The organism is Pseudomonas sp. 1, from assembly GCF_056626735.1.
On record NZ_JBWXMQ010000018.1, the window covers coordinates 1 to 57,671 of the forward strand.

Sequence of the window (57,671 nt, forward strand, 5' to 3'; positions counted from 1 at the left end):
CCCGCCCCTGCGCCACCCGAAACCGCGCATCCTCGGCAGCCAGAGCGCCGTGGTCACCGGGCCAAAAGGCGAAGAAATCCACTGCGACGAATACGGCCGCGTGAAAGTCCAGTTCCACTGGGACCGCGACGGCCAGGCCGACGACAAGACCAGCTGCTGGCTGCGCGTGTCTTCCGCCTGGGCCGGCGCCCAGTACGGCGGCATCGCCATCCCGCGCATCGGCATGGAAGTGCTGGTGACGTTCCTCGAGGGCGACCCCGACCAGCCGCTGATCAGCGGCTGCCTGTACCACAAGGAAAACACCGTCCCGTACGCCCTGCCGGCAAACAAGACCCGCACCACCTTCAAGACCCTGAGCTCGATGGGTGGCGGCGGCTTCAACGAACTGCGCATCGAAGACAAGAAAGGCCAGGAGCAGATCTTCCTCCACGCCCAGCGCGACTGGGACGAGAACATCGAACACGACCAGAAAATCCGCGTCGGCAACGAACGCCACGACGTCGTGGAAAAGAACAGCTACACGGAATTCAAGGCCGAAGAACACCACACGGTTTATGAAGACCGCAAAGTCGAAGCACGGGCCAACGACCACCTGACCGTGGGCGTGAACCAGCACATCAAGATCGGCACCGGGCAATTCATCGACGCCGGCCAGGAAATTCACCTGAGCAGCGGGATGAAGGTGGTGCTGGAGGCTGGGGCCGAACTGACGCTGGTCGGCGGTGGCAGCTTCATCAAAATCGATGGCGGCGGCGTGACCATGAGCGGGCCGGCGATCAACATCAACTCCGGTGGTGGACCGGGCAGCGGCACCAGTGCTGCGCCGTTGATGCCGGGCGTGTTGAAGCAGGCGGATGCGGACAAGGCTGGTGCCGTACTGACCCCGGCGCAAATCAACACCCTCAAACGTAATGCACCGTTCTGCGAAGAGTGCGAAAAATGCAAGGCAGGTGCCTGTGCCATCTAATCGACTGACACCCAAAGACTGGCTGGCACAACAGCCGCTGCAAAAAGACGAACGTCTGTATCTGATCGTCAGCGCCGCCAGTGATGCCGAAGCGCTCAAGGCCTTGTATCAGAGCGAACCGTCCGTCCAGGCCATTCCCGTCTGGGGTGGAACACCCTACTCCACCTGGCAACCGGTGATGCCCTACGTCGCCGAACTCAAGGCCAACTCAGCGTTCCTGCCCTGGATCACCGAAACCGACGCCCTCGACTGGGGCTGGCTGGCCGTCTCCCGCTCCGAACCCAACGAAGTTTTCGAACATCTGCGCAGTTTGACCCAGGTGAAAATGCCGGACGGGACCGAAGTGTTTTTCCGGTTCTGGGATGGGCGGCATATCTATCCGATTCTTGAAGGGTTGGGTGAGACGGCCGGGGAAGTGCTGCCGGTGTTTGAGCGGTATCTGATTAATGGGCGGAGCCTGGAAGTCGGGCCGCGGGTGGTGCCGAAGGCGAAGGATTGGCCGTGGTGGGAGGTGTCGAAGGGGTTGCTGGATCAGTTGGCGAAAGAGGATCAGACGACGTTGATCGGCAACTTGATGCAATGGCTCGAAGAAGCACGCCCGGACCTCTACACCGCATGGCCCGAGAACAATCTGAAATTGAAGATCACCCACTTCGTGCGTCGCCCGGATGCTCCGGACAACCTTAAAGAAGCACTGTTAAACCACCTGATTCTGGAGCAAGGCTGATGGATCGCGTTGCCACTATCGAAACCCAATTGGACTCCTTCAAAAACAGCCTCAAGCTGTACCGCGAGGAAACCAAGAGCTGGTACGCACAGCTTGCTGACAAAGCCAGCCGAGCGGCAGACATGCCCTCCCTGCTCGGTATGGAGCGCGTGATCAAGGCTGGAGACTCCAGCAAGTCCGTCAGCATGACTGATGATGATTTTTCATACGTCGCCAAGTGCCCACTTGTAGGGCCACTGCTGATAGAGAGCAAATTCGAATCGGTTTTCGACATCCCTATCGGCGATATCAAGGTCGACATCATAGCGGTGGATGGAGGCGCCAAGTCGACGATTACCCTGGATAATCAGGGTAAAGGCAGCTTTCAGGGTCAACCTGGCAAATCCTACAAGATCCACGTCCACGATCAGGTGACGCCTGCGCAGATCGACACCCTGTTCAAATCCTATGACGACTTAGCTGCCGATCTAGAAGGATTTCTGCGCAAAGAATGGGCAGGCTTCAAACCGCAGTGGTCAAATCAGAGTGCCTCAGCCAAAGCGATGGCAATTGGGGTCGGCATTCTCGAAGGAGGATGGGAAGCTATCAAAGGCGTGTGGGACGGCATCTCGAAGGCCTTGGACATCCTTCAAAACCCTAAAAAGTTCGCACAGGATTTAGGGGCCGGTGCAGAGGAATTGATCAAGCTGGCCAAAGAGGCGCCAGACGTGATGAAAAAGGCCATGTTGCTTGCTAGCGACGAGGCCGCACTGTTCTTGATGGTGCATTGCGCTTCAATCTGGGTTTCAGCATTGCCACCGACACAAGCCGCAGGCCAAACGGCGAAGATGACATCCGCTGCCGTTATCGGAATTCTCATCGACATCGTGATTTCGGTCGTCCTGACCGTCGCGGCAGAAGGTGCCGGGCTGTTTTATCTGGCCGCACGTTTAGCGAAGTACGGCCAGATCATCGTCAAGGCTGTTACAGGATTCGTGAAGTCGTTGTTTAGCATCATCAAAGGCTTCATGGGTTACGTCGGTAAATACGTCGCGGTCGCCGCACGTGGAGTAGCGACGCGGGTAGAAAAAGGAGTCGCGCAGCTACGCTTTGATGGCAAACGTAATGCGACCGTTGAACACGGCAAGCGCCCTGATGACGCCTCGAAACAATCGAAGAATCCTGACGACAAGAGTGCGGCGCCGGCGCAGGACACCTGCACCAACGGTTGCCCGGTCTCGATGGTCACGGGCGAAGAATTACTGACTCTCACCGATGGCCAACTCGATGGCCTGCTACCGTTTGAGTGGACGCGCCTTTATCGCACCAGTGCGGTCGAGATCGATAGCCGCCTTGGGTTTGGATGGAGTCACGCGCTTTCTCATCGACTGGATCTGGATGATGAAGGCGTCCTGTGGACGGATAACGAAAACCGAACCACTCGCTTTCCCATGCCGACGCAGCAACGTCCCGCCATCATCAACAGTCTGTCGAAAGCGGCCATCTACCTGGGATCGACACCAGGCGAACTCATCCTGACGCAGGCCGGGCAGAATCCGCGCTTTTTTCACTTCCGTGCCGGCCGCTTGATCACCATCAGTGACGCGTACAACAACCAGTTACAACTGAGTTACGACCTCGCTGACCGAATCCAGCGCATCGACAACAACGCCGGACGCTCCCTGTTAGTCCGCCACGAAGATCGTCATATCGTTGCCGTGGATTATCAGCAGCGCCGTGCTGAGTACACGGACCAGGGTCAACGGCAAGAGCCATGGATCACCGTTCAAACGCTGGTGACCTATCGGTACAACGCACAAGGCCAGCTTATCAGCGCCACCAATGCCGCTGGTGAAACTGAGCACTACCGTTACAACGACCAGCACGTCATTTTGGAACGACAACTGGCCGGTGGTGCGAGCTTTTTCTGGGAGTGGGAAAACGAAGGCAAATCGTCACGCAGCATCCGTCACTGGGCCAGTTTTTCGCAGATGGATTCGCAGTACGCTTGGGACGATGCCGGCAAGGTTACCGTTACAAACGCTGATGGTAGCGAGCAAGTTTATGTGCATGACGAAAATGCTCGACTCATCAGCGAGACCGCTGCTGACGGAGCTCAAACACAGAAAGCCTATGACGACAAAGGCCGGCTAATTGCAGAAAAGGATCCCCTCGGCGCGATCACTGAGTACCGTTACAACGACGCCGGTTTGCTTGCCGTTGTTATTCCTCCTGAAGATGCACCGACGTTCTACGAATATCGACATGGCTTTGTGAGTGAGATTCATCGCGGCAAAGCGAGCTGGAAATACCGGCGTAATAGCCAAGGCGATATCACCGGCCAGACAGATCCTGACGGCAACGAAACACACTACAGCTACGATGCCCAAGGTCGTGTGCTGGAGATCATTCATCCAGACGGTGGCCGGCATCAGCTCGCCTGGAATGGACTGGGCCAATTGCTCGAGGAAGCGTTGCCTGATGGTGGTCGACGTAAATACCGCTACGACGCACTGGGTCGTCAGATCACCCGCCAGGACGAACACGGCTCGATCACCCATTACCAATGGGATGCGGCTGGCCGCTTGACGCAGACCACACAGCCCGGCGGTGCGACCCGCACTTACACCTATAACGCCTACGGAAAAGTTACAGCCGAGCGCGATGAACTGGGCCGTATCACCCGTTACGAATACGCCGACAACTTGCAACTTGTCAGCCGCCGCATCAACCCGGATGGCAGTGAACTGCGCTATCGCTACGACAACTCACGCCTGTTGTTGACCGAGATCGAAAACGAACGTGGTGAGCATTACAAACTCGACTACTACTCGAACGGCCTTATCCAGCAGGAAACCGGCTTCGACGGTCGTCGCACTGCATACGAGTACGACCTCAACGGCAAGCTGCTGAAGAAAACGGAATTCGGCGATGACGGCAGCGAGTTGGTGACTGAATACCAACGTGATGCGGCTGGCAGGCTTCTGGTGAAGACGCTTCCCGACGGCGAAGAAATCCACTACAGCTACGACGCCCTCGGCCGCCTGGTCAACGTCGACGACGGACACTGGCCGCTCGCCTACGAATACGACCTGCAAGATCGCCTCGTCACCGAACATCAGGGCTGGGGCACCTTGCGTTATGAGTACGACAGCGTCGGCCAGCTCAAGCACTGCCGCCTGCCCGATGGCAGCAAACTCGACTACCGCCACCAACCCGGCGGCATGCTCAGCGGCATCGATCTCAATGGCTCGCGCCTGACGTCTCACCAGTTCAGCGGTGGTCGCGAACAGCAACGCCAGCAAGGCCTGTTGCTCAGCCAGTATCAATATGACGAACAAGGCCGCCTGCAAGCGCACAGCGTCAGCCAACGCGAGAAAAACCTTTTCCAGCGTCGCTACAACTACGACGCCAACGGCAACCTCGCTGGTATCGACGACAGCCGCAAGGGCAACCGCAGCTTCCACTACGACCCGCTGGACCGCTTGATCAGCGTGCGTGGCGCGACACCGGAAAGCTTCGTACACGACCCAGCTGGCAATCTGCTGGGCCAAAACAACGAGGGCACCGCCAACCTTGCGAACATCCAAGGCAACCGGCTGCTCATGCAGGGCGACCGTCACTACGACTACGACGCCTACGGAAATCTGATTCGCGAGCGCCGAGGTAACGGGCAGAAGCTCGTCACTGAATACCGCTATGACTGCCAGCATCGCTTGATCGGCGTCAGCCTACCCGGCGGCAGTATCGCGACCTACAAGTACGATGCCTTCGGTCGACGTATCGAGAAAACAGTCGATGGCCACACCACCGAATTTCTCTGGCAAGGCGAACGGCTCGTCGTAGAAAGCGGTGACAATCGTTATCGCACCTATGTCTATGAGCCGGACAGCTTTCGCCCCTTGGCGATGCTCGACGGTGAAGGCCCTCTGAAAGCAACGCCGCTCTACTACCAGCTCGATCACCTGGGCACACCGCAGGAACTCACCGACTACAGCGGCACGATCATGTGGTCGGCCAAATTTCGAGCCTATGGCAACCTGGCTGCGCTGGATGTCGCGGAGATCGACAACCCGCTGCGGTTTCAAGGTCAATATTTCGACGCAGAGAGTGGGCTTCATTACAACCGCCACCGCTACTACAGCCCAAGTACAGGACGGTTTCTAACCCCCGACCCGGTAAAGCTTGCAGGTGGACTGAACAACTACCAGTACGCCCCCAACCCTACCGGCTGGGTAGATCCGCTTGGTCTGATGTTTAGGGCGATTACCAGGATGGCATCTGGCGTCGCGAAAAAGGCACCGTTGAAACCCGCTGCGAACTGCCCGAAGCCAGGAAGTACATCTTCTCCGAGCACCACCCCTACCCTCGCAGACTCCAGCGTAAAGACTGGCGACGTCACCCCACCGGCAATCGTCGAGTCGAAGCCAGACTTCTATGTCGGACCATCTGGGCCGGACTCGACTTTGCCTGCTACTGGGTACCGGTATATGGGCTACAAGAATGCTGATGGAACGGTGAACACTCACGCGCAGAACACTATCAACACCCAGGAAGCAAGGCTGTCGTATTTTGGTTTTGAAAAATTCGAGACGGGGGACGCGGCAACGGAGGCCTTCCAAGTACGAGCACCGAAGCACGTTACTGCGGCTGACCCTGATCCGGCATGGAGTGATGGGCGTCTACGTTTGAAGTTTGACACGCTTCAACTCTACAAAGATGGTGTGCCCAACGCTACAGTGCCGTACGAACTTGGTGGCAAAGGTCCTAACCTGGAACCGTTCACCAAAGCGTATCCCGAGTACGGTACTGGCGGTGCCCAGCAACTCATCCCCAAACCGGGTAATCCCACTGTAATCAAAGTGGATGAAGTCACGATTTTGCCGGAGAAGTAACAGTGCTGACCGATCTAGAAGCGCGCGTAGCGCTCAAAGAACTGATTGAAAAATACCTCAAGGGAAGAGATCCGGATTACGACCGGCTGATCGAAATTGTTCAGGATCCTTCGCGGCAAGTTCCGATCAGGGGTGTGCTTGAGGATATTAGACGGTACAACAAGGTTCAGTACACACAGCAGGAGCTTGAGCTGATCGACGACCTTTTGTACATGTATGGGTGAGACGAAACGTATTGGTAGCGGGCGAACGGTTGAAATATGAACGCCTTCGATCAGTGTCCGTTCAAGCTTGGTTAGAGCAGCGCAAGCCGTTTGGCTCATTCAAGCCCCACATTCTGATATCTCGCATTACCCAAATAGCTACCACTGAAGACGGGCAGCTGTCGGCCAAAAGCGGACGTATGCTAATGGTTGAGTCTATCTTGTACTTTTGACACGTTGCTCCGGAAGGTATGGAATCCATGTCTGATTTTTTTGAAGAAACGCCTGCCGCCATCAAATGGGCGGAAGAGGCTGAGCGTCGACACCAGGAGGGAAAATTTGGCGAAATTGCGCGCGCGGTGATCTGGACGGACGCGCGCGGCTCAGATGGCCAACTGCTGGTCGCTGTCGATCCGGACAGATTAGTTACAAAGATAAACTGCAATCCGTTCACACTTCTTGAGAATCACGATCCCGGACGTCCAAAGGGACAATTGCTGGAAAGTGCATCATTTGAAAGTCCCGACGGTCGAAAGTTTGTCGGCGCAATCCTGGGCTATTACTCAGGAGGAGACGTTTTGAGTTTTCGTGGTTTGGGGATAGATGTTGGCTTTTCCGTTTCGCCTCCTAAACAGCTTCCAAGTCTTTTGGAGGATGTATGGATCGAGATCGCGACGGATGCAAGGGAGGTAGATGAACATTGGTTGGATCAGGTTACGAATGACTCGCCCGTTAGAGTCGAGCGTTCCGAGCTGTCGCACAATGCAGCTGATTCATTGCAAGAGCTCATCAGGGTTGGCCTTCCCTATGTTCTCCTTGTTTGGAACCCATTCGTAACTGCGATAGCGACTGAGGCGGGAAAAGCTTCCTATGCAGGAATACATGCCTGGTTTCGGAAACTGCTTAGTCGAATGTCCGATAGACGTAACCCCATACTCGACTTTCACTCACATCAAGACGGCTGCCAGGTCTCATTTTTATTCAGAGGTAGGGATGAGAAAAAGCTTCATGAAGCCATGGATGCATTGGCCGGTGCGGCGGCTCAAGCAGCGCGGTTAATTTCCGGGCTGAAATCTCAAGGAAAGATAAGTCGGCAAATGGTCTATGAATTCGATAAAGAAACCCTTCTGTGGGCACCGTCGTTTGTGTTACTGAATGATGATCGGATCATCACCGATAACTTAGCACTTATCGCGATTGAAAATCTTCCGAAGGGGTTGAGTCTCGGTCTCACTCGAAGCAATTCACTCTGAAGTAGAGTCAAAAATTGGGACGAATTTATTTTTTCTATAATTAATTCGTCCCCATTTTTTGGTGAGGCGGTTTGAACGGGAGTGATGGCGCTTGTCGGTGACTGCTATCGGCCATAAGCGGACGGTCGGAAGCGACTGCTATCGGCCAGAAGCGGACATTCTCATGCGACCGCATACGCCCAGAAACAGCATGTGACGACTGTAAACGTGGAAACTCTATGACTGCTGTTGACTGAAATGAAAAAGCCCACCTAGGCGGGCTCCCGCAGTGAGGCAAAATCTAAGATGAATTGTGGTGATCATCAGCACGGCACAAGTCTATTCGAGAGAAAGTAGCTTTCTAATTTCGGCAGTAATCGCGTCAATACTGAATGGCTTTGGCAGTACCGCGTCAAACAGATCCGATCTCCGCATGCCTATGTGCGCCTGAGCGCCACTCATCAAAATAATCGGCAAATCCTGACAGGAAGGAAGGACTCGGACGGCTGTCGCGAACTCCAAGCCATCCATTACCGGCATCATAAAGTCGGTGATGATCAAATCCGGACGTTCTCTATCAAGTACCTCGAGCCCCTTTTGGCCATTGCTGGCCGTCACCACCATGAAGCCCTCATCCTCCAGCGCGAAACTGAGAATGTCAGCGATCAGATACTCGTCATCGACGACCAGGATGGTGGTCATGTTAATTCAACCCGCACAAAGGCTTAAGATCTTGAACCGGGCGTTGACTCAGTGGGTACTGATGGTTCATGTCTTGAAGCCTTTTTCAGGAAAACGTCTTGATCACGGATGACGACCTCGAATCGCGAGGGGTCGTAAGAGCTGTCTCGTACTTTAAGAATGGAAAGCGTTCTGCTTAGTTCAGAGTGATTCTCAGCGAATCGCATCAACATCAGATTGTCGACGATGCTAGACAGGTCAGAGTTTGGTGCGCTGACCTCGGAGCCAAATAAATCGCGCATTTCCCAGGATGCGAATACCGTAACGCCTCTGGATCGAAGCTCGTTCATCAGAGAACTGAAAAAATCAGTTATCCGCGCCGGATTTGTCGTAACGCGAGTCATGCCGCTCAGGCTATCGATGAACACACGCTTGATGCCCTTTTCTTCAACGAGACTCAGCAGTCGTGCACCTAACCCATCCAATAGGCCTTCCGTAGTAGGCTGCCAGGCAATGCTCAGCGCTCCGCTGTCTTCCATTCCCTTGATATCGATACCCAGCGATTGGCCTTTGAGCCGCAGCCGTTGTGGACTTTCGTAAAAGCCAAAATGTAGGCCCGGAGCTTCCGCTGTCGACTCAGCCAGAAACTTGAGGCCAAGGGTCGTTTTCCCAATCCCTGAGGGGCCTATGACAAGAGTCACGCTGGAGCTGTGCAGACCGCCTCCCAAGATGTCGTCCAGTGATTTAATGCCACTGGCGATACGCGTCATATCCGCGCTGTCTGGAGAGGACGGATGGCTGTAAAGGCTTTCGAGTCGCGGATAAACCACAAGGCCATCTTCGGTGATTTCGCACTCGTGGAGGCCGGTCATTGCTGGACTGCCACGAGTTTTACGAAGCTGAATTCGACGCACTGAGCGAGTGCCATACAGCTCCTCACCCATCTCAATCACACCATCAACCATCGTGTGCTCAGGACTGCCATCGTCGAGCCGGGAACTGGTGAGAAATAGCACGGTGCAGCCAGCGAAAGCTGCATGCCCTTGTAGCTCCGAGATGAACTTCTTGGTGTCGATGGGAGAATCGGCTTTCGAGCGTGCATTGAGCAAACCGTCCACAACCATAACTGTGGCTTTCTGACGGCTGATTTCGCGCCGAAGCAGTTTCACTACCTCATCCAGCCCTTCGTTTTCCAGAGTGTCAAACGCGCTGACAAATTGAATTTCGGCGCCGACCTTGGAAGAGTCGAAAAAGCTCAGGGTGGAAAGAAACTGAAATAGACGATCATGGGACTCAGCCAGCAGCGTGGCGACGAGAACCCGGCCTCCATTGTTCGCATGATGAAACCCAAGCTGGTTGGCGAGGATCGTTTTCCCAGACCCAGGGCGCCCTTGGATTATGTATGAAGCGCCTGCGACCAGACCTCCCTTGAGCAGAGCGTCGAGCCCTTCGATTCCACTTTGGAGGCGTTTTAGCTTTTGCACAATGCGACCCTGATCTGAAAAACAGGCTGTTTTAGCCGAGTGGCTCGAATGCTACCGCCATTCTTGTTTCGTAGCCATTCAGGGCGAGTTGAAATCTGGGCCGGCAACGCCGCATCACGGTGGTATGAGTGGCTTAAGTGAGTCCGCTTCTGACCAACAGCAGTCGCTTGCCGATGTCCGCATCGAGCCGGTAGTAGCCGCTCGCGGATGAATGCTTTCGGCCAAAAGCATTGTTCCTCAAAACTGAGCTTCCAGCAGGGGTATAGCCACCTTGCCTAACGGATAGTGGCCCTAGGATCACTCACTCACAAATTCTGCAAAAAAAAGACGCTACTGCATCCATTCCGAACGCCGCCGCGTATATCAAGCACGGACAGACTTTTCTGGCCGATTTTCCTCACAAAGGATCATCACGATGAAACGTATTTCGATCAAAACGCCATTGATTGCGGGCCTTCTGACCTTAGCGGCCGGTACCGGCTTAATGCTCAATGGTGCGCAGGCTGCATCGATGAGTCACGACAGCGTAATGGTAGGGGGCCAAAGCATGTTGCCCAGCAAGGACATCATCGATAACGCAGTAAATTCCGCAGATCACACCACCTTGGTCGCCGCTGTCAAAGCTGCCGGTCTGGTCGACACCCTCAAGGGCAAGGGGCCTTTTACCGTATTCGCACCGGTCAACTCAGCGTTTACAGCTCTGCCCGCCGGAACCGTCGATACGTTGCTCAAACCGGAAAACAAGGCAACCCTCACCAAGATCCTTACTTACCACGTCGTGAGCGGCAAACTGGACATGGCCACCCTTACCGAAAAGATCAAGGCCGGAGGTGGCAAGACCGAACTGACCACCGTCTCGGGCGGAAAACTGTGGGCAATGATGAATGGTCCGCACAACATCACCATCAAAGATGAGAAGGGCGACGTCGCCGACATCAGTACTTATGACGTATACCAGTCGAACGGTGTGATACAGGTCATCGACAAGGTCCTGATGCCGAAAAGTTGACCGGCGTCGCCGGTCGTTTTCAGCGTGACCGGCGAGTCTTCCGAGGAGCCCACCCGTGAATGGAACAACCGCGCGCCGTGGGCTAACCTCTGGCTGCAATCGACTTTTAGGACCTCACGACCCAATCGTTTGGAGAAAGGCTATTCCCATCGCCGACACTGACCAACTCAAAAACCTTTTAGCCCAATGTTCCTTGGGTGACCGACGCGCTTTTGAAGCGCTGTATCGTAGCGTGAGTCCGCGTCTGCATGGCGTGGCGCTGCGGTTCATGGGACGCCCAGATCTGGCTGAGGAGGTGCTACAGGAAAGTTTTGTGCGTATCTGGAACAATGCTTCACGCTACCAATCGCAACTATCGGCGCCGATGACCTGGATGATCAATATCACGCGAAATCAGGCCATCGACCAATTGCGAAAGCGTCGCGAACGTCCGCTGGGTGATCTCGACGAGCAGATGCTGGTAGACGATAGCCCCTCGGCACATGAACAATTGAACAGCTCCCGTGAGACCACTTCATTGAATCGGTGCCTAGATGAGCTCGAAGGGATGCAACGTCAATCAATCACCATTGCTTATTTTGAAGGGCTTTCCTGTTCAGAGCTGGCCGAGCACCTGTCGGCACCGCTCGGGTCAGTAAAGTCTTGGATTCGCCGAGGCATGGAGCGGTTGCGCAGGTGTCTCGAGTCATGAACTACCAAACTCCAAGTCTTCGTCGCGCACTTGCCGCAGATTATGCCATTGGGTTGATGCCACCAGCCGCACGCCGGCGCTTTGAGCAGCTTTTACTGGAGGACTCGGAACTTCGCGCAGAACTTTCGCAATGGCGGGAAAGCCTTGCGAGCCTTACCCAGTCTCTGCCTGAATCACCTGTACCGGATCGTGTATGGCGCGGAGTTACGGCGCGTATAGATCCGCAAACAATGCAGTTGCCTGTGAAGCGACCATTCTGGAGCTGGCTCCGGGTGACGATTGCAACATGTTCACTGGTAGCAGCAGTAACACTGAGCGTTATCTATAACCGTGACGAAGTTCGCTACAGTGCAACGTTGCGTAGTGCCGACGCACAGTCGTGGATGAGCATTGAAGCGCACGAGAATTATCTAAAAATCCAACCGCTGGCTTTGGCGAAGATAGAAAAAAATCGTAGCTTGGAAATGTGGGTTATTCCTTCAGATGGAAAGCCTGTTTCGCTGGGGGTGATACCCCCAGGCGGAAACGGGGATATCAAGTTGGGCAGTGCGCAGAAAGCGCTTATTGGTGAGTCCATCACGTTGGCCATCAGTCTTGAACCCGAGGGTGGATCGCCAACAGGACAGCCGACTGGTCCGGTGCTGTATCAGGGCGTTCTTACAGCGCTATAACTCAGGGCCAGCAAATCGTTAATCTTTTTAGTGATTAAACGGCTCACTGCTCGGTCGCCCAGAATCCTTATTCAGTGCATCTGATCTCATGAACATAAACGGCAGCTCCTGGCCGGAAGCGGACTTCGGCTTGGTCCGCGTCGAGGCCAGGACTCAGAACGCCAGCGCGTTTGTTGCCACTAGAGTTGCATGACTGCGAGCGCCCTGCGCAGGGGCTCGTCGGATATCTGGATGGGGCCATGAAATGGCACGTCCATGTCCAAAACAAGGTAAACGGAAGCCGCAATGAGGAATGACGAGATGATGAACATTCCTATCACCATCGAATTACGGGGAGCGCGGTATCCGAAACTGGCGAAAATGAGCGTCAACCAGGCAGCAAGCATCCCAATAAGCGGGCCAGGAATCGCGCCCTCTGACTGCTCGACGATCCTCCAGCGTTGCTCGATGAGCGAATGATATTGCTGACGAATATCCTGAAGCATTGTTTCATGGTATCGGTCCGGAGGCTTTATAAGAGCCAAAGACTTGCCTATATCATCCAGATATTTAGCCGCCTCGCTGTTACGATGCTGCAGCGCCTCGTCTCCCCGATACGGGGTCTCGATAGCGCGCTCAAGGTAGGTGATAAGCCGATTTCGCGTATCTTGCGCCACATCACCATAGCCCCGCAGTGTCCGATCAAAAATGATCATGCTGGTTGCATACCCATGGAAGTTTGCGTCAATCGACTCGAAAGTGTTTTTGGCAGAGTTGATCATCAAGCCAAAGACCAGCGATGTCATAACCACAAAAATATTGGCTACTAAACGAATTACGGAGTTGGTATCGTCATCCCGGTGGTGGGATGCCAGCTTTGGATACCACTGCATCATAAGAAGCGAGGCAGCCACGAGGCACCCAAAAATGGCTAGTGCGATCCAGAGAGAATTCATACATCAGCGCCCTGATAAATTGGAGTCAAGTCTTGAAGGATAGACCGATCGAATCTCTGCGAATTCTGCTCGGCAGATCCTGCGTCTGCACGTCGGGAATGACTCCATTATTGATGTGAACGCATGCGCTGTTCATAGGTAGATATCGTTCGAACTCTGCCGATCGTTAGAAGCAACGGTTCACGACCGTCTGCTTTTGGCTGTGGATTCAACCGGTCGACGCAACACAACTAAATTCTGTGTAAGCAGAAGGAGTGTTGCAGATGAAGCAGAGACCTCGGATCTATTACACCGAAAGCCAGAAAAAACTGATGTGGGATCACTGGCAGAAAGGCGACTCTCTCCAGCACATCGCCCAACTATTTGATCGAAACCACTCATCGATACAGCGCATTTTGGCGGAAACAGGCGGTATCAGACCCGCTGTACGCCGCAGGTCAAGATTGGCGCTGACGTTGGCTGAGCGCGAAGAGATTTCGCGTGCAGTGGTGGCAGGTAACTCGATCCGTTCCATGGCCGCGCTGCTAGGGCGAGCAGCCTCTACGATCAGTCGTGAGATCAGACGCAACGGTGGCCAAGGATGCTACCGGGCTAATCAAGCTGATCAGGCTGCCTGGGATCGCGCCCATCGACCCAAGGTCTGCAAACTTGTTGAGAACCGAACGGTGGCGCAAATTGTTGCAGACAAGCTTCAATTGCAGTGGTCACCGGAACAAATTGCCGGTTGGTTGAAGCGTACGTACCCGGACGATACGAGCTATCAGGTGTCACACGAGACGATCTATCGCACGCTCTTCATACAGGCTCGCGGGGCTCTGAAGAAGGAGTTGCTTGAGCATTTACGGCGCACACGGGCCATGCGTCGCTCGCGCCATCACACGCAGAAGAAAGAAAATCACGGCCGAATTACTGACGCTGTATCGATCCGCGAACGCCCGGCCGCGGCTAAGGATCGGGCGGTGCCAGGTCACTGGGAAGGCGACCTGCTGTGCGGTAGCAGGAACAGCCAAATTGCCACTCTTGTTGAGCGACATACCCGCTACGTAATGCTGGTGAAATTGGACGGAAAGGATAGCGAGACGGTAATCAGCGCCCTAATTGAAAACGCCCGTAACTTACCCCAAGAACTCTACAAATCGCTGACCTGGGATCGCGGCAAAGAGATGGCTGACCATAAACGCTTTACGGTGGCTACCGACATCAAGGTCTACTTCTGCGATCCTCATCGTCCTTGGCAACGAGGATCAAATGAGAACACCAACGGGTTGTTAAGGCAGTACTTCCCGAAAGGAACCGACCTTGCGGAGCACTCGCAAGCCACACTCAATGAAGTGGCAAGGCAGCTAAATAGCCGCCCTCGGAAAACACTAGACTACGAAACACCGGCAGAACGATTTAGCCAATCTGTTGCGTCGACCGGTTGAATCCACAGCCGATAGCTGTCACTCACGGACGACCGCTTTCGACCAGAATCAGCCGTTCGAAGTGTCTAGATACTCCGGGGCGATTCAATGATGATCGAATCCCTCGCCTCAAAAAATCTATTTTCGCTGTAGTTCAATAATGTCCAAGCCAATAGCCAGCAATTTTTTCAGCACAAACATATGAGCCCATGTAGTGCGGTTACTGCCTCATTTCAACGTTTTGGCGCCCAACTTCACAGGGGCTTGCAAGATTCGCTCGAGCCACTCCCATGTTGCATATAAGTCCCCTCGCCCACGCAAGTGGGTATAGCGGCGCATCGAGTTCCAATCTCGGTGTCCCGACACGCTCGCTACTCTCGGAATATCCCAGTCCATCTCGAAAAGGCGACTGACACCTTCGTGGCGCAGGTCGTGAAAGTGCAGATCCTCAATACCGAGGATTTTGCAGGCCCTTGTCCAGGACGTGGACACTGACTCAGCGCTGTAAGGAAAAATCTCAGGCAACACTTTAGGCATGGTCTGAAGGATCTTCCATGCTTCTGGCGGCAAATGACACCAGACGTCGTTACCGATTTTTTGCCCAGGGTTCTTCATGTCGCGAACCAGAACCCGATGGCCTGCTTCATCCAAGTCATCCCACCGGATCCGGGTAATCTCTTCTTGCCTACGTGTGGAAAACAACGCGAAGCCCGTCAGCTTTAGCATGTTGATAGAAGTCGGACGACGGCTTTGAATACTTCCAAAGTGCGTCAGCAGTTTGTCGAGCTCTTCCAAGGTAGGCCGGCGATCGCGCTCGCGGCTTTTCATGTTGTAACCGAGCTTTTTCAACACTCGGCGGGCGTCCGCCATTGCGTGCGGATCCACCTCATACCCCCATGCGGGCCGAGCGATCGAGAGAACCGCGCCCAGGTGTGCAAGATCGTTACCGGCGGTTTGAGGCTGAACGCCCCCGCCCTCCTTGCCCATGCGCCACAACGCATATTCGACCAGGTGCTGGCTGCTTACATCTCTGTCGTTCAACTTCCCCAAGTAGGATTCGCTGATCGCCTTCAACGTGCCGAGCTTCGTTTTCCCCAGAGGGCGCGCCTTGGTCATCTCGGCCAGGTAGCGATCGATCATTTCCTTGACCTTCGCCCCTGGTCGGTTCGCTCGCTCGATCGCGCCTGGCTCATCCAGTTCGCTTTCTCTTTTACGCACCCAAGCCTGCGCGGCCTGTTTTCGGGCGAAGGTCTGGCTCTCTTGGTAAACTTGCGCCCCATCGCGAAACAGGCGTATCTGTGCCGTGTAACTGGTGGTGCCGTCGGTGCGTTTCCGTGCTCTGATCGTGGCCATAGTCAACTGGTACAATTTGGATAGTGATTGGTACATTGTACCAACCAATCTCAAAAAACGCCCAATTACCCCCTGAAATCAGCTTAAAACACGTAGAGCAAAATGGTACAGAAATCAGCTACATACCCAACAAACACAGGCTCTACGCTGTCTCGACGGTTCTCCATTGCACCCATGATGGATTGGACTGACCGCCACTGCCGGTACTTCCTACGCATCCTGTCGAAAAACGCCCTGCTCTACACCGAGATGGTCACCACCGGCGCGTTGCTCAATGGCGATCACGAGCGTTTCCTGCGTCACAACGAGGCCGAACATCCTCTGGCGTTGCAGTTGGGCGGTAGTGTTCCGCTGGACCTGGCCGCTTGCGCACGCATGGCGCAGGAGCACGGTTACGACGAGGTGAATCTGAACGTTGGCTGCCCGAGTGATCGGGTGCAGAACAATATGATCGGGGCGTGCCTGATGGGGCATCCGCAGTTGGTGGCGGATTGTGTGAAGGCGATGCGTGATGCGGTGTCAATTCCGGTGACGGTGAAGCATCGGATCGGGATCAACGGGCGGGACAGTTATGAGCAGCTGTGCGATTTCGTCGGGACGGTGCGGGATGCCGGGTGCACGAGTTTTACGGTGCATGCGCGGATTGCGATTCTGGAGGGGTTGTCGCCGAAGGAGAACCGGGACATTCCGCCGTTGCGTTATGACGTGGCGGCGCGGTTGAAGGCTGATTTTCCGGAGCTGGAGATCATTCTGAACGGCGGGATCAAGACGATGGAGGCCTGCCATGAGCATTTGCAGACCTTTGACGGGGTGATGCTGGGGCGCGAGGCGTATCACAATCCTTATCTGCTGGCCGAGGTGGATCAGCAGTTGTTCGGCAGTTCGGCGCCGGTGATTTCTCGGGCCGAGGCGCTGGCGCAGTTGCGGCCTTATATAGCCGAGCATTTGCTGGCCGGCGGCGCGATGCATCACATCACCCGGCATGTGCTGGGCCTGGGCACCGGGTTCCCGGGGGCGCGCAAGTTTCGTCAGTTGTTGTCGGTGGATATCCACAAGGCCAAGGACCCGCTGGCGTTGCTGGATCAGGCGGCGGAGTTGCTGGCCGGGCGTTGAGGCCCGGCCTGAGCGGCTGAGGGTCAGGCGGCTGCGGCCGCCGTCCAGTTGACCCAGCCAAATTGCCAGGTCGCGAGGATCAGCAAGCCGAAGGCGATGCGGTACCAGGCGAAAGTGGCGTAGCTGTGGTTGGCAATGAACTTCAGCAGGCCGCGCACGGCGATCATTGCGAAGATGAACGCTACGACGAACCCCAGGGCGAAGACCGGCAGGTCGCTGCTCTGGAACAGTTCGCGGTACTTGTAGCCGGAATACACCGCAGCGCCGACCATGGTCGGCATCGCCAGGAAGAATGAGAACTCCGTGGCGGCCTTGCGTGACAGGCCGAACAGCAGACCGCCGATGATAGTGGAACCGGAGCGCGACGTGCCCGGAATCATCGCCAGACATTGCACGCAACCGATCTTCAGCGCATCAGCCCATTTCATGTCGTCTACATGGTCGACACTCACTGCATGATCGCGCTGCTCGGCCCACAACATCACGATACCGCCCACGACCAGGGCAACGGCAACGGTGATCGGGTTGAACAGGTATTCATGAATCGTGTCGGCGAATAACACGCCGAGAATGACCGCCGGGAAAAAGGCGATCAGCAGATTGCGAGTAAAACGTTGCGCATTATTCTGGGTCGGCAGGCCTTTGACGATTTCGAAGATCTTCGGGCGAAATTCCCAGACCACGGCCAGAATGGCGCCCAGTTGAATAATGATGTTGAACGCCATGGCGCGTTCGCCGCCGAACTCCAGCAAATCGGCAACAATAATCTGGTGGCCCGTACTGGAAATGGGCAGGAACTCGGTCAGGCCTTCTACCGCCCCGAGTATCAGCACCTTGAACAAGGTCAGTAAATCCATTAATCCTCCGTCGGCACGCTCTTTTACGGCGCGCCGTTAAATGCATTCAGGCATTGAGTATCTGAAGTAAAACAATTGGCAGATGCATACCCATTGCCCGACTCGGGGACGGAGAATATGTCTTATCAAAAGCCACACTCAAGGCATGTTAATAAACGTCCGTATGTGAACTTGTCGACGTTATAGCCAAAAGACGGGCCGCCACATAAAATGTGACCCAGCTCACACTGCTCTGATACGTATGCAGTTGAGTGGTGGCCAAGGGACATAAAAACAGGTCGCGATAATTACAAAATAGTGGCACCATTCCATATTGCCACCATCTAAAGCCGCCAATTTCGTTAGTTAACAGCCCCGAAAAAATCAACTAAAAGCTTGAATCGCTTAATTATTGTTAGAAAACTCGGGAGCCACGTCTAAAATCCGCGCAAATGTTACCAATTGTCAGTCACAGACGAGAACCGGTGCTTTAACATCCCGATGTCAGCACCTTATTCGAGTCAATGCATGATGCTCACAGGTAACTTAGCGACTAGAAGCCCGCGCCGCACAAGCGACGAACCAGGTGTTCTCACTCTGGGTCGTACCCGTGGCGTGGCTGAACACTTTAGCGCGCTAATCGCCAAGCACGTGCAGTCTGATCTGGCCATTGAGGCCGACTCTTACGCTAGTTCATATCAGCAAAATGAATATCACGGCTTGTATCGGGCCATATTCATTGTCATCGACAGCCCTCAGGCGCTTGAAGACAACCTGGCATTGGTGGAAAGCCTGCGCAGCGATAACTTGAAGCCGATCATTTGTGCGGTGATCACCGGGCGCGGCGCGTTCAACAAGATCAAGTATTTCCTGGCCGGCGCCGACTTCTGTATCAAACTCAATACCTTGTCCGATGAAAGCGGTGACCTGCTGGGCGAATTCTTCAACAGTGAAGAATGGCAACGCGATACCAGCCTGGTGCTGGACCCTACCCGCATTTGCCTCTCGGACACCAGCAAGAAACTCGATATTTCCTTTGCCGAAATGAAGATCCTGCAAGCCTTTGCGCAGACCGGCAATCACATTCTCAGCCATGATGAAATCGCCAGCATCATGGGGCTCAACACCCATTTCTACGATCCTCGGGCGCTGGAAAAATCCATCAGCCGCTTGCGTGGGAAAATCAAGGACGTGTACGGTACGAACGCCATACAGAGCATTCGCGGGTATGGCTATCGTCTGATGCGGGGGTTGATCTCGACCGCCTGATTCAGGGAATCACTCTTTTTGCAGCTTACGAGGGAACGTCTGATGCAACGCACTAAAAATCCGATGTCTCACTGTTTTAACTGCGTCACATATCTAATAAAAAGCTGTCATTTGCATGAGCGCTGCAACACTTAAACATAACAATAAACCATTACTCTAAAAGCAGACCGAGTGGAACTTATCGAGGGCCATTATTGGGCCCAGACCCTGCCTATCGATTATTTCCGAGGAAAACATTGCTCGCCTGCCCATTATTTTTTTCGCCAAATTTGGTGTGTACTTTAGGAGAGAGACATGGAAACCAGCACAACCCTCCCAAGAAAATACTTTGTTGTCGTGACTAATAGCTCGGCGTCGCAACGTGAACTTGAGAACATCCTCTCCAGCGAGCGTTTCAATTCGTTTGGCACGTCTCAGGCACAAATGTTTATTGAAGGTGTTGCTTCGCCCTCTTCCACTCCGATGCTGATGGAGTTCACTTACCCACGCGGCACAAGGAAGCATGTCGCACGCAGCATCGAACATGATACCCAGCGCATATTGGCCACCCTCGAATCGGAATGGCTGGCCGCACAATCGGCGCATTCATTCCACAGTTCCACGGCCATGTCCGAAAACCCCACCGATACTTCCCGCACGATCGAATCCGACACGCCGTGCACCGAAGCCTGGCATCTGGACAATGATCAGGGTGCATTGACGAAAGAAGGCGTCGAAATCAGTCTCACCGGGCTTGAAACCGCACTGGTCCGCAAGATGCTGCACCATGAAGAGCGTGTTGTCAGTCGGGACGATCTGATCCTCAGCATCGGCCGCGAGCCGGAGCAATACCGGGGACTGGAAATGTGCCTGAGCCGTCTTCAAGACAAGTTCAAGAACGCCAGCAACGGTGAACGTTTGTTTCGCGCCGTGCGCAATCGCGGTTACTGCCTGATCCAGGAAGTTGTTGCCTAAACAATATTCCTCACGCCAAGACAAACAGATACAAGTGCGATTACAAAAATAAAAAAGCACTCTGTTTGGTTTCACCCCTCCCTGGTTATACCCGCCGCCTGACCCCACCTACGATAGCAAACACAAGATTGATTATTCACCCCCTGCCTTTCGACCTTTTCTAACGTTTGAATATTGAAATTTCAAATAAGTTGGCACTGTGCCATCTTGTTAGAACTCGTCAGACAGCATCCCCGGCAATAACTTAGTCTATTGACTGATGACAGTTCCGCATACCGGCGTTGTTACCTCAGGACACTGGCTCAAACAACAATAACAAGTCTGCTTAACAACTCGGCTTTCTACTGTCGAAACCTGAATGGACGTCTTTTGGGGATATCGTATGGATCTTTCTCTTCGTATCAATCGAAACACCGGCCTCAAGGGACTGACCTTTTGGGGCCAATGGGCGCTGGCACAGAGTTTCATTGTTTCACTGTTGTTCTTTCTGGCTGAACAGCACACCGGAACCGTCGAGTTCTATTACCGGATGTGCACGATCCTCGCGGTTCTGGCGTCGGTTCCGGCCTATACATTCAGCGGCGCGTATCGAAAACGAGACAACTATCTGACCGGGCTGGGACGGCTGTTCATGGGTTGGTTCATGACCATGGCCGGGCTGGCGTTCATCGCCTTCATCTGCAAGGCCGATGCACTGTTCTCCCGCCAAGTCATCCTTGAATGGGCGGTGTACGGTTTCCTTGGCCAGGCGCTGCTTTACGCACCGCTGCATGCGTTCTCGAAGTTCTACCAGCGTTCGCGCAAAAGCGAACACAAGACCCTGATCGTCGGCACCGGCGAACTGGCTCTGGGCCTGGCGAAGAAGTTGAGCCAGCACGAAAACCTGCCGCTGGTCGGCCTGGTCAGCAACGGCGATACCCCTGGCCTGGAAGCGGACGCCCCACGCGTCGTCGGCGCTCAGGACGAACTGCTCGAACTGATCCAGGCTCACGACATCCGCCGCTTGTACATCACATTGCCGCTGTCGGAAGCCGCCAAAATCGAAGCGATGTATGTCGACCTGCTGGATGCCAACGTTGACGTGGTCTGGGTGCCGGACCTGAACAGCCTGACGCTGCTCAACCATTCGGTGAAAGTCGTGGACGGTCTGCCGGCGATCTACCTCAACGAAAGCCCGCTGACCAGCCGCCCGACCGCCGCGCTGAGCAAGAGCCTGGTGGAAAAAGCCGTCGCCCTGTTGGCCATCATTCTGTTGAGCCCGGTGCTGCTGGCCGTGGCGCTGGCGGTGAAGCTCACTTCGCCCGGCCCGGTGTTCTTCAAGCAGGATCGCCACGGCTGGAACGGCAAGGTGATCAAGGTCTGGAAATTCCGCTCGATGCGCGTGCACGATGACCGTGAAGTCAAACAGGCCAGCCGCAACGATTCGCGCATCACTCCGGTCGGTCGCTTCATCCGTCGCACGTCACTGGACGAGCTGCCGCAACTGTTCAACGTGCTGCAAGGCCACATGGCACTGGTCGGCCCACGTCCGCATGCCGTGGCGCACAACAACTACTACTCGGGCAAAATCCTCGCCTACATGGCCCGTCACCGAATCAAACCGGGCATCACTGGTCTGGCGCAGATCAGCGGTTGCCGGGGTGAGACAGATACCCTCGACAAGATGGAAAAGCGCGTCGAGATCGATCTGAAGTACATCAACAACTGGTCGCTGTGGCTGGATGTGAAGATCCTGGTGAAGACGCCGTTCACCCTGTTGTCGAAGGATATTTACTGAGACGCAGGGCTTGAGAAGGCAACACCGCAAGGGGACGAGAGTCCCCTTTTTTGTGGGCGGGATTTGGGGGTTGGTCGTGGCTGTATCAAGATTCCCCTTCACCACAAACAAAAACGGGAGCCCACAGGCTCCCGCTTTAACTCCCCGCTCCCCCGAACCTACTCGGTAATCTTCCCGAAGTTGCGGTAGAACATGTCCCCTTCCCGACTGTCCGTCATCGAGTGCAGCTGGAAGCTGCGATTGAGCCGCGCACCACCGTCACGGGTCAGCGGTGCCCACACCAGGTTGGCGCGGCGCATGGTCGACATGCTCATCATTTCGTCGAACGGGATCGACAGGTACAGCCCCTTGTCGAAACTACCCTCGCCATACTCGGCGCTGCCAGCCGTGGTGATGGTCGCCCAGGCGCCAAAGCGCACGCCGTTGAAGAACTCGCGGGAGATATCCACCGTGCCGCCAAAGTCGCCGGCCAGATAACGCCCGACGCTGACGGCCGCCAGCGTGTCGAACGGCAGATCGGTGTAGCCGGTGATATGGCCGGTCCAGACCGAGTAATCACGCAGGCCGAAACCCTGGTCGAACTCACGCTGACGCACGTAGTTCAGGTCCGCACCGATCGACCAGCGCTTGCCGGTCGGACGAAACAGCACCTCGCCCCCGACCCCGGCGAACATCGACTCCAGATAACCGCCGTAGACCATGCCGTACAAATCCTTGTCCAGTTGCTCGGCGTGGCTGACCTGGAACAGCGGCATTGTGGTGTCCGACGTGGTCAGGTACTGACGCAAGTCGGTGCGCACACGGGGCAGGCCGCTGGGTGCGTCGTATTTGAACTTGTCGAAGTTGTTGATCAGGTTCTGACTCAGCAGACCGTTCCACCAGGTGTTGCGGTTGAAGCGGTACTCGGCGTCCAGATCCGCTGTGAACTGATAGAGCAAGCCATCGGGGCCGCCGACGTTCTGTTTGAAGCCCAGGCCGACGCCGTAATTGAAGTGCTGCGGCGCTTCGGTGTAGAGGGTTTTCTCGTTGCGCGGCATCGCCGGGTTGATCTCGGTGGTGCGGTGCAGCGATTCCAGCGGCTCTTCGTTGTTGATCACTTCGCGGAAGGTCTGCCGGGGCACGCTGGTTTCTTCCAGCGGCAGGTCGTAGCGCTTGTTGACCACGGTGAACCAGTCGATGTCGTCGTTGACGCTGTTGTCGAGAATCCGGCTCGCGCGGCCGACGGCCTTGGGCGAATGGAAATAACGCTGCTGCTCGCCGTAGACGATCAGTTCGGAATCGCGCTGGGTGATCCGCTCAACCTTGTAGCCGGCGTTCTGCTGCAAGCGGCGCGACACGTCGGCCCAGTTGACCTCCTCCATCGTCGTACTCGGGGCCTTCGCCGGCAGCGGTTCGGCCGGCGGATCGAAGGTTTTGGCCGGGGCCTTGCGACTGACGAAATTGGTGTGGAACGTGATGCCGAACATCGCCGTGTTACCCCGCTCCCAGGCCGCGCTCACATCGACGGAATCGGTCACCTTGAACACCGCGCCAAGGTTGATCGGCGAGTCCTGCTTGATGATGTTGTCCTTGGGCTCGTGCTTGTAGTCGTTGCCATCGTATTCGAGTTTCAGGCTGAGGCGATCCCAGGGCGTCTGGTAACTCACGCCGCCGAAAAACCCAGGTTTGCCGCGAAAGTACGACCCGGCGTTGACGTCACCGGTGCCTTCCAGGTCTGGTCTGGTTTTGAAGCGATCACTGGCCCAACCCAGCGGGTTGTCGAAATCACCGCGATTACCGATGTAACCCCAGGCGATGCCGGCGCTGAAATCGAAATTGTCATAGCGTTTGTTGGCGACGAAGAATTCACTGGCAAACAAACCGGTACCACCGATGTCTCGAAAGCCCAGCGCCACTTCCGGCGCCCAGTGGCTTTCCTGCCACAGCCGGACCTTGGCGTCGACCGCCTTGTCCTTATAGCTCTGGCTGCCGCTCAGCGCTTCGGAACCGTACGGACGGTTGGTGATGGCGGTGTAGCGAAACGAGCCTTCCAGCCAGTCGAGCGGCTGCAACGAAACGCTGTATCGGCTGTACGGTTCGGTGCGGTTGGCGTTGACACTCAACTCACCGGCGGGCGACATGCGCGCGGTCGGGGTCTGCAACAGACCGGCGCCGCCGAAGTCATTCTGGGTAATGCGTGGCTCGGCATGCACCAGGCCACACGGCAGTAACAACACAGCTGCAAAACGCAAATTCAACGAACCACCTCAGCCAACTGCGTGGCAATCAATTCGGCCAACTGCTGATTCAGTTCAGGGACAGGCGGATCCAGATCATCGTTTTTCACCGGCACCAGAATCTTGCTGCCGGCCACGGGCATCTGCCCGCTCTCGCGGTTCCAGTGGGCGATGCCGACCCGCCGCGATTCGCCGTTGGGCTGGATCAGCCACAGGTAATCGGCATCGGCGTCGGCCTCCAGCAACGTGCAGCCCTGCAGATATTCGCGGGCCTCCTGCAACGGCTGATAAGGCAGGCGGCACGGCTCGGCGACGGCGCCCAGCACTTCGACTTCATCGACCCGTTTCGGGTAGATCAGTTGATCGCCATCGTCGAGACGGATGTTGCGGGCGAAGCCGACTTCCACCGCCACCGGATCGAGATCGGCGATCTGCCGTCCGGTCACTGGCATCTGTCGGACCTGCTCGGTCAGGCGCTGGGCCAGCGCCGCACGACTCGGCTTGTCAAACAGCATCGCCATTCGATGCAACACATCCAGATCGAACAGCACGCCGACCTTGAGTCGCATCTGTTCTTCGAGCAGCGACTGACGCAACAGAACGCCCGCCAGCCAGTAGCCTTCGGCGTTCGGTACGGCCTCGCCGATCACATCGCGCAAACGCCCGCCTGCCGGCAATTCGATCGGGCCCGGGTTGGCGACATCACCGCTGACGATGACCGCTGCCTCGCTGATCCCGGTGAGCAACATCAAGCACGCCGAAAGCGCTCTGAGCCGCTTCACGGGACATGCCTGCGGTCAGGGGTCAGTTGCACGATCCTGACCCGCAACTGCGAGGTCAGTTGCTGTTCACTCTGCACAATGAAGCCGTCCACCGGATCGACCCAGTAACGATTGGTCGCGCGCAGGCCGATGGCCGGCGCGTCAATCTGCTCGTCGACACGCAGCACGGTGTATTGCTTGTCGAGAATCTCGAGGGTTTCCAGGGACTTTCGGGAGAAGCGGCTGTTGAGGATGATCCCGACTTCCTGGCCCTTGTAGAGGTCGATCCAGCGGCGGCTGGTGTAGCCGTCGGTGATCTGGTGCAGACCCTGTTTGAACGGCGAGTCATCGGACAGGCGCGTGCCGTCCAGATCGCCCTCCACGCCCAGGCCGATGCTGCGCATCGCCAGGCCGTCGCGCATCAGCAGCACCTGCTTGCCGGAGGCGACCCAGAACTGCAGATCCTCTCGCTCACGCACCAGCGCCAGCACCCCGGAACCGGACGGCGTGGTCAGTTTGAGCTGGGGATACTTGACCCCGGCCACCTGCTGCGCCGACACATCGAGTTCATCCGGTCCGATGACCGACGCCTTGAGGTTGTTCAACGAAGCGCTCATCAACGGATTGCAGCCACTCAATAAGACGGCCGCCATCAGGCACACGCCCACTTTCAACGTTTTCACAGTCGGCGGCCTTATTTGCTGTTGTTACTGTATTCGCTCCAGTTCTTCGCAGCGGAAGCCCCCGTCCCGACAATCGATGCCGACGGCACCAACTGGCTGATCAGGCGATTCCAGCGAGTCACGTTGGCAGGCCCGACATAGACCACGTCCTGGGGCCGCACTTCGAAGTGCGAGGCGAGCGCCATGGCGGTCGGCGATTCGGCTTCCAGCTGGTAGATTTTCGCCGGCTCCACGTCGAGGTTTTCCACCCCGCGAATCACATACACGGCGTTGCCGTTGGAGGTGGTCTGGCTCAAGCCGCCGACCGACCCGAGCACGTCGGACAGGTTCATGGTGGCGGTCTTGAAACTCAGCGCACGGGGCTGGTTGACCTCGCCCATCACGTAGATGCGCTTGTTGTCGTTGTACGGCAGATACAGCTGATCGCCTCCCTTGAGGTAGACGTTCTGCAATTCGGAATCCTGCTGATTGAGGGCGTCGAGATTGAGCGGATAGACCCGCCCGTTGCGTGTCAGCATCAGCCCGGACAAATCGGCATTGTTGGTATCGACACCGGCCGAACCAAGGGCTTCGACCACGCTCAGCGGGTTGGTCGAAATCGCCTGGGGGCCGGCCTTGGTCACGGCGCCCGAGACCACGACTTTCTGGCTGGCGAAACGCAGCACCGCGACATCCACTTGCGGCTCGGCAATGAACGCCGAGAGACGTTGCTCGATGTCCGAACGCAGTTGCTGGATGGTTTTGCCCGCGGCCTGGACTTCCTTGATGTACGGGTAATACAACGTGCCGTCGGAGCGCACCAGACGGCCGTTGGCATCGATCTGCTGTTGCGCACCCGAAGGGGCGGTCAGCTCGGGATGATCCCAGACCGTGATGTACAGCACATCATTGCTGCCGATGCGATATTCGGCCGGGGTCGCCAACAACTCCGCCGGCACCGACTCCCGCTTGTGCGTGGCGCGGTTCATGGCGATGAGCTTGGGGGTGATCTGAATGAGCTCGACCCGGCTGCTTTCGCTGGCGCCCTGGCGCGTGATGCTACTGGTGCTCAGGTACTGGCCGGGGGAGAACATGCAACCTTGCAAAGCGATACTTGCCAACAATAAAAGAGAAAAACGACGGTTCATAATGGCACTACGCTATTCAAGGGCGAATCCAAAACAAAGTCACCCGACTTTCGTCGGGCGACCCTGTACTGCACCAACAGATACTTCAGTTAGTTGTGCGTGCCGGTTGTACCCGTGGTACCGGTGGTACCCGTTGTACCGCCGTTGGCACTTCCACCACTGTTGGACGCCGCTACAGCACTGGCGACCATGGCAGTACTGGCAGCAGGCGCTGTAGAAGCCGCGACACTGCCAGATACATTGGTCACTGCTGTAAGCGGCGCTTCAGCTGCGGATGCCCAGTTGCTCAACATCGTCAACAGGGCAATCGCCATCACTTTTTTCATATCAACTCCTTTCTAACATCGCACCTGAACATCGGGTGTTCGTTAGAGGTGGTAGAGTTCAAGTCGCAAAAAGCGCGAACAAGATCCGTTGTTCTTTCACAGTCTTACCCAACTGATAAAAGTCGAACGGCAGGTTTATATCTACGGACTTGCAATAGGCATTGCCAGTCTAATTTCCCGACGATATCTAACAACCTGACTGAAACTAACATTGCACTAAAACGCCATCATCCCTGATAACCCCGGGGATGATTCGATTGCCAGCGCCACGTGTCGGTGACCATGTCCTGCAAGTTGCGGGTGGCTTTCCAGCCGAGTTCCTTCGCCGCCTTGGAGGCGTCGGCCCAGCTCTCGGCAATATCTCCGGAACGCCGTGGCATCACCCGGAACGGCACTGGCTGCCCGCACGCCTTCTCAAACGCCCGCAGCACCTGCAACACGCTGTAGCCGTCACCGGTGCCGAGGTTCCAGGTATGAATGCCGGTGCGGCCGGCGATGGTTTGCAGGGCTTTCAAGTGTCCGTCCGCCAGATCCACCACATGGATGTAATCGCGCACGCCGGTGCCGTCGACCGTCGGGTAATCGTCGCCGAAGATCGACAATTCCTTCAGGCTGCCGACCGCCACCTGGCTGATGTAAGGCACCAGATTGTTGGGGATGCCGTTGGGATCTTCGCCCATCTGCCCGCTGTGATGTGCGCCGATCGGGTTGAAGTAGCGCAGCAGCGCGATGCTCCAGCGCGGTTCGGACTGGCACAGGTCGCGCAGCACGTTCTCGACGATCAGTTTGGACTGGCCGTAGGGATTGGTCGGATTGCCGGTCGGGAAATCCTCGCGGATCGGCATCTGCGCCGGCTCGCCGTAGACCGTGGCGGACGAGCTGAACACCAGCCGGAACACCCCCGCCGCCGCCATCGCCTGGCACAGCGTGATACTGCCGCTGACGTTGGTTTCGTAGTATTCGAGCGGCTTGCGCACGCTCTCGCCCACGGCCTTGAGCCCGGCGAAATGCAGCACGGCATCGATGGCGTGCTGCTGGAAAATCCGGTCCAGCAGGGCCCGGTCACAGACATCCCCGCGAATCATCAGCGCACTTTTGCCGCAAATGGCTTCCACCGCGTGCAATGCCGCGTCGCTGCTGTTGCAAAGATTATCCAGAACTACAACTTCGTAACCTGCTTCAAGTAGTGCAAGTGTGGTGTGCGAGCCGATATAGCCGGCGCCACCCGTTACCAGAATCTTCATAGCGCGGTCCATAGTGGGAAAAGTGCCAACTCGCGTGTCAAGCCCTGTTTGTTTAATGTGTGCCTTGATTCACACAAACAGGGCGACAACAACCAGAAACAAAAACAGTTCAATCACTGGCTATAAATATTTTTACAAGCCAAACTATATTGCCTGGTACTTATTAGCACTCCCGCGCATTCATCACTATCAACGGATGCCGACTAAAAATAACCAATAACTGTCAAACCGACATCTCATAACATTGTCGTGTTTTACACTCATTGCTATTTGCCACTTCTCTCCCGAGTCAGGTATTAAAGTACAGCTTCAATAACTTGCAACTTTTCGTTATTGCAATAAACGATGGCAGTGCGCCATGAATGACCAGGAAACTTTTATGATCCGTAAATGTTTGTTCCCCGCTGCCGGTTATGGCACGCGTTTCTTGCCGGCCACCAAAGCCATGCCCAAGGAAATGCTGCCGATCGTCAACAAACCGTTGATCGAATACGCCGTGGAAGAAGCACGGGACGCCGGCCTGCAACACATGGCCATCGTCACCGGCCGGGGCAAGCGCGCACTGGAAGACCACTTCGACATCAGCTATGAACTCGAACACCAGATTCGCGGCACCGAGAAAGAGAAATTCCTGGCTGGCACTCGCGAGCTCATCGACACCTGCACCTTTTCCTACACCCGTCAGGTGGAAATGAAAGGCCTGGGCCACGCGATTCTCAGCGGTCGCCCGTTGATCGGTGACGAGCCCTTTGCCGTGGTGCTGGCGGACGACCTGTGCCTGAACCTCGAAGGCGACGGCGTTCTCACCCAGATGATCGAGCTGTACAGGAAATTCCGCTGCTCGATCGTCGCCATCCAGGAAGTCCCGCGCGACCAGACTCACAAGTACGGCGTGATCGCCGGTGAGGCGATTTCCGACGGTATTTACCGGGTCAACCACATGGTGGAAAAACCGGCACCGCAAGACGCACCGTCGAACCTGGCGATCATCGGCCGTTACATCCTGACGCCGGACATCTTCGACTTGATCGCCGACACCCAGCCGGGCAAGGGCGGCGAAATCCAGATCACCGACGCCCTGATGAAACAGGCGCAGAACGGTTGCGTGCTGGCCTACAAGTTCAAGGGCCTGCGCTTCGACTGCGGCGACGCCGAGGGTTACCTGCAGGCGACCAACTTCTGCTACGAGAACGTTTACCTGAAGGGCCGCTGAGCGGCCCCCATTGATCCATCGCGGCACGCACATCCAACGAGGCAACCATGAACATTGCACAACATTCCGCAGAGATTGAACGTGAGGTGGACAACCTTGGGGTGATGAGCTGGTTATCCCGCCATCAGCCATTGCCCAGCGCCAATGGACCGTGGCTGGGCACTCTGCTGCTGGTCGATCGCATCGGCGTGTTTCCCTCCTCCGGGGACATTCGCCGACCGATGCGCGATCCCTGGCCCCTGCTCGCCCACCTGAAACGGATCTACAGCGAACAGGCGCTGGAGGTCGATGACCGCGACGGCCTGAAAGTGATTTTCAGCGACTGGCGTTTTCGCGTGCGGATCTGCTGCAACGACCCGGCGATCATCGTCAACGTGGAAACCCGTTGCGTGACGCAGTTGATGCCGCAGAAAACCGAAGAGCTGCTGAGTCATCTGGATCTGTTCGACAACTGACGGCTATTTCGAAGTCTCGCCACAGTTGTCCTGTGGCGAGACTTTTTGCTGTCCGCCCACGACCCAACCATAGAAGTAATCGGCAATCACCCGCCCGCCGGTGGCCGGCAGTGGATGAATCTTGTCGGGCCCGATCATGGCCGCCGCGTAGCGTTTGACGTCGGTACCGAACGCGCATTGCAGATTGGCGTAACCCAGACGCTGCGCGCGGGCCCAGGGCTCGATGACCTGCGCATACGCCGACATCGGATAGGCGCTGGAGCGGGTGGTGTCCTGACGCAGGATCAGGTTGATGCTCGCCGCCGGTTGAATCTCGCGGAGCATGCCGACCAGACCCTGAACGTTGTGCAGATACTGCTCGGGCTTCACGCCAAAACCCTGATCGTTGCCACCGAGCATGATCAGGTAAATGTCTGCGGGAATCTTCGAGACCACGGCTTTCCACTGCGCCTGCCAGCGAGCATCGTCGTGGTAGAAATCAGCGGACGCCGCGCCGGACGCGGCCAGTTTCGATACCCGAACTCCGTTCTGATCGTTGCTCAGCCACAGGCCGAACAAGGTCGGCGCGCCCTTCAGCACTTCCAGTCTGAAAGCCCAATCGGTGACGGCCGATGTGCCGGTCAGCGGGACTTCCTGAACGCCCTCGCCTGCGAGTTTCAACGGTTGCCAGTCAGCGGAAGGTGACCAGCGATAACGCAGCTCACTGGGCTCACCGTTGCCGAGGTAAAGCAGTTTGGCCTGAGTGACGGCGGTGTTGATGGCGGGCGTCGGGCTGGCCTCGACTTGCAGCCAGGCGCCGGGCCGGCCAGTCACGGTGCGGCTGTCGGGGCTGGCCTGGCCGAGGCCGGAGACCAGCCAGTCGCCGCCGAAATACTTCTCGCTGCTGCGGGTGTACTTGAAATGCGTGCCGCCCAGCGCTGCGCCGTGGTTGAAGCCGACATAACCCGGCCCGGCAAACCCGACCTCCCCGGCCACGCGTTGCACCAGTCTGTTCAGGTAGAAATCCTGCCCGGCGCTGTAGCTGTCGCCGATCACCGAGATCGACAACACCTTGCCGGCCTTGCCTTCACGCCACTGGCCAAACCGCTGGCGAGCGTCGCCGACTTGCACCACCGACGCCGCTACCGGCGGAACATCATCAACAGCCAGCATGGATCGCTTCCTTCATCGGGTCTGCGCCACCGGGGCAATGGTCGCCACCGGTTTCTTTTTCGTCGCGGCACGTTCGCCGAGGAACAGCACGGAGGTGAAGTTGAACCGGCTGAAAATCATCGACAACAGCACCGGCCCGAGCAAGCCACACATCACGCCGCAGAACACCAGCACGCTTTCGTCTTTCACACCGAGGCGGCCAAGGATCGAGCGCGAAGTAGCGGCGAACAACACATGAAACAGGAAAATCGAGTAGGAATAACCGCCGAGCCAGGTCAGCGCCTTCGAGCGCATGTCACTGGACAGCAACGCAATGCACGACACGCAGCCCACCGTCAGACCGATCAGGCTGCGGCGGTCGATGATCAGCTCGCGGTCCACCGCCGCCACGTACAGCAGCGTCAACGAGATCAGCACAAACACCAGCGGACCGATCACCTTGAACGTCTGCTTCAGCTCGCTGACTTTCTCCTGGCCGATCATGCCCGCCACGAAGAACGGCAGCAGATAAATCGCCCCGTTGATGCCAAACGCGTCCAGCGCAAACGGCGGCAACAGGAACACCGCCGCCGCAAACGCGAACAACAGGTACAGACGCGTCGGCGTGCGCAGCAAACCGCGCCATTCCAGCAGGCCGACAAACATGAAAATGATGAACACCGCCTGCAGGAACCAGAAGTGGTTGATCGGCACATAGAACGACAACAGTGCATCCATCACGCTGACGTCCTTGTTCACGCCCGGCCCCACCGCCTGCAGCACCGAGAACGGCACCCCGACGCAAAACAGCGGCACGATCAGGCGCCGCACCTTGCCGCTGAAGAACGCCGAAAAGTCATCGTTGCGAATCTTGTAGATGGAATAGATGTAGCCAGAGATGAAGGTGAACAGCGGCATGCGCACGTACACCATCGAATCGGCGATCACCCGGAACGGCGAGCCGATGTCGATTTTCAAACCACCGCCCAACGGCCCGATCACGTGATAGAGCACCAGCAACAGGCACGCCAGGCCACGCAGGGTTTCGATCTCCAGGGACTTTTTCTTGCTCGACATAAAGCACCCGCCTCAATTCAGGATTCTGGATTCAACCTTCACCGGTTTGTTCGCCCGCAGCATCAATCCCAGGCCCACGAACAACACCGGCACCACCATCGAAAAGTGCCGGGCGAACGAGCCGAAGTCCGGTTCGAACAAGCCTTGAACCAGCAGGAACGCCAGCGGAATCGCGATCAGTTCCTTGGGTTTGGTCTGGATCGGCGCGCCCTTGTAATCAGTCGAGGTGATGACTTTGAACAGCAGCAGTGCGGTCATGATCATCAACGCCACGAAGATCACCTGACCCGGCCCGGACAGCAGGATCAACTCAACGGGGAACGACAACCGGAAGAAAATGATCATCGAGTCCAGGGCCTGCGAGACGAAGTCGCTGCCACTCAGCCATGAGACGATCAGCGATTTGGAACCCTCCTCGCCCGCCGTGCGCAGTTCGTTGTTGCTGGCGCGAATCGACGACACCGGAAAGCCCAGCGCCAGCTGGATCGCCATCGCAACCGCCAGGTAAAACAGGAACAGCATCAGGAAGAAGGTCGTGCGCGACACATACTTCTTCATCACGCAGACGCCGACCCAGGACAGCGAAAACAGAATCCAGTACGGCCGGATCAGCACGCCGTAGATCGCCGCCGAGAGGAAAAATCCGCCGCGATATTTGCGCGTCAGCGAGCTGAACAGAATGCTCAGCACCGCCACCGACACGATGATTTCCTTGGTCAGGTTTTCCAGGAAAAACGAACGGACGACGCCCCACAGGCACAGGGTGCCGAAGATGGCCAGCGGCATGCGCCGGAACACCACCACGGGAATGGCCGTGAGGAAAAAGTTGCAGAACATCCCGTAGGCCCAGGCGTTGGTCAGGTTGATTCCGGTGGGCCGCAGCAGGAATGCCGAACACTCGTAGGACGAGCGATCCGGCGAGAACGGGTTCCAGAAATTGCAGTTGTCGGCCCGGGCGTAGGACGACCACAGGGTCATCGCGTCCGGGCCCGGATCGCGGGGAATCAGCAGCGGCATGGCCACCGACAGAAACAGCCCGGTGAACAGGATCAGGAACGACAGCGACGAATCGAGACGGCGGCCGCGAAACTCGATGCACGGCAGTTTCAGGCCCATGACACGACAGCCTTTTTCGCGCGCGTGGCGCGGGTCAGCAGGGCAATAACGCCGAGTTGCACGATGATCGCGAAAACGTTGCCCCAGGCCGCGCCGTAAATCGAATAGTGCTTGATCAGCAGGTAACTGACCGGCACTGAAACCAACAGACAAATGGCCGCGCTGGCGAGGGACACCCTACTGTTTTTCGACGCAATCAACCCGCCCCAGACGATGTCGCCAATGGCACGCAGGGCGAAGGAAAAAATCAGCACGCCGAGGATGCCGTTGTCCGGACGCGGAACGCTGGTGGCGACGTAATCGAGCACCACGTTGAAAAACAGATAAATGCCCACCGCGACCACCGCCGACACCGCCAGCGAGCGCGCGACCCATTTGTTCACGAACAACTGCCTGACCGTGAACGGTTGCTGATCGGCCTGATAACGCTTGGCGAGCAGCGGAATGCCGACCACCGCCACCACCGCGTAAGACAACGCCTGCAAGGTGTTGGCCGCCGACCACGCGTACACATATTTACCGAGGCTGGCGTAGGGTTCGAGGTCGATGATCAGAAAGCGCTCGGCATACTGACTCAGGGCGATCAGGCCGGTGCCCAGATAAAACGGCAACCCGGCTTTCCAAACCGCCGTCGTCGCCAGCGTTCCCTCCTCCCGCCCGCGATGAACATTCACCACGATCAGGTAACCGGCGACGATCACCAGCACGTTGGCGATGACCCACAGCCACAACACGCTGGCAATCGCGGACACCCACCCGAGCGCCATCCCGCCCACGGCCAGCAGCGCCCAGAGCCCGGTCTTGATGAAAAACAGCAGCGCACCCGCCGTGGCTTTCTGTGCAGAGAACACGAACGAGTTGATCTCGAACGACAGATGTTCGGTGAGCAGCACCAGCGTCACGCAGGCGATCAGCGCGGTCGTCGCTTCCACCGACTGGAACAGTGAATAAATCACCACCGTCAGCACCGACAACGCCAGGCCCACGGCCAGGTACAACAGCAACACCTTGTTCACGACCCGGCGCGAACTGCCGCCCACGCTGATCAGCCGGTTGATTTCGGAACTGAAACCGACGCTGTAGAACTTCGACGCGATCAACGAAGCCGCGACCACCACGCCGTAAAAACCCAGCGCCTCGTAACCGAGGTAATGGGTGATGGCGAGCACCAGCAAGAACTTCGCGCCCAGTGCCCCGCCCCGCAGCAACAGCCGGAATATCATCGAATGACGCCCTTGATGATGTCGTCCATGGCCACGGTTTTCGCCTCGATCTCGCGGCAGGTGTCGGTCAGGCGTTTGCCGAAATTCGACAGTGCGTCAGGCGCGTAAACCGTGTCGATGATGGTGTCGACATCGATGTCGCCACCGTTGATGACCCAGTCCTCGACGCCCATGTCCTGATAGGCGCCAAAGCCTTTGCGTTCATAGCTGATGTGATACGCCGGCACGCCCGAGAGCAGCGATTCGATTGCGCCGTGCAGGCGTACGGAAATCACCAGGTCCGGCTGGTATTTGGCCAGCGTCGCCTTCAGCGGCAACAGGTCTTCGGTGATGCCCAGTTCGCGATAGAACGCGCCGTCATCGTTACCGCGCACGGCGCTCTGTACGGCGCAGACCACTTTGCTTTTGTTCTTCAAACGCTGCAGCAGCACCTTCAGGTTGGCCACGTAGGCGAGCTTCTTTTCCTTGCTCCACGCCGGCGGTTTGCGCAGCACTACGCACACCGTCGCCGGTGTCGAGGCGCAGCGGGTGAACTTGGGTTGCTGAAGAATCTTGCCGGCCAGCGCCTGCACCGCGAGATCCGGAGCGCGGTAGACATTTTCACAGGCATCGAACAGCGCCGAGGAGCGGTTATCGCGCACGAACACCGCATCGGCGCTGGCGTAGTGGCCGACGATCTTGTCGCTGTCGCCGTGGAACGGCCCGATGCTTTGCGGCAGGTACACCGACGGCACTTTGCTGAGGATCGCGGTTTCCAGTTGCTTGGCGTGGCCGAGTTTCAGCTTGATGTGTTCGAAGGCACTTTTCGAGCGCATGTAGCCGCCACCGACGCCGACGATCAGATCGGTTTTCTTCAACAGATCCGCCAACCCGGCGTACGACTGATTGAGGAATACCGCCTGCTTGACCCGGCCCAGGCCCTTGGCTGCCATGACCGGCGCGTCAAAACGCGGGTGCGGCAGGTATTTGAAGGAATCCGGATCGGAAGCCACGACGCTGATCGCGGTGTCTTCGCCAAAGTTGCGCTGCACCAGCGCAATGGCCAGATCGACCAGCAGACCATCGCCGGAATTGGAGGCACTGTAGCCATGCAAAATCGTTACGTTCATGAGCGGAGTTCTACTTAATAAGAGGGAGCGGAATACACGTCGTAGGTCTGACGGATCATCAACGCGGCGCTGAAACGCTCGCGGACGATGCGCCGACCTTCGATGCCGAGGGCCGACAATGCAGGCTTCTGGATTTGCTTCAGCCGATCGGCCAGCGCCTGGTGATCCCCGGCGGGGAACACGTAACCGGACACGCCATGGGTGACCAGTTCGGGCAACGACGTGCAGTCGCTGGCGATCACCGGCAGGCCCAGCGCCATGCCTTCCAGCGGCACCATGGCAAAGCCTTCCCAGCGACTCGGGACAATCAGCGCATCGGCTTTCTGATACAGCGCGTGCACCTCGGTTGGCGTCACCCAAGGCAGATATTCCACGCCATCCAGCGGCGGACACTCGACGACGTCCTCATTCACCGCACTGCCCACCACCGTCAGTTTCAGGTCGCTGCGCTGTGCTTCGGTGTAGGCCTTGAGCAACACGTCGAAGCCTTTCTGATAGTCGAGGCGGCCGACAAACAGCAGATGAATCGGTGCCGGATCGTTGACCTTGCGTTCGTCATTCTTGTGATCGATGCCGTTGTAGATCAGCGTCATGCGCTTGCGCTCGATGCCAAATTTCGCGGCCTTGTCCAGCTCGAACTGGCTGACGCAGATGATCCTGTCCGTGACCTTCTGCAGCACTCGCTCGATCCACGCATAGACTTTCTGCTTGATCGGCGAGCTTTCCATCAGGAACGAAAACGCATGGGGGCAGTAGACGATTTTCGGCTTGCGCCAGGGTCGCAGAAGCACGCACACGCAACGCCCGATCACCCCGGAAAAAGTGCTGTGCAAATGCACGACATCGGGTTTTTCCTTGAGCAGGACCCGCGCCAGTTGCCAGGCAAAACGCAGCAGCGACGGCACATTCCGCCCGCTGCGGGCGAAGGTGCGGATCTGCTGTTCATCGATGCCGTGCAGTTCTTTTTTCTGGTCGAGCGGGACCAGATACACCAGCTCATAGCGCCCGTCTTCCGGCGCCGCCGAAATCGTGCGGATGACCGTCGCCACCCCGCCTTTGATCGTTTCCGCCACGTGCAGTATTTTTTTCACAACCCACCCACTTTCATGCCTGTAAGGACCATCCCCGAGATTCAGGACTGGTCCGACGCGTATTCGTAGTTGTAATAGCTGCCGTTGCCGTAATAGCTGGCCGCGCGCTTCTCGACGCCGTTGAACACCGCGCCCTTCAACTCGATACCGTTCTGGGCGAAACGCCGGATCGTCATTTCGATTTCCTTGGCCGGGTTTACCCCGAACCGCGCGACGATCAGGCTGATGCCGGCTTCGCGACCGACAATCGCCGCATCGGTCACGGCCAGCAGCGGCGGCGTGTCGATGATCACCACGTCATAACGCTCGCTGAGTTGCGCCAGCAGTTCGCGGAAATTGGCGTGCATCAACAGTTCGGAAGGATTGGGCGGGACCTGGCCACGGCTGATGAAATGCAGGTTGTCGACCTCGACCTTGTTGATCGCCTGATCGAGGGTGCAGCGCTTGACCAGCAGATCCGACAAACCGTTGGTGATCGGCGTGTTCAGCGTCTTGTGCAGATGCCCTTTGCGCATGTCGGCGTCGATCAGCACCACGCGTTGCCCGCTCTGCGCCATGACCGCCGCGAGGTTGGAAGAGACAAAGGTCTTGCCGACCTGCGGGCTCGGCCCGGAAATCATGATGCGGTTGTTGGTCGAATCCAGTGCTGCGAAGTGCAGGCAGGTACGCAGGCTGCGTATCGATTCGATGGACAGGTCCGTCGGGTTACGCAGGGCCAGCAGATACGCCGGCGTGTCCGCCGCGACTTTGGCCCGGACTTTTTTGCTGTCTTCTTCCTGTTGCAGGGCGCTGTAGGGAATCGAAGCGTAGACCGGCAAGCCGAGCTGCTCGATGCCTTCCGGGCCTTCCAGGCCCTTGCTCAGGGATTTGCGCAACAGCACAAGCGCCACGCCGACGAAGGCACCGAGGAAAGTGGCGATCAACACGATCAGGGCTTTTTTCGGTTTGACCGGGCTGGTCAGGTCGACGTCCGCCGTATCCACCAGACGCACGTTGCCCACGGCACCGGCGCGGATGATGTCCAGCTCCTGGGACTTGTTCAGCAACTGGGTGTAGATCTGCGAGGCGACTTCGACGTCGCGAGTCAGGTTGAGCAGTTCCTGCTGCGTGGCCGGCAGGTCCTGAACCTTGCCTTCCAGGGAACGCTGTTGCTGGGTCAATTCACCGATCTGGGTCATCAGCGCACGGTAGGCCGGGTGCTGTTTGGTGAACTTGCGATCCATCTCTGCCTGCTGCAGTTTCAGCTCGGAAATCCGCGTTTCGAGCGCCACGGACTGGCCCAGCACCGATTGGGTTTCCAGCGAGATGTTCACGGTCTTGCCGTGGGTCTGGTAGGCGTTGAGCGCATCGCTGGCCTTGGCCAGATCGCGTTTGACCTGCGGTAACTGGCTTTGCAGGAAGGCCAGGCTCTGCGCCGCTTCGGCGGAAGTGCGGCGTACGTTCTGATCCACGTACAGCGAGGCGATCTTGTTGAGGATCTTCACCGCTTCGGCGGCATCGCTGCTGGCCAGGGCCAGACGGATGATCCCCGATTCCTTGCCTTGCTCGGAGATGTCCAGCGCGTCCTGATAGCCCTGAATGGTCACGATTCGCGGGTAGCGCACCACTTCGAAACGGGTCCCGGGGTTGGCCAACAGTTGCGCGACCTGCCCTTCCACGCCGTCCTGCGCGAAAGCCTCGCCCGCCACGCCGTCGACCAGCAGGTTGTCGTTGTCGTCCAGCAACTGGAAACGATGTTGCTCGCCGGCGATCAAGGTGAGTTTCTTGCCCAGCAATTCCTTGGGCAGATTGAGCTTTGCAAACTCCAGGCGTTCACCGCCCCAGGCGTAGCTGCTCAGGCCGAAACGCGGCGACGCGACGCTGAGTTCGGTCTCACCGCGATAGCGTCGGGAAAGGAAGCCGCCAATCAGCGGAAAGGTATTGGGGGTGACGTCGATGTCCAGGCGCAAGTCGTCGACCGTCTTGCCGATCACCGCGCGGGACTTGATGATGCCGATTTCGGTCACCGACGGCGATTGCCCGCCGAGCATGCTGTTGAGGTCGGAAAAACCGAGCATGTCGTTCTTTTTCGGTTCGACCTGCACCAGCGCGTTGGCCAGATACACCGGCGTGGCCAAAATCGCATAGGCCACACCGGTCATCATGAATGCGCCGGTGAACGCACCGATCAACCACTTCTGGTCGATCAGGCTGCCGAAGATGCCGAGAAGATCAATACTGTCTTGATCGTTGTCGCGAGTGCCGATTACTGACGGTAACTGCATAAGTCTTTCTTACCATTCACTGAACTGAAGAATATTCATCAACGCGCCAGGCGTTGTGCCCATGAGCTAACAGCATCTTCAATCAATGCATGGGCATGAATAAAAGCGGCTTGCCCCTGGCGATACGGGTCCTGTATTTCTCGTTCGCTCTGCCACTTGCCCAGCAGAAACACTTTGCCCCTGGCGTGAGAGGCAATCTTCAGTACTTGATTAACATGTTGTTTTTCCATCACCAGAATCAGGTCTGATTCATTGACGATGTCCGCTGTCAGTTGCCGCGCCTTGAACCCTTCGGCACTGTGGCCGCGTTCTTCCAGCACCTGGCGCGCGGTCGACTCCATGCCTTCGCCGACCCGCGCAGACAGACCTGCTGAGGTCACGCTGATCGCCGAGGGTGTCAGTGCATTGCGCAACAGAAGCTCCGCTGTCGGACTTCGGCAGATATTGCCTACGCAAACGACAAGAATCTTTTTGAACAAGGTTTACTTTCCCGTGTAATGTCAATCGGCCAACATGCCTTGCACATTCGAATGAACCCGCAAGACCTTCCTTCACTCGGAAATAGATTCACCCGTTAATACCGGTGCATTAAGTACCACGGCCTTTAAAAGTCCCCCAACCAGAATTACCGGACTAAAAATAACTGTGATTTTCAGGCGAAAGTTTTCCGACAAAAAATAACATTCGTGCACTTAGTGCCCCTGTTGCTCTCGAAACTTATGTAACGAGATAACCCTCAGCTAGATGTCATTCTCATCAGGAGAGCAGACATGAAATCAGCACATCTCAAACATCTAGGGGCAGCCTTGTTGATGCTTGGAGCAGCCGCCCAGGTTCAAGCCAGCGAGTTGTTCCCGGCGCTGCCAGCGAAAACCATCGGCGTTCAGGTCAAGATTCAGAATTTCACGGCGGCCGATGCCGAGCAGATCAAAGCCGCAGGATTCACTTTTGTCCGTTTCGGCGTCTGGAGCGACAGCCTCGGCGCCAAGGCCTATCAGAAACAGATCAGCGATGCGTTCGCGGCGGCGAAATCCGCAAGCCTGCCGGTTTTGATGACCGTCCGCGCCACTAAACCGTTGACTGGAGACCTCACGACTGCCGGCGAAGCCTTTGCCAACGCCGTCAGCGGGCTGGAAAAAGCCTGGAGTTCGCAACTGGTCGCCATCGAAATCTGGAACGAGCCGGATCTGGGCACCTACTGGCCGACCGGCAACTTCAACACCACGTTCGTGCCGTTCATGAGCGCCATGTGCAAAACCCTGCAGGGGCAACCCCAGTCCACGCCTCTGGTCGGCTTTGGCTTCGCCCGGCCGCCCACCGCGGGATCGGCATCCACCGTTGCGCTCAACAGCCTCATCGAGGCTTACCCCAATTGCCTTGATGCCATTTCCTATCACCCTTACGGCATGACAGCCACGCAGATCAGCAATGCCCAGAATTTCATTCAGCAGAACTTCCACTTACCGGGTGTGATCAGTGAATGGGGGATTTCGGCGCTTGCCTCCAACGGTGGGCCGGACGGCCAGGCGACTAAAATCTCTGCGTTCATCGCCGATGTGAAAAGGCTCAAGATCCCGCTGACTTCCATCTACGAATGGAAGAACAGCGACTCGGGAAAAGATGATCGCGAGAAGAATTTCGGTCTGTTGACCTCAGACGGCCAACCGAAACCTGCTCAAACGGCAGTCAGGACACAATTGGAGCTCGAGTAGGCGCTGCAACAGGTCAGTTGCTTTGAACCTGTCGTCTGTTTTGGCATCGTATTGATCGATAACGCGCCCCGCCTTTCAAACAGCCGTTTTCAGGTTGTTGCCGCCGGGGCGCTCGATACGCCGACATGCCCTTGAGTGGCTGTCGACGCTCGGGTAATGTCACCAGACCCATAGGACAGAGCACGCTCATGACTTCCAAGCTGGAACAACTCAAACAGTTCACCACCGTCGTGGCCGACACCGGCGACTTCGAAGCGATTGCCCGGGTCAAACCGGTCGACGCCACCACCAACCCTTCCCTGCTGCTAAAGGCAGCGGCGATTCCGGCCTACGCCGAACTGCTGAACGCCAGCGTGCGCGACTGCAAGGGCGATGTCGGCCTGGCCAGCGACCGTTTCGGCGTCGCGGTCGGCCAGGAAATCCTCAAGGTCATTCCGGGCCGCATTTCCACCGAAGTGGATGCGCGCCTGTCGTTCGACAAGGACGCGATCCTCAAGCGTGCCCATCGCCTGATCGAGCTGTACGACAAGGCCGGCGTTGGCCGTGACCGCGTACTGATCAAGATTGCCTCGACCTGGGAAGGCATTCGCGCTGCCGAGATCCTCGAGAAGGAAGGCATCCAGACCAACCTGACCCTGCTGTTCTCCTTCGCCCAGGCCGCTGCCTGCGCCGATGCCGGCGTGTTCCTGATCTCGCCGTTCGTGGGCCGCATCTACGACTGGTACAAGAAGGCCAACGGCAACGACTACACCGGTGCCGACGATCCGGGCGTGCAGTCCGTGACGCGCATCTACAACTACTACAAGGCCAATGACTACAAGACCGTGGTCATGGGCGCGAGCTTCCGTAACCTCAGTCAGATCGAGCAACTGGCCGGCTGCGACCGCCTGACCATCAGCCCGGACCTGATCGAGAAACTGGCGGCCGACACCGGCAAGCTGGAACGCAAACTCGCTCCGGGCCATGCCGGCGAAGCGCGCCTGAGCCTCAACGAAGCGCAATTCCGCTGGTTGTCCAACGAAGACGCAATGGCCACCGAGAAACTGGCCGAGGGCATCCGTCAGTTTGCCCGCGACCAGGAAAAACTCGAGGCGCTGCTGCAAGCCAAGCTGTAATCGGCCAAGCGCAAACGCAAAAAGGGCGAACCCTCACAGGTTCGCCCTTTTTTGTATCTCGCGGTCTGGCCGATCAGTGCCGTTCGAGGGCATTCACCAGGTCATGGAAGGCTTCGCGGTTGGAATCGTTCAGCCCCATGAGGATCTTGTGCGCTTCGAGCACCTTGACCCGCACTACCTCCTCAGACTGATCCTGGTCCGGCAAGTCATCGAGGCATTCCGGGCATGGCACGGGATGGTTGACGATATTGAACACCTGCTCGAAACCCATCGACTGCAACAGACGCGTGATGTCCTCGTGGGTGGTGACCACGGTCGGCAGCAGGCCGACCTTCTGCCGCGACAGGATCGACAGTTTGGCCAGCAGGCCCAGCGTGGTGCTGTCGATGCTTCGGGTTTCGGTCAAATCGATCACGATCGCGTTGAAATTCAGCGCGGTGAAGATTTTTTCAATAGTCGCATCCAACGCCGAACACAGGGTCAGGCGAACTTCACCGACGAACTTCAGGACGAAGGTGCCATCCTGCTCGGCGAACTGGATTCTACCGGTACTCATTAAAGATTCCTGCTCAACACCAACAGGGCGATATCATCCGGCATCTCCCCTAGCGTGGCCAATCCAAAAACCTGCCGCAGACCATCCAGGCTGCCGCCCGCCAACTTCACCTTTTGCGGTAAAGCGGCTTCTTTCTCTTTGAGTGTGGGCTCTGGCAAAAGATCCAGAATGCCATCAGACATCAGCGTCAGGCTGAACGTCGGTGGCAGCTCGAGCACGTGGTCTTCGTAGGTGGCTTCGTTGAAAAGCCCCACGGGCAGACCGCGCCCCTCGAGGTAGCGAACACTGTCAGGCGTGTACAACACAGGCAACGGCAGATGGCCGCCGATGCTATAGGTCAACAAACCGGTCTCCTCGTCGATGACTCCACCGACCATTGTGACGTGTTTACCCAGCTTACAACTGATCAGCCCCCGGTTGATATGACCGAGGACTTCCGAAGGCTTGAATTCCGGCAGCGTGCCGTTGCGCTTGGATTCGAACAGCAAGCGCGTGGTCATGAACTTCAGCAGCACGGTAACGAACGCCGAAGAAGCGCCATGACCCGAGACATCCGCCAGGTAGAACGCTACCCGGCGCTCGTCTACCCGGAAGTAATCGACAAAATCACCCGACAGGTACAGCGACGGGATGATCTGGTGCGCAAACCTGAATTCGTCGATGGCCCACGGACTTTCCGGCAGCATGTTCATCTGCACCTGGCGACCGGCATTCTGGTCTTCCTGGAGCAGGTTCAGGCTGGCTTCGAGTTCGCGGTTGGCCTTTTCCAGTTTCTCGCGGTAGCGCTGGTTTTCCAGCAGCAGACGCGAACGATCCAGCGCCCGGCGCACGGAGTGCTCGAGCACCGCCAGATCTTCGAGAGGCTTGATCAGGTAATCCGCCGCGCCCAGGCGCAGGGCCTCGACTGCGTCGTTCATCACCCCGGCACCCGAAACCACGATCACCGGTGTCTGCGGCGACCGCTCAGTGACCTGACGGATGAGTTCGAGACCGCCCATCTGCGGCATGCGCAGATCGCAGATGACCAAGTCGGGCGTGTCTTGCTCGAATACCTGAAGACCCTGCTGGCCGTTACTGGCCTGCAAGACGCTGAAACCACTGTCTTCCAAATAGGCCGCGAGGCTCGCGCGCACTACTTCGTCATCATCGATTATCAGCAGCGTGGCACTGGTTTTTGGCATGTGGGCAAACGGCGCCAGAATTAGGTTGGCGTAGCAGGCGGGGCAACGGCCCGGCGCAGACTACTGGATTCGCTTTCTAGCCTCTCTGCTGCACCGCTTCGGAGCGTTTGCCCCGCACACGATTGCACCAGAGGTGCCCTTCTAAGGCGCAGACGGTACTCCCATCCTTCGACCGTTTCAAGCATGCGCCGATGGTCGCTTGGAGACTTTGTTTGTCAAATCACTCGCAGTTATAAGAACAGCATCAACCGTAACCCAATCATTGGACGCGCCCACAAAAAAGGCGACCTCGCGGTCGCCCTTTTCTGCCGATCAATCGAGATCAGAAATCGTCTTCGACCTGCCCGTCCTTGACCTTGAACTCGCGGTTCTGCAGGTAGGCGTTGCGGATGAAGGTGTACTTGTCGCCGCTGATCAGCTTCTCGCTCGACAGCAGGCTGGCGCGGGTGTCGACGATGTTCAGGCCGAAAATCGAGTTACGCACCGGCACATCGTTGATGTAGCGGTACGGGCCGGTGAAGCTGTCGACGTATTTGGACGGTGCATCGCGCAGGGTGCTCGGGCCCAACAGCGGCAGCATTACATAAGGACCGCTGCCGACGCCCCAGTAGCCGAGGGTCTGGCCGAAGTCTTCGTCGCTGCGGGTGAGACCCATTTTGGTGCCGACATCGAAGAAACCGAGCAGGCCGAAGGTGGTGTTGAAGATCAGGCGAGCGGTGTCGACGCCAGCGGCAGCCGGCTTGGCCTGAAGAATGTTGTTCGCCAGGTTGGTGACATCACCGACGTTGCGGAACATGTTGTGGATGCCGTCTTCCAGGAATTGCGGAGTAACAAATTCGTAGCCCTGCGCCAAAGGCTTCAGCGCATAGGTGTCGACGAAATCGTTGAACTGGAAGATCGGACGGTTGACGCTTTCCCAAGGGTCTTCTTCCGTTGCAGCCTGAGCGGCGAACGGCACCAGCATCACGCTGGCACATACACAAAGCTGAGCAAGAGGATGACTCAAGCGCATAGAAAACTCCTTGGATAGTACGGACGCAGCACCTGGGCCGCGGCGATAAGTGCGTCAGTATAAGACGGAAACGCTACTTTAGGCAGTTCCCCGGTAAATCCCTCCGTAGGACACTTCGTCATTGGCCTGTCATGCAACTGTCACCGATAGTGCCTAGCCTGATCGCTATTTCAGGGACGTTTTCCATGCCTCAAGCCGAAGCCTTGCCCGTCACCGCAACGACACTGACCGCGGTGCTGTTCGGACTCAGCGGCTGTCTGGTGGACTTCGGTGCCCGCGCCCGTCATCACGCCAGTATCGGCCCGGAACACGCCGATGCCACACCCGGAGCCCTCGACAGCCTGCGCAGCCTTCAGCACCAGCAAATTCCCTGCGCCTGGCTCGATGAGCTGTCCACGGCCTGCACTCAAGTGCTGTCATCGGCGCTGCCGGACTGGATCAAACCGTCGCAACATTCAGCAACAATCAAACCATGGCCGGCGCCCAATGCCTGCTGGCAGGCGTTGATGGGCTTGAATGTCGATCGTCTCGACGGTTGCGTGCTGGTCAGCGGTGAACCGCGCCTGCTGCAATCGGGCCTCAATGCCGGGCTGTGGACCATTGGCCTGGCGTCCTGCGGTTCACTGTGCGGCCTGGCGCCGAGCGAATGGCAGGCCCTGAGCCAGAAGGAACGCGAACAATTGCGTGGCAAGGCGACGGTGCAGTTGTTCGGCCTCGGCGTGCACTCGGTGATCGATCATCTGGGCGAACTCGACACCTGTCTGGCGGACATCAGCCTGCGTCGCCTCAAAGGCGAAAAGCCCTGACCGGGATCATGCAGGTTGGCCAAGAGTGGATTAGTCTTAAGGAGAGCCATAGACCTTTGGCGCACGGCTGCGGTCTATGCCAGTGCCTCTCGATAAAAGGAAACAACCATGCCCGCTCAAGAACTGCAAAAACAGCTCAATGCCCTGCGCGAGCAACTGGATCAAAATCCTCCGCTGACCGAAGCCGAGCGCGCTGATCTACATGCGCTGATGGCACAGATCGAATCCGAAATAAAACTGGAGACCGCGACTCAAGATTCCAGCATCGCCGATGGTGTCAATCTGGCAGTTGATCGCTTCGAACTCGAACACCCTGCCATCGCCGGCACATTGCGCAACATCATGAATTCCCTGGTCAGCATGGGCATCTGAAACCCGCGAATGCAAAAAAGCCCTGCCATCACTGGCAGGGCTTTTTCATGTCCGCGAGGCGGGTTATTGACGAACCAGACGGTGGTTCGGCAGTTGCACGCTTTCGGTGCTGCGGTACGGGTTGATGTCCAGCCCGCCCCGACGCACGTAACGCGCGAACACGGTGAGTTTTTCCGGTTTCAACAGGCGTTGCAGGTCGAGGAAGATCCGCTCCACGCATTGCTCGTGGAAGTCCGAGTGCTGACGGAAGCTGACGATGTATTCCAGCAGGCTGGCGTGATCCAGCGCCGCGCCTCTGTATTCCACCACCACGCTGCCCCAGTCCGGCTGGCTGGTCACCGGGCAGTTGGATTTGAGCAGATGACTGTGCACGCTCTCCTCGACCACACGCGAATCGTCACAGCGCAGCAGTTCAGGACGCGGATGTTCGTAGTTGCTGACGCTGATATCAAGATCGTCGATGCACACGCCCGGCAGCGCGACAACACCTTCGGCTTCGACATCTTTCAGGCTGCGAACCCGCACGCCCACCGGTTTGCCGGCAGCGGCGGACAGATCCTTGACCAGCGTTGCTTCCAGGCTTTCGATATCGGCAAACGGCGTCTGGTTCAGCGAGTTCAGGTACAGCTTGAACGACTTGGATTCGATGATGTTCGGCGAATCCGCCGGAATGCTGAATTCACCGATTGCCACCACCGGTTTGCCCGACGGCAGCAGCCACGACAGCTCGAAGCAGTTCCAGAAATCCACGCCTTTATACGGCAGGGTTTCGGCGGTCAGGCCCAGCTCGGCCCATTTCGCGGTGCGCGGAATCGGAAACAGCAGGGACGGTGTGTACGTGGCGATGTATTCGCTGGACTTGCCCAGCGGCGAATGTTCGGCTGCGGGATGCATGGCGGAAACCTGACTGAAGAATCAGCGGATTCTATCAGCCTTTGCTCCCGCCTTTGAGTGCTTACTGACTGACAGTCAGTTTGCCGACCATGCCGGCCTGGTAATGCCCGGGAATGTTGCAGGCAAATTCCAGGTTCACCGCTTTGCTGAAGGTCCAGGTCAACTCGGCGGTCTTGCCCGGCTCCACCAGCACGCTGTTGGGGTCGTCGTGCTTCATTCCATGCCCCATCGAGCCGTGATCCATGCCCGCCATATCGTGGGACATTTCCTTCATGCCGGTCGGCGTGAGCATGCCGCTTTGCTGCATCTGCAACATTTCCTCCTGGTGTTTCGCATGCATCGCCGCGTCGCCAAGGTTGAATTCGTGCAGCAACTGGCCTTTATTCACCAGTACAAAACGAACGGTCTCACCGGCCTTGATCTCGATCGCCTTCGGATCGAAGCTCATGTCGCCCATCACCACTTCAATGCTGCGGGTGGCCTTGGCCGCCGGGGCCGGCTGGCCGAAGTCATAAGTGTGCGCCGGTGATGCCCACAGCGGCGAACTCAGCGCCAGCAGAAACGCGGCAAGGGCCAGACGGTTGCGCAAAAACATAGTCGTACTCCAACAAATCAAGGTTCAGCCTGTGGGAAACTCTAGCCCGCCTGCGCTGGCAGCGACCTGACAGGCAGATTACAACTTTGTCAGGTTGGCGCTCACAGCGTGAGCCCACGGTATAACGTCCTCGTTCCCGCTACCCGAGTCGCCCATGAAACTGCTGATCGTCGAAGACCAACCGAAAACCGGCCAGTACCTGCGTCAGGGCCTGACCGAAGCCGGTTTCAACACCGAACTGGTGGCCGATGGCACCACCGGCCAGCAATTGGCGTTGAGCGGCGACTATGCGTTGCTGATCCTCGACGTGATGCTGCCGGGTCGCAATGGCTGGCAGATCCTGCAAGCGGTACGCAGCGCCGGTCTGGAAACGCCGATCCTGTTTCTGACCGCCAAGGACACCGTGGAAGACCGGGTTCACGGCCTGGAACTGGGCGCCGACGATTATCTGGTCAAACCGTTCGCCTTCTCTGAACTGCTGGCGCGGGTGCGCAGTCTGTTGCGTCGCGGCAGTTCCACACCTCAGGAAACCAGCCTGCGCCTGGCCGATCTGAGCCTGGACCTGATCCGCCGCCGGGTCGAACGCAGCGGTCAACGTATCGACCTCACCGCCAAGGAGTTCGCCCTGCTGGAAATGCTCCTGCGCCGCCAGGGCGAAGTGCTGCCCAAATCGCTGATCGCCTCACAGGTCTGGGACATGAATTTCGACAGCGACACCAATGTGATCGAAGTGGCGATTCGCCGACTGCGCCTGAAGATCGATGACGACTTCCCGAACAAGCTGATACACACCGTGCGCGGTATGGGTTACGTCCTGGAAGAGCGTGCCGACTGATGCGCCGACTGTCCTTGAGCGGCCGGCTGGCGCTGTTGTTCGCTGGCTGCACCGCTGCGGTTTCGTTGGTTGCGGGGGTGGTATTCAATCGGGCCAGCGAAGGTCACTTCATCGAACTCGACCAGCAACTGCTCGAAGGAAAACTGCTCAGCGTGCGTCAGACGCTGTTGAGTGGTAGCGACGCCGCGCACATCACTGATGAGTTGAGCCAACAAGGCGATGTCACGCTGCGCATCAGTAGCCCTGAGGGGCAGCGCTGGTTCGGCCGCTCGTTGCACGCCCCGGCAAATCTGCCGCAACAGCCCGGCCTGGCCACCATCAACGACAACGGCACCGATTATCGCGTGCTCAATGCCGCGCTTGAGCCGGAAAAACCTGATTCCCCGCAATTGACCTTGTTGCTGGACATCACCCACCACCAGCACTTCCTGCAACGCATGCAGCATCTGATCTGGCTGACCGTCGGCCTTTCGGCGCTGGCCACTGCGTTGCTGGGCGCCTGGGCCGCCCGCAGCGGTCTTCGCCCGTTACGCCGCATGAGTGCGGTGGCCCGTGGGATTTCGGCGCAATCGTTGAATGCCCGACTGCCGGAAGCGCGGATGCCCGCAGAACTTGCGGAATTGGCCCACAGCTTCAACGCCATGCTCGGACGTCTCGATGACTCCTTTCAGCGGCTGTCAGCGTTCTCCGCCGACATCGCCCATGAGCTGCGCACACCGCTGTCGAACCTGCTGACCCACACCCAGGTCACTCTCACCCGCCCTCGCCCCCTCGAAGACTATCGCGAAGCACTGCACAGCAACCTTGAAGAGCTGCAATGGATGGCGCAGTTGGTGAACGACATGCTTTATCTGGCCAAGGCTGACCACGGTTTGCTGGTGCCCAAACGTGAACCGCTGGATCTGGCGGAAGAAGCCGATGCATTGCTGGAGTTTTTTGCGCCGCTGGCCGAAGACGCTCAGGTCAGCCTGAGCCGTGACGGTGCGGGGCGGTTTGCGGGTGATCGCGCGATGTTGCGCCGGGCGCTTTCGAACCTGCTGGATAACGCGTTGCGCTTCACCCCTGCCGCCGGCGAAGTGCGTGTGAGGGTGGCCGAGCAGGCGAAATCCTTGAGGGTGACGGTGGAGAACAGTGGCGAAGGGATTTCTGCAGAGTTGTTGCCGCGCTTGTTCGATCGCTTCTACCGGGCGGATCCGGCGCGCCAGGAAGGCAGCAGCGAGCATGCGGGATTGGGGCTGGCGATTACTCAGTCGATCATCCGGGCCCATGGCGGGCAGATTCATTGCGAATCGGATCAGGGCTGGACGCGGTTTGTGATTGAGTTGCCCAAGGATTGAGTCCAGCAGTGCTGGCCCCTTCGCGAGCAAGCTCGCTCCCACAAGTACCGAGTCGCACCACAATTTTGTGAGCACTCCATAACACTGTGGGAGCGAGCTTGCTCGCGAAGGCGGTCTCGAAGCTTACGAATATCTCAAGGCGTGCGCCGGTTCGATCTTCGCCGCCCGCCACGCTGGATAAACGGTGGCCAGGAAGCTGAGGATGAAGCCTGCCGAGCAGATCAGCAGGACATCGCCGCCCTGCAACTCCGATGGCAGGTTGCTGACGAAGTAGACGTCCGAACTGAAGATGTGCTGCCCGGTCACTCGCTCGACCCAGCCCACCATCTCACTGACATTCAGCGCGGCAATCACGCCCAGAACGCCACCGATAATGGTGCCGACGATGCCGATCACCGTGCCCTGCACCATGAAGATCGCCATGATCTGCCGTGGTGTGGCGCCGATAGTGCGCAGGATCGCGATGTCGGCACCCTTGTCGTTAACCACCATGATCAGGGTCGCGATGATGTTGAAGGCTGCCACCGCGACAATCATCAGCAGCAACAGGCCAATCATGGTTTTTTCCATCTTCATCGCGCTGAACAGGCTGCCCTGGGTGTGGGTCCAGTCATCGGCCTTGAAGTCGGCGCCGAGGCCGCTGGCAATGTCCGACGAAACTTTCGGCGCGGCATACAGATCCTTCACCGCCAGACGCACGCTCTGCACCTGATTCGGCTCCCAGTGCTGCATGGTCGCGGCGTCGGAGACGTGGATCAGGCCCATGGAACCGTCGAGTTCGGCACCGACCTTGAACACGCCGACCACGTTCAGCCGCTGCATGCGCGGGGTGATGCCGCCCGGTGCGGTGCTGACTTCCGGGACAATCAGGGTGATCTTGTCGCCGACATTGAGGCGAAAACGCCGGGCGGTGATTTCGCCGAGCACTACGCCGAACTCACCCGGTTTCAAGGCATCGAGACGGCCCTGAACGATGTGCTGGGCAACGATCGACACCTTGCCTTCCTGGGCCGGGTCGACGCCACTGATCTGGATCGGCTGCATCATGCCCTTGTAGGACAGCATGCCCTCCATCTCGGTGAACGGCACCGCAGCCGTCACTTCCGGGTTTTTCATCGCAGCGGCGGCGACTGGCTGCCAGTCATCGATCGGCTTGACGCCGACAATGGTCGCGTGAGGCACCATGCCGAGGATGCGCGAACTCATTTCGCGCTGGAAGCCGTTCATCACCGACAACACCACGATCATCGCCAGTACGCCGAGGGCGAGGCCGATCATCGAGGTCATCGAAATGAACGAAACAAAGCGATTGCGGCGCTTGGCGCGGGTATAGCGCGTGCCGATAAAGATCGATAACGGTCTGAACATTCGCTGGGGCACCGTATAAAAATAAAAGACCCGACGCCTTTTCAGGCATCGGGTTTCAACGCGTCAGATTGGCGTCAGGCAGCCTTCATTGAGGTGCAGGACGCGGTCCATCTGGCGAGCCAGGTTCATGTCGTGAGTCACCACCAGAAACGCCGTGCGCATCGAAGTGCTGAGTTCCAGCATCAGATCCTGAATGCCTTCGGCGGTATGGGAATCGAGGTTGCCGGTCGGCTCGTCGAGCATCACCAGCCCAGGATTGTTCACCAACGCCCGGGCAATGGCCACACGCTGACGTTCGCCACCGGACAGTTCCGCCGGTTTGTGTTCCAGGCGATGGCCCAGACCGACCCGCTCCAGTAACGCCGTTGCACGCTGACGGGCTTCCGGTATCGCGGTCTTGCCAATCAGCAGCGGCATGCAGACGTTTTCCAGCGCGGTAAATTCCGGCAGCAGGTGGTGGAACTGGTACACGAACCCGAGGGCGCGGTTACGCAGCAGACCACGTTTCTTCTCGCTCAGCGCCGACAGTTCTTCACCGTCGAGCCAGACACTGCCCTTGGTCGGCGTGTCGAGACCGCCCAGCAGGTTGAGCAAGGTACTTTTGCCCGAACCGGATTTGCCGACGATCGCCACCCGCTCACCCGGATGCAGTTCCAGTTGCAGGTTGGCCAGCACTTCCACCGACTCCGGGCCTTCCTCGTAGGATTTGCCCAGGTTGCGGCAGCTCAAGATTGCTTTTTCACTCATGCCCGACTCACTCATAACGTAGCGCCTCCGCCGGCTGGGTGCGCGCTGCACGCCAGGCTGGATACAGGGTGGCGAGGAAACTCAGGACCAACGCAGCGGCGCAGACCATGACCACGTCCTGGCTCTGCACCTGCGACGGCAGGTAATCGATGAAATACACATCGGCGTTGAGGAATTTGTGTCCGATCACGCCTTCGAGGGCCGAAATCGCGGCGCTGACGTTGAGCGCGGCGAAGATCCCGACCACAGCGCCGATGGCCGTGCCGACCACACCGATCACCGTGCCCTGCACCATGAATGTGCGCATGATCGTGCCCGGCGTGGCGCCCAGTGTGCGCAGAATGGCGATGTCGCCCTTCTTGTCGTTCACCACCATCACCAGCGTGGAAATGATGTTGAATGCCGCCACGGCGACGATCAGCAGCAACAGCAGACCGATCATGGCTTTTTCCATGCGGATCGCCTGATACAGGTTGCCGTGGGTACGGGTCCAGTCGCGGGCGTAGTAACGGTCTTCGCCGAGGCGCTGGGCAATGTTCCACGCCTCACGCGGCGCCTGGAACAGATCGTCGAACTTGAGGCGCAGACCTTGCACCTGATCGGGCTTCCAGCGGTGCATTTTCGCCAGATCCTGCAGGTTGGTGACGCCCAGGTAACCGTCCAGCTCACCGGCGCCGACATGGAAGATGCCGACTACGGTGAAGCGCTTCATGCGCGGGAACATGCCGGCCGGGGTCACGCTGACCTCCGGCGCGACGAAGGTGACCTTGTCACCGAGGCCCACGCCGAGCTTGGTCGCGGCCTTGTCGCCGATCACGATGCCGAAGCTGCCCGGCGTCAGGTCGTCAAGTTTGCCCTGCTTCATGAAGTTGTCGATGATCGAGACGTTGCGCTCCAGCGCCGGGTCGATGGCATTGAGCAACACCTTGGACACCTGGCCGTTATTGGTCAGCAATCCCTGCATCTGGGTGAACGGCGCAACGGCCGCCACCTGCGGGTTCTGCTTGACCTTGGCGGCCAGGCTCGGCCAGTCGCTGATGGCTTCACCGGACTCGATGGTCGCGTGGGGCACCATGCCCAGCACGCGGGTGCGCATCTCATGATCGAAGCCGTTCATCACCGAAAGCACCACGATCATCACGACCACGCCAAGGGCGAGCCCGATCATCGAAGTCAGGGAAATGAATGACACAAAATGATTGCGACGCTTTGCACGGGTATAACGCGTGCCGATAAATACGAAGAGAGGTCTGAACATGTCGGGGCTTGTTCGGAGGGAAAAGGAACGTCCTTGTGGCGGGGGTCGATAACCAGCTTTACACTCAGACCACCGCCGCTACCATGGGTTCGCCATGTCGACATTAGATGAAGAAGATCGCCGCGAATACTACCGTATCGAGGACATGATCGCACTGGAAATTCGGCCCCTGTCCGCTCCCGAAGCTGCAGGCCAGGAAGTGTTGCAGGATGCTTCCCCATTGTTCAACCTGCTCAGCGAACTGCACCTGAGCGAATTCGAGTCGCAGCACCTGCTGCGCCAGATCAGTGAACGCGACCGTGCCATCTCGGCGTTCCTGAAATCCCAGAACAAACGCATCGACCTGCTCAGCCAGGTGGTCGCCCTGACCGTGCTCGGCCATATCGGCGAGCCGCAACCGGTGATCATCTCCGAGGGCGGGGTCGACTTTCAGCACCCGACCCCGATCGCCACCGGCGCTCACCTGTCGGTGAAACTGGTGCTGATGCCCCAGGCGCTTGGCCTGTTGCTGCGCGCCCGCGTCACCCATTGCGACCGCAAGGGCGACGGCTACGACGTCGGCACCGAGTTCGAACACCTGACCGACGCCCAGCGCCAGTTGCTTGCCCGCTATATCTTGCAGAAGCAGGCCCAGGAACGACGCCTGGCCCGCGAACAAAATGAATCAGGCATTTAATTAAGGAAGAACCGTGACCCTCATCTACGGCCACCGCGGCGCCAAGGGCGAAGCACCGGAAAACACCCTGACCAGTTTTCAGGAATGTCTAAAGCACGGCGTACGCCGTTGCGAATTGGATCTGCACCTGTCCAAGGACGGCGAGCTGATGGTCATCCACGACCCGACCCTCAAGCGCACCACCGACCGGCGCGGCAAGGTGGCCGAGCACACTGCCGCCGACCTGGTGACCTACGACGCCCGCAAGGGCGGCCCCGGCTGGATCAAGCCGTGCCCGATTCCGACCCTGGAAGAATTGTTCGAGAAATGTGATTTCGATCACTGGCAGCTCGAAGTCAAAAGCGCTTCACGCACCCGCGCAGCCACCACCGTTCTGGCCATTCGTGAAATGGCGGTCAGGCACGGACTGCTCGACAAGGTGACGATCACCTCGAGCTCTCGGGAAGTGTTGAAGGCGGCGCTGGATCTGGTACCGGACGTGTCACGGGGCCTGGTGGCGGAATACGCCTGGCTCGACCCGCTGAAGGTCGCCGCAAACTACGGCTGCGAGATTCTGGCCTTGAACTGGACGCTGTGTACGCCGGAACGCCTGCAAAAGGCGCAACGTCAAGGGCTGCATGTGTCGGTGTGGACCGTCAACGAGCCTGCGCTGATGCGCAGACTCGCCGACTTCGGCGTTGACAGCCTGATTACAGACTTTCCCGGTTTGGCCACTGCCACCCTCGGGAATTGCTGAAATCGGTCTCCCCGGCCGGCTCAGGCCACCGGCCGGAGCCCGTCAAAAAAGCCGGTTGAGGCCGTCGTACGCCGCTACCCGATAGGCTTCGGCCATGGTCGGGTAGTTGAACGTCGTGTTGACGAAGTACTTCAGGGTATTCAGTTCGCCCGGCTGGTTCATGATCGCCTGACCGATGTGCACGATCTCCGACGCCTGATAACCGAAGCAGTGAACGCCCAGCACTTCCAGGGTTTCACGGTGGAACAGGATCTTCAGCATGCCCTGCGGCTCGCCGGCGATCTGTGCACGCGCCATGCTCTTGAAGAACGCCTTGCCCACTTCGTACGGCACTTTGGCCTGGGTCAGTTCCTGCTCGTTCTTGCCGATCGAGCTGATCTCCGGAATGGTGTAGATGCCAGTCGGCACGTCATTCACGAAACGCCAGCTGCCATTGTCAACGATGCTGCCAGCGGCCGAACGGCCCTGGTCGTGGGCGGCACTGGCCAGGCTCGGCCAGCCGATCACGTCACCGGCGCCATAGATGTTCTGCACACAGGTGCGGTAGTTCTCGTCGACTTCGATCTGGCCACGGCTGTTGACCTTGACCCCGATGTTTTCCAGACCCAACTGGTCGGTATTACCGGTACGGCCGTTACACCAGAGCAAGGCGTCGGCCTTGATCTTCTTGCCGGACTTCAGGTGCAGGATCACGCCGTTGTCCACGCCTTCGACGCGGTCATACTCTTCGTTGTGACGCACGGTGATGTTGTTGTTGCTGAAGTGGTAGCTCAACGCCTGGGAGATTTCCGAGTCGAGGAAGCTCAGAAGCTGACCGCGGTTGTCCACCAGTTCGACCAGCACGCCCAGACCGCTGAAGATCGAAGCGTATTCGCAACCGATCACGCCGGCGCCGTAAACGATCAGTTTGCGCGGGGTGTGGCCGAGGCTGAGGATGGTGTCGCTATCGTAGATACGCGGGTGGTGGAAATCGATGTCCGCCGGGCGATAAGGACGCGAACCGGTGGCGATGATGATGTGCTTGGCCACCAGTTTCTCGACCACGCCGTTGGCGCAGACCACTTCGATGGTTTGCTCGTCGGCGAAGCTGCCGGTACCGAAGAACACGTCGACGCGGTTACGGGCGTAGTAGCCGGTACGCGAAGCGACTTGCTTGGAGATGACTTTCTCGGCGCTTTTCAACACATCCGGGAAGGAGAACCAGCGCGGCTCGCCGATCGCACGGAACATCGGGTTGGTGTTGAACTGCATGATCTGCCGCACCGAGTGACGCAGTGCCTTGGACGGGATGGTGCCCAGGTGGGTGCAGTTGCCGCCGACCTGGCGACGGCTGTCGACCATCGCCACCTTGCGCCCTGCTTTGGCGGCGTTCATTGCCGCGCCTTCTCCCGCCGGGCCGGAACCCAGCACCACCACGTCGTAGTTGTAGACAGCCATGCGTACTCCTCAGAACAGGCCGCGGTGCCAGCAGCACCGGCGGCTAAATCACGCCGAACGACGGCGCGAAGGAACAATTGGGGGCCAGTAGAAAACCCGGACACAGTCTATAGAAGCGTCAACGCCGCGCACATTAACCCTTGGTCGCGTCGTAGGCTACTTTTGCCTGCACTACAACGCCAGCTTTCGTACTGTTCTCAGTCAACTTTTGCGTCACTGAGCCGTTCGAAAGCGTGACTGGTGCGTGTGACGAAACCTGTATCGGCACGAATCACAAAGAATGCACCAATGTCGTGTTTTTCGGCATAGTCCCAGGCCCTTTCAGGCCCGAGAATCAGCAACAGCGTCGATAGTCCATCGGCCATCAGCGTTGAAGGATGAATGACCGTGACCGACGCCAGATCGTGCAGGACCGGCGCACCGGTCCGGGCATCGAAGGTGTGGGAATAGCGCCGGCCATCCTGCTGAAAATAGTTGCGATAGTCGCCGGAGGTGGACAAGCCATAGCCATCGATGTTGATGACGCGCTCTGCCACCTGCTGATCATCTCGCGGTTCTTCCAGTGCGACACGCCATGGCGAACCGTCGGGTTTCTTGCCGGACGCCTTGAGCTCGCCGGTGGCTTGCGCGAGATAGTCATGGATGCCCAGGGCTTCGAGTCGCGCAGCAATGGCATCGACCGCGTAACCGGCGGCGATGCTGTTGAAATCCACCTCGACCGCCGCGTCCTTGCACAACCGATCGCCGTCGATACGTAGATGTTGATGACCGACCCGCTGGCGAACCTCGGCCAGTGCCGCCGCGTCCGGGACTTTTTCTTCGCGCCCCTGCGGGCCGAAACCCCATAGATTCATCAGCGGCTCAACCGTTAGGTCGTAGGAGCCTTCGCTTTGCTGCGACAGCTGTTCGCCCATGCGGACCATTTCCAGGATCGGCGCGGGCATGACCTGACAGCGATCAGCCGGCAACTCATTGAAGCGCGAGATGTCGGAGTCCGCGCGATAAGTCGACATCTGCCGGTCGACATCCGCGAGGATTTTTTCCACTTCGACACGCACTTCCTGCGGGGCAGGCAGATTGGCGTGGCGCACGTACTTGATCGAGTAAGTGCTGCCCATCGTCGGGCCACCAATAGTCTCGAGGGAATCGCCGTTGCCGCAGCCGGATAAAACCCCGGCCAGCAGCACGAGAATCCCCCACCGTCCAGTTAACAATTCTTCATCTCCTCGCAAAACAGCGCCGGCCATTATGGGCTACGAGCGCAACGCTTTCTTACAAGATTTAGAGCGAGTACCTACCCATGTCTTCCACGACCGGCAAAGGCAAGGCGATTTTTCGCGTTGTCAGCGGCAACTTTCTCGAGATGTTCGACTTCATGGTCTACGGCTTCTATGCCACGGCCATTGCCAAGACCTTCTTTCCCACCGACAGCGCCTTCGCTTCCTTGATGCTTTCCCTGGCCACTTTTGGTGCCGGTTTCCTGATGCGTCCGCTGGGGGCGATTTTTCTCGGCGCCTACATCGACCGGCACGGCCGACGTCAGGGCCTGATCATCACATTGGCCCTGATGGCGGCCGGCACCGTACTGATTGCCTGCGTGCCGGGCTACGCCACCCTTGGGGTGGCCGCGCCGCTGATCGTGCTGTTCGGCCGCTTGCTGCAAGGCTTCTCGGCTGGCGTCGAATTAGGTGGCGTGTCGGTGTACCTGGCGGAAATCGCCACGCCGGGCCGCAAGGGTTTTTTCGTCAGTTGGCAGTCCGCCAGCCAGCAAGCCGCCGTGGTGTTCGCCGGCCTGCTCGGTGTCGGCCTCAACCACTGG

53 protein-coding genes (1 of these 53 running past the window's edge) are annotated in these 57,671 nt (G+C 57.9%); 24 read left to right on the forward strand and 29 right to left on the reverse strand.

Annotation, left to right across the window (positions count from 1 at the left end; translation table 11 throughout):
• The 5 genes from tssI to AC1MDC_RS23665 form a co-directional block, all read left to right on the forward strand.
• The coding region (tssI, locus tag AC1MDC_RS23645) for a type VI secretion system tip protein TssI/VgrG (protein WP_480393782.1) at window positions 1-967 on the forward strand (967 nt) is incomplete at its 5' end.
• Entirely contained in the window at window positions 957-1,694 is a 738-nt protein-coding gene (locus AC1MDC_RS23650) for a DUF4123 domain-containing protein (RefSeq protein WP_480393783.1), read from the forward strand. The genes tssI and AC1MDC_RS23650, both read left to right, overlap by 11 nt.
• Entirely contained in the window at window positions 1,694-6,568 is a 4,875-nt protein-coding gene (locus AC1MDC_RS23655) for an RHS repeat-associated core domain-containing protein (protein ID WP_480393784.1), read from the forward strand. Before AC1MDC_RS23650 ends, AC1MDC_RS23655 begins: the two co-directional genes overlap by 1 nt.
• Window positions 6,569-6,570: 2 nt before the next feature.
• A complete protein-coding gene (locus tag AC1MDC_RS23660) occupies window positions 6,571-6,792 on the forward strand; it encodes a hypothetical protein (RefSeq protein ID WP_095131298.1) in 222 nt (73 codons plus the stop codon).
• A gap of 239 nt (window positions 6,793-7,031) precedes the next feature.
• A complete protein-coding gene (locus AC1MDC_RS23665; RefSeq protein ID WP_480393785.1) occupies window positions 7,032-8,024 on the forward strand; it encodes a hypothetical protein in 993 nt (330 codons plus the stop codon).
• A 318-nt stretch (window positions 8,025-8,342) separates the two neighbouring features.
• Here AC1MDC_RS23665 and AC1MDC_RS23670 read toward each other — a convergent pair whose 3' ends face one another.
• Both AC1MDC_RS23670 and AC1MDC_RS23675 read right to left on the reverse strand, forming a co-directional pair.
• Window positions 8,343-8,705, reverse strand: coding sequence for a response regulator (locus AC1MDC_RS23670; protein ID WP_480393786.1), 363 nt, complete (start codon window positions 8,703-8,705; stop codon window positions 8,343-8,345).
• 23 nt (window positions 8,706-8,728) lie between these two features.
• A complete protein-coding gene (locus AC1MDC_RS23675) occupies window positions 8,729-10,171 on the reverse strand; it encodes an ATPase domain-containing protein (RefSeq protein ID WP_480393832.1) in 1,443 nt (480 codons plus the stop codon).
• Window positions 10,172-10,583: 412 nt separating this feature from the next.
• Here AC1MDC_RS23675 and AC1MDC_RS23680 point away from each other — a divergent pair, with 412 nt between their 5' ends.
• The 3 genes from AC1MDC_RS23680 to AC1MDC_RS23690 are packed head-to-tail and all read left to right on the forward strand — an operon-like array spanning window position 10,584 to window position 12,539.
• Entirely contained in the window at window positions 10,584-11,177 is a 594-nt protein-coding gene (locus tag AC1MDC_RS23680; protein WP_480393787.1) for a fasciclin domain-containing protein, read from the forward strand.
• Window positions 11,178-11,232: 55 nt separating this feature from the next.
• Window positions 11,233-11,868, forward strand: coding sequence for a sigma-70 family RNA polymerase sigma factor (locus AC1MDC_RS23685; RefSeq protein WP_480393788.1), 636 nt, complete (start codon window positions 11,233-11,235; stop codon window positions 11,866-11,868).
• Window positions 11,865-12,539: an anti-sigma factor gene (locus tag AC1MDC_RS23690; RefSeq protein WP_480393789.1), complete on the forward strand. Its 675-nt coding sequence runs from the start codon at window positions 11,865-11,867 to the stop codon at window positions 12,537-12,539. The genes AC1MDC_RS23685 and AC1MDC_RS23690 overlap by 4 nt, the downstream gene beginning before the upstream one ends.
• A 179-nt stretch (window positions 12,540-12,718) precedes the next feature.
• Here AC1MDC_RS23690 and AC1MDC_RS23695 read toward each other — a convergent pair whose 3' ends face one another.
• Entirely contained in the window at window positions 12,719-13,474 is a 756-nt protein-coding gene (locus AC1MDC_RS23695; RefSeq protein WP_480393790.1) for a bestrophin-like domain, read from the reverse strand.
• A 263-nt stretch (window positions 13,475-13,737) separates the two neighbouring features.
• Between AC1MDC_RS23695 and AC1MDC_RS23700 the strand changes: the two genes are divergently transcribed.
• Complete coding sequence (locus AC1MDC_RS23700) at window positions 13,738-14,898, forward strand: IS30 family transposase (RefSeq protein WP_096795984.1); 1,161 nt, start codon at window positions 13,738-13,740, stop codon at window positions 14,896-14,898.
• Window positions 14,899-15,105: 207 nt separating this feature from the next.
• On the opposite strand, the gene AC1MDC_RS23705 is transcribed toward AC1MDC_RS23700, so the two are convergent.
• On the reverse strand, window positions 15,106-16,230 hold the full coding sequence (locus AC1MDC_RS23705; protein ID WP_480393791.1) for a tyrosine-type recombinase/integrase: 1,125 nt from the start codon (window positions 16,228-16,230) through the stop codon (window positions 15,106-15,108).
• Window positions 16,231-16,332: 102 nt separating this feature from the next.
• On the opposite strand from AC1MDC_RS23705, the gene dusA reads away from it, so the two are divergent.
• Window positions 16,333-17,343 (forward strand): tRNA dihydrouridine(20/20a) synthase DusA, encoded by a 1,011-nt coding sequence (dusA, locus tag AC1MDC_RS23710; RefSeq protein WP_480393792.1) that lies wholly within the window; start codon window positions 16,333-16,335, stop codon window positions 17,341-17,343.
• Between the two features lie 23 nt (window positions 17,344-17,366).
• On the opposite strand, the gene AC1MDC_RS23715 is transcribed toward dusA, so the two are convergent.
• Complete coding sequence (locus tag AC1MDC_RS23715; protein WP_085700470.1) at window positions 17,367-18,200, reverse strand: undecaprenyl-diphosphate phosphatase; 834 nt, start codon at window positions 18,198-18,200, stop codon at window positions 17,367-17,369.
• 507 nt (window positions 18,201-18,707) lie between these two features.
• Between AC1MDC_RS23715 and AC1MDC_RS23720 the strand changes: the two genes are divergently transcribed.
• The 3 genes from AC1MDC_RS23720 (at window position 18,708) to AC1MDC_RS23730 (ending at window position 22,179) form a co-directional block, all read left to right on the forward strand.
• Entirely contained in the window at window positions 18,708-19,448 is a 741-nt protein-coding gene (locus tag AC1MDC_RS23720; RefSeq protein WP_266201943.1) for a winged helix-turn-helix domain-containing protein, read from the forward strand.
• 294 nt (window positions 19,449-19,742) lie between these two features.
• Window positions 19,743-20,402 carry a winged helix-turn-helix domain-containing protein gene (locus AC1MDC_RS23725; RefSeq protein WP_085704598.1) on the forward strand — a complete coding sequence of 220 codons (660 nt, stop codon included), beginning with the start codon at window positions 19,743-19,745 and terminating at the stop codon, window positions 20,400-20,402.
• A 382-nt stretch (window positions 20,403-20,784) separates the two neighbouring features.
• Window positions 20,785-22,179, forward strand: a complete 1,395-nt coding sequence (locus AC1MDC_RS23730; RefSeq protein ID WP_085700473.1) for an undecaprenyl-phosphate glucose phosphotransferase — start codon at window positions 20,785-20,787, stop codon at window positions 22,177-22,179.
• A gap of 158 nt (window positions 22,180-22,337) precedes the next feature.
• Here the strand turns inward: AC1MDC_RS23730 and AC1MDC_RS23735 are convergent, their stop codons facing one another.
• From AC1MDC_RS23735 to galE, 6 genes are all read right to left on the reverse strand, one after another.
• Entirely contained in the window at window positions 22,338-24,416 is a 2,079-nt protein-coding gene (locus AC1MDC_RS23735) for a YjbH domain-containing protein (protein ID WP_480393793.1), read from the reverse strand.
• On the reverse strand, window positions 24,413-25,144 hold the full coding sequence (locus tag AC1MDC_RS23740; RefSeq protein WP_480393833.1) for a capsule biosynthesis GfcC family protein: 732 nt from the start codon (window positions 25,142-25,144) through the stop codon (window positions 24,413-24,415). The genes AC1MDC_RS23735 and AC1MDC_RS23740 overlap by 4 nt, the downstream gene beginning before the upstream one ends.
• Before the next feature lie 29 nt (window positions 25,145-25,173).
• Window positions 25,174-25,839 carry a YjbF family lipoprotein gene (locus AC1MDC_RS23745; protein WP_480393794.1) on the reverse strand — a complete coding sequence of 222 codons (666 nt, stop codon included), beginning with the start codon at window positions 25,837-25,839 and terminating at the stop codon, window positions 25,174-25,176.
• A gap of 11 nt (window positions 25,840-25,850) precedes the next feature.
• Entirely contained in the window at window positions 25,851-26,966 is a 1,116-nt protein-coding gene (locus AC1MDC_RS23750) for a polysaccharide biosynthesis/export family protein (RefSeq protein WP_176247771.1), read from the reverse strand.
• Between the two features lie 89 nt (window positions 26,967-27,055).
• Window positions 27,056-27,292: a hypothetical protein gene (locus tag AC1MDC_RS23755; protein ID WP_003226528.1), complete on the reverse strand. Its 237-nt coding sequence runs from the start codon at window positions 27,290-27,292 to the stop codon at window positions 27,056-27,058.
• A 227-nt stretch (window positions 27,293-27,519) separates the two neighbouring features.
• A complete protein-coding gene (gene galE / locus AC1MDC_RS23760; RefSeq protein ID WP_480393795.1) occupies window positions 27,520-28,536 on the reverse strand; it encodes a UDP-glucose 4-epimerase GalE in 1,017 nt (338 codons plus the stop codon).
• Window positions 28,537-28,915: 379 nt separating this feature from the next.
• On the opposite strand from galE, the gene galU reads away from it, so the two are divergent.
• Window positions 28,916-29,749 (forward strand): UTP--glucose-1-phosphate uridylyltransferase GalU, encoded by an 834-nt coding sequence (gene galU, locus AC1MDC_RS23765; protein WP_085700479.1) that lies wholly within the window; start codon window positions 28,916-28,918, stop codon window positions 29,747-29,749.
• A 47-nt stretch (window positions 29,750-29,796) separates the two neighbouring features.
• Window positions 29,797-30,204 carry a phosphohexomutase domain-containing protein gene (locus tag AC1MDC_RS23770; RefSeq protein WP_085700480.1) on the forward strand — a complete coding sequence of 136 codons (408 nt, stop codon included), beginning with the start codon at window positions 29,797-29,799 and terminating at the stop codon, window positions 30,202-30,204.
• Window positions 30,205-30,207: 3 nt separating this feature from the next.
• Here the strand turns inward: AC1MDC_RS23770 and AC1MDC_RS23775 are convergent, their stop codons facing one another.
• Genes AC1MDC_RS23775 through AC1MDC_RS23810 form a run of 8 tightly spaced genes read right to left on the reverse strand, consistent with a single transcriptional unit; the run spans window position 30,208 to window position 39,694 of the window.
• Window positions 30,208-31,356 carry an SGNH/GDSL hydrolase family protein gene (locus AC1MDC_RS23775; protein ID WP_480393796.1) on the reverse strand — a complete coding sequence of 383 codons (1,149 nt, stop codon included), beginning with the start codon at window positions 31,354-31,356 and terminating at the stop codon, window positions 30,208-30,210.
• A gap of 12 nt (window positions 31,357-31,368) precedes the next feature.
• Window positions 31,369-32,412, reverse strand: coding sequence for an acyltransferase family protein (locus AC1MDC_RS23780; RefSeq protein WP_480393797.1), 1,044 nt, complete (start codon window positions 32,410-32,412; stop codon window positions 31,369-31,371).
• 12 nt (window positions 32,413-32,424) lie between these two features.
• Window positions 32,425-33,528, reverse strand: a complete 1,104-nt coding sequence (locus tag AC1MDC_RS23785) for a hypothetical protein (protein WP_085704586.1) — start codon at window positions 33,526-33,528, stop codon at window positions 32,425-32,427.
• Window positions 33,519-34,751 (reverse strand): MATE family efflux transporter, encoded by a 1,233-nt coding sequence (locus AC1MDC_RS23790; RefSeq protein ID WP_480393798.1) that lies wholly within the window; start codon window positions 34,749-34,751, stop codon window positions 33,519-33,521. The genes AC1MDC_RS23785 and AC1MDC_RS23790 overlap by 10 nt, the downstream gene beginning before the upstream one ends.
• Window positions 34,748-35,860 carry a polysaccharide pyruvyl transferase family protein gene (locus tag AC1MDC_RS23795; protein WP_480393799.1) on the reverse strand — a complete coding sequence of 371 codons (1,113 nt, stop codon included), beginning with the start codon at window positions 35,858-35,860 and terminating at the stop codon, window positions 34,748-34,750. The genes AC1MDC_RS23790 and AC1MDC_RS23795 overlap by 4 nt, the downstream gene beginning before the upstream one ends.
• 14 nt (window positions 35,861-35,874) lie before the next feature.
• Entirely contained in the window at window positions 35,875-36,951 is a 1,077-nt protein-coding gene (locus AC1MDC_RS23800; protein ID WP_227233058.1) for a glycosyltransferase, read from the reverse strand.
• Between the two features lie 41 nt (window positions 36,952-36,992).
• Window positions 36,993-39,215: a polysaccharide biosynthesis tyrosine autokinase gene (locus AC1MDC_RS23805; protein WP_480393800.1), complete on the reverse strand. Its 2,223-nt coding sequence runs from the start codon at window positions 39,213-39,215 to the stop codon at window positions 36,993-36,995.
• A 38-nt stretch (window positions 39,216-39,253) separates the two neighbouring features.
• Window positions 39,254-39,694, reverse strand: a complete 441-nt coding sequence (locus AC1MDC_RS23810; RefSeq protein ID WP_011335170.1) for a low molecular weight protein-tyrosine-phosphatase — start codon at window positions 39,692-39,694, stop codon at window positions 39,254-39,256.
• A 291-nt stretch (window positions 39,695-39,985) separates the two neighbouring features.
• Here AC1MDC_RS23810 and AC1MDC_RS23815 point away from each other — a divergent pair, with 291 nt between their 5' ends.
• Window positions 39,986-40,927, forward strand: a complete 942-nt coding sequence (locus tag AC1MDC_RS23815; RefSeq protein ID WP_480393801.1) for a glycosyl hydrolase family 5 — start codon at window positions 39,986-39,988, stop codon at window positions 40,925-40,927.
• Window positions 40,928-41,115: 188 nt separating this feature from the next.
• Window positions 41,116-42,042, forward strand: coding sequence for a transaldolase (gene tal, locus AC1MDC_RS23820; RefSeq protein WP_085686791.1), 927 nt, complete (start codon window positions 41,116-41,118; stop codon window positions 42,040-42,042).
• Window positions 42,043-42,115: 73 nt separating this feature from the next.
• Here tal and rssC read toward each other — a convergent pair whose 3' ends face one another.
• From rssC to AC1MDC_RS23835, 3 genes are all read right to left on the reverse strand, one after another.
• Entirely contained in the window at window positions 42,116-42,598 is a 483-nt protein-coding gene (gene rssC / locus AC1MDC_RS23825) for an anti-sigma factor antagonist RssC (protein ID WP_024013621.1), read from the reverse strand.
• The gene (gene rssB / locus AC1MDC_RS23830) at window positions 42,598-43,779 is read right to left on the reverse strand and encodes a two-component system response regulator RssB (RefSeq protein WP_085700490.1); all 1,182 of its coding nucleotides are present in this window, start codon (window positions 43,777-43,779) and stop codon (window positions 42,598-42,600) included. The genes rssC and rssB overlap by 1 nt, the downstream gene beginning before the upstream one ends.
• 322 nt (window positions 43,780-44,101) lie before the next feature.
• Complete coding sequence (locus AC1MDC_RS23835; protein ID WP_085700491.1) at window positions 44,102-44,791, reverse strand: MlaA family lipoprotein; 690 nt, start codon at window positions 44,789-44,791, stop codon at window positions 44,102-44,104.
• Window positions 44,792-44,976: 185 nt separating this feature from the next.
• On the opposite strand from AC1MDC_RS23835, the gene pcrP reads away from it, so the two are divergent.
• On the forward strand, window positions 44,977-45,597 hold the full coding sequence (gene pcrP, locus AC1MDC_RS23840) for an HAD superfamily inactivated hydrolase PcrP (protein ID WP_480393802.1): 621 nt from the start codon (window positions 44,977-44,979) through the stop codon (window positions 45,595-45,597).
• Window positions 45,598-45,705: 108 nt separating this feature from the next.
• Window positions 45,706-45,969, forward strand: a complete 264-nt coding sequence (locus tag AC1MDC_RS23845) for a DUF4404 family protein (protein WP_085700493.1) — start codon at window positions 45,706-45,708, stop codon at window positions 45,967-45,969.
• Between the two features lie 63 nt (window positions 45,970-46,032).
• Here the strand turns inward: AC1MDC_RS23845 and queF are convergent, their stop codons facing one another.
• Window positions 46,033-46,863: an NADPH-dependent 7-cyano-7-deazaguanine reductase QueF gene (queF, locus tag AC1MDC_RS23850; RefSeq protein WP_085704574.1), complete on the reverse strand. Its 831-nt coding sequence runs from the start codon at window positions 46,861-46,863 to the stop codon at window positions 46,033-46,035.
• 61 nt (window positions 46,864-46,924) lie between these two features.
• A complete protein-coding gene (gene copI / locus AC1MDC_RS23855) occupies window positions 46,925-47,458 on the reverse strand; it encodes a copper-resistant cuproprotein CopI (protein WP_480393803.1) in 534 nt (177 codons plus the stop codon).
• 154 nt (window positions 47,459-47,612) lie between these two features.
• On the opposite strand from copI, the gene AC1MDC_RS23860 reads away from it, so the two are divergent.
• On the forward strand, window positions 47,613-48,293 hold the full coding sequence (locus AC1MDC_RS23860) for a heavy metal response regulator transcription factor (protein ID WP_011335179.1): 681 nt from the start codon (window positions 47,613-47,615) through the stop codon (window positions 48,291-48,293).
• Window positions 48,293-49,630 carry a heavy metal sensor histidine kinase gene (locus AC1MDC_RS23865; protein ID WP_480393804.1) on the forward strand — a complete coding sequence of 446 codons (1,338 nt, stop codon included), beginning with the start codon at window positions 48,293-48,295 and terminating at the stop codon, window positions 49,628-49,630. The genes AC1MDC_RS23860 and AC1MDC_RS23865 overlap by 1 nt, the downstream gene beginning before the upstream one ends.
• Before the next feature lie 123 nt (window positions 49,631-49,753).
• Here the strand turns inward: AC1MDC_RS23865 and AC1MDC_RS23870 are convergent, their stop codons facing one another.
• The 3 genes from AC1MDC_RS23870 to AC1MDC_RS23880 form a co-directional block, all read right to left on the reverse strand.
• Window positions 49,754-50,998, reverse strand: coding sequence for a lipoprotein-releasing ABC transporter permease subunit (locus tag AC1MDC_RS23870; RefSeq protein ID WP_011335181.1), 1,245 nt, complete (start codon window positions 50,996-50,998; stop codon window positions 49,754-49,756).
• A gap of 63 nt (window positions 50,999-51,061) precedes the next feature.
• Window positions 51,062-51,745 carry a lipoprotein-releasing ABC transporter ATP-binding protein LolD gene (lolD, locus tag AC1MDC_RS23875; protein WP_170929775.1) on the reverse strand — a complete coding sequence of 228 codons (684 nt, stop codon included), beginning with the start codon at window positions 51,743-51,745 and terminating at the stop codon, window positions 51,062-51,064.
• 7 nt (window positions 51,746-51,752) lie between these two features.
• Window positions 51,753-53,003, reverse strand: a complete 1,251-nt coding sequence (locus tag AC1MDC_RS23880) for a lipoprotein-releasing ABC transporter permease subunit (protein ID WP_480393805.1) — start codon at window positions 53,001-53,003, stop codon at window positions 51,753-51,755.
• 94 nt (window positions 53,004-53,097) lie between these two features.
• Here AC1MDC_RS23880 and AC1MDC_RS23885 point away from each other — a divergent pair, with 94 nt between their 5' ends.
• Window positions 53,098-53,679 carry a PilZ domain-containing protein gene (locus AC1MDC_RS23885; RefSeq protein ID WP_085704564.1) on the forward strand — a complete coding sequence of 194 codons (582 nt, stop codon included), beginning with the start codon at window positions 53,098-53,100 and terminating at the stop codon, window positions 53,677-53,679.
• A gap of 13 nt (window positions 53,680-53,692) precedes the next feature.
• Complete coding sequence (locus AC1MDC_RS23890; RefSeq protein ID WP_085700499.1) at window positions 53,693-54,415, forward strand: glycerophosphodiester phosphodiesterase; 723 nt, start codon at window positions 53,693-53,695, stop codon at window positions 54,413-54,415.
• A 42-nt stretch (window positions 54,416-54,457) separates the two neighbouring features.
• Here AC1MDC_RS23890 and sthA read toward each other — a convergent pair whose 3' ends face one another.
• Window positions 54,458-55,852: a Si-specific NAD(P)(+) transhydrogenase gene (gene sthA / locus AC1MDC_RS23895; protein ID WP_007953019.1), complete on the reverse strand. Its 1,395-nt coding sequence runs from the start codon at window positions 55,850-55,852 to the stop codon at window positions 54,458-54,460.
• A gap of 197 nt (window positions 55,853-56,049) precedes the next feature.
• On the reverse strand, window positions 56,050-57,099 hold the full coding sequence (locus tag AC1MDC_RS23900; protein ID WP_480393806.1) for an FAD:protein FMN transferase: 1,050 nt from the start codon (window positions 57,097-57,099) through the stop codon (window positions 56,050-56,052).
• 53 nt (window positions 57,100-57,152) lie between these two features.
• On the opposite strand from AC1MDC_RS23900, the gene tcuC reads away from it, so the two are divergent.
• Window positions 57,153-57,671: the start of a tricarballylate/proton symporter TcuC gene (gene tcuC, locus AC1MDC_RS23905; RefSeq protein ID WP_480393807.1), read on the forward strand. It continues 774 nt past the right edge of the window; only the first 519 of its 1,293 coding nucleotides appear in the window; the start codon lies at window positions 57,153-57,155; the stop codon falls past the right edge of the window.

What these genes read in the sequence shown, in the direction of transcription:
- AC1MDC_RS23655 (WP_480393784.1), top strand. Translation starts at nt 1,694, where the DNA reads ATGGATCGCGTTGCCACTATCGAAACCCAATTGGACTCCTTCAAAAAC.
- AC1MDC_RS23665 (WP_480393785.1), top strand. Translation starts at nt 7,032, where the DNA reads ATGTCTGATTTTTTTGAAGAAACGCCTGCCGCCATCAAATGGGCGGAA.
- AC1MDC_RS23670 (WP_480393786.1), bottom strand. Translation starts at nt 8,705, where the DNA reads ATGACCACCATCCTGGTCGTCGATGACGAGTATCTGATCGCTGACATT.
- AC1MDC_RS23680 (WP_480393787.1), top strand. Translation starts at nt 10,584, where the DNA reads ATGAAACGTATTTCGATCAAAACGCCATTGATTGCGGGCCTTCTGACC.
- AC1MDC_RS23690 (WP_480393789.1), top strand. Translation starts at nt 11,865, where the DNA reads ATGAACTACCAAACTCCAAGTCTTCGTCGCGCACTTGCCGCAGATTAT.
- AC1MDC_RS23695 (WP_480393790.1), bottom strand. Translation starts at nt 13,474, where the DNA reads ATGAATTCTCTCTGGATCGCACTAGCCATTTTTGGGTGCCTCGTGGCT.
- AC1MDC_RS23700 (WP_096795984.1), top strand. Translation starts at nt 13,738, where the DNA reads ATGAAGCAGAGACCTCGGATCTATTACACCGAAAGCCAGAAAAAACTG.
- AC1MDC_RS23705 (WP_480393791.1), bottom strand. Translation starts at nt 16,230, where the DNA reads ATGGCCACGATCAGAGCACGGAAACGCACCGACGGCACCACCAGTTAC.
- dusA (WP_480393792.1), top strand. Translation starts at nt 16,333, where the DNA reads ATGGTACAGAAATCAGCTACATACCCAACAAACACAGGCTCTACGCTG.
- AC1MDC_RS23715 (WP_085700470.1), bottom strand. Translation starts at nt 18,200, where the DNA reads ATGGATTTACTGACCTTGTTCAAGGTGCTGATACTCGGGGCGGTAGAA.
- AC1MDC_RS23720 (WP_266201943.1), top strand. Translation starts at nt 18,708, where the DNA reads ATGATGCTCACAGGTAACTTAGCGACTAGAAGCCCGCGCCGCACAAGC.
- AC1MDC_RS23725 (WP_085704598.1), top strand. Translation starts at nt 19,743, where the DNA reads ATGGAAACCAGCACAACCCTCCCAAGAAAATACTTTGTTGTCGTGACT.
- AC1MDC_RS23730 (WP_085700473.1), top strand. Translation starts at nt 20,785, where the DNA reads ATGGATCTTTCTCTTCGTATCAATCGAAACACCGGCCTCAAGGGACTG.
- AC1MDC_RS23740 (WP_480393833.1), bottom strand. Translation starts at nt 25,144, where the DNA reads ATGTTGCTCACCGGGATCAGCGAGGCAGCGGTCATCGTCAGCGGTGAT.
- AC1MDC_RS23750 (WP_176247771.1), bottom strand. Translation starts at nt 26,966, where the DNA reads ATGAACCGTCGTTTTTCTCTTTTATTGTTGGCAAGTATCGCTTTGCAA.
- AC1MDC_RS23755 (WP_003226528.1), bottom strand. Translation starts at nt 27,292, where the DNA reads ATGAAAAAAGTGATGGCGATTGCCCTGTTGACGATGTTGAGCAACTGG.
- galE (WP_480393795.1), bottom strand. Translation starts at nt 28,536, where the DNA reads ATGAAGATTCTGGTAACGGGTGGCGCCGGCTATATCGGCTCGCACACC.
- galU (WP_085700479.1), top strand. Translation starts at nt 28,916, where the DNA reads ATGATCCGTAAATGTTTGTTCCCCGCTGCCGGTTATGGCACGCGTTTC.
- AC1MDC_RS23770 (WP_085700480.1), top strand. Translation starts at nt 29,797, where the DNA reads ATGAACATTGCACAACATTCCGCAGAGATTGAACGTGAGGTGGACAAC.
- AC1MDC_RS23775 (WP_480393796.1), bottom strand. Translation starts at nt 31,356, where the DNA reads ATGCTGGCTGTTGATGATGTTCCGCCGGTAGCGGCGTCGGTGGTGCAA.
- AC1MDC_RS23780 (WP_480393797.1), bottom strand. Translation starts at nt 32,412, where the DNA reads ATGTCGAGCAAGAAAAAGTCCCTGGAGATCGAAACCCTGCGTGGCCTG.
- AC1MDC_RS23785 (WP_085704586.1), bottom strand. Translation starts at nt 33,528, where the DNA reads ATGGGCCTGAAACTGCCGTGCATCGAGTTTCGCGGCCGCCGTCTCGAT.
- AC1MDC_RS23790 (WP_480393798.1), bottom strand. Translation starts at nt 34,751, where the DNA reads ATGATATTCCGGCTGTTGCTGCGGGGCGGGGCACTGGGCGCGAAGTTC.
- AC1MDC_RS23795 (WP_480393799.1), bottom strand. Translation starts at nt 35,860, where the DNA reads ATGAACGTAACGATTTTGCATGGCTACAGTGCCTCCAATTCCGGCGAT.
- AC1MDC_RS23805 (WP_480393800.1), bottom strand. Translation starts at nt 39,215, where the DNA reads ATGCAGTTACCGTCAGTAATCGGCACTCGCGACAACGATCAAGACAGT.
- AC1MDC_RS23815 (WP_480393801.1), top strand. Translation starts at nt 39,986, where the DNA reads ATGAAATCAGCACATCTCAAACATCTAGGGGCAGCCTTGTTGATGCTT.
- tal (WP_085686791.1), top strand. Translation starts at nt 41,116, where the DNA reads ATGACTTCCAAGCTGGAACAACTCAAACAGTTCACCACCGTCGTGGCC.
- rssC (WP_024013621.1), bottom strand. Translation starts at nt 42,598, where the DNA reads ATGAGTACCGGTAGAATCCAGTTCGCCGAGCAGGATGGCACCTTCGTC.
- rssB (WP_085700490.1), bottom strand. Translation starts at nt 43,779, where the DNA reads ATGCCAAAAACCAGTGCCACGCTGCTGATAATCGATGATGACGAAGTA.
- AC1MDC_RS23835 (WP_085700491.1), bottom strand. Translation starts at nt 44,791, where the DNA reads ATGCGCTTGAGTCATCCTCTTGCTCAGCTTTGTGTATGTGCCAGCGTG.
- pcrP (WP_480393802.1), top strand. Translation starts at nt 44,977, where the DNA reads ATGCCTCAAGCCGAAGCCTTGCCCGTCACCGCAACGACACTGACCGCG.
- AC1MDC_RS23845 (WP_085700493.1), top strand. Translation starts at nt 45,706, where the DNA reads ATGCCCGCTCAAGAACTGCAAAAACAGCTCAATGCCCTGCGCGAGCAA.
- queF (WP_085704574.1), bottom strand. Translation starts at nt 46,863, where the DNA reads ATGCATCCCGCAGCCGAACATTCGCCGCTGGGCAAGTCCAGCGAATAC.
- copI (WP_480393803.1), bottom strand. Translation starts at nt 47,458, where the DNA reads ATGTTTTTGCGCAACCGTCTGGCCCTTGCCGCGTTTCTGCTGGCGCTG.
- AC1MDC_RS23860 (WP_011335179.1), top strand. Translation starts at nt 47,613, where the DNA reads ATGAAACTGCTGATCGTCGAAGACCAACCGAAAACCGGCCAGTACCTG.
- AC1MDC_RS23865 (WP_480393804.1), top strand. Translation starts at nt 48,293, where the DNA reads ATGCGCCGACTGTCCTTGAGCGGCCGGCTGGCGCTGTTGTTCGCTGGC.
- AC1MDC_RS23870 (WP_011335181.1), bottom strand. Translation starts at nt 50,998, where the DNA reads ATGTTCAGACCGTTATCGATCTTTATCGGCACGCGCTATACCCGCGCC.
- lolD (WP_170929775.1), bottom strand. Translation starts at nt 51,745, where the DNA reads ATGAGTGAAAAAGCAATCTTGAGCTGCCGCAACCTGGGCAAATCCTAC.
- AC1MDC_RS23880 (WP_480393805.1), bottom strand. Translation starts at nt 53,003, where the DNA reads ATGTTCAGACCTCTCTTCGTATTTATCGGCACGCGTTATACCCGTGCA.
- AC1MDC_RS23885 (WP_085704564.1), top strand. Translation starts at nt 53,098, where the DNA reads ATGTCGACATTAGATGAAGAAGATCGCCGCGAATACTACCGTATCGAG.
- sthA (WP_007953019.1), bottom strand. Translation starts at nt 55,852, where the DNA reads ATGGCTGTCTACAACTACGACGTGGTGGTGCTGGGTTCCGGCCCGGCG.
- AC1MDC_RS23900 (WP_480393806.1), bottom strand. Translation starts at nt 57,099, where the DNA reads ATGGCCGGCGCTGTTTTGCGAGGAGATGAAGAATTGTTAACTGGACGG.